General features: G+C 66.2%; 55 protein-coding genes, 1 pseudogene and 1 riboswitch (1 of these 57 cut by a window edge). Of the genes and pseudogenes, 14 read left to right on the top strand and 42 right to left on the bottom strand.

All coding sequences use genetic code 11. The annotated features are described in order from the left end of the window. Positions 1–387 carry the start of an ABC transporter substrate-binding protein gene (locus G0Q01_RS09855; RefSeq protein WP_164191349.1) on the bottom strand. The gene continues 606 nt to the left of window position 1, outside the view, so 387 of the gene's 993 nt are visible here — the first part of the coding sequence; it begins with the start codon at positions 385–387; its stop codon lies off the left edge, out of view. Between the two features lie 371 nt (positions 388–758). On the opposite strand from G0Q01_RS09855, the gene G0Q01_RS09850 reads away from it, so the two are divergent. Together G0Q01_RS09850 and G0Q01_RS09845 are read left to right on the top strand one after the other, a co-directional pair. Then, positions 759–2,156 (top strand): aspartate aminotransferase family protein, encoded by a 1,398-nt coding sequence (locus G0Q01_RS09850; RefSeq protein WP_164191346.1) that lies wholly within the window; start codon positions 759–761, stop codon positions 2,154–2,156. A gap of 1 nt (position 2,157) precedes the next feature. Further along, positions 2,158–2,856 carry a GNAT family N-acetyltransferase gene (locus G0Q01_RS09845; RefSeq protein WP_164213316.1) on the top strand — a complete coding sequence of 233 codons (699 nt, stop codon included), beginning with the start codon at positions 2,158–2,160 and terminating at the stop codon, positions 2,854–2,856. A 66-nt stretch (positions 2,857–2,922) separates the two neighbouring features. On the opposite strand, the gene G0Q01_RS09840 is transcribed toward G0Q01_RS09845, so the two are convergent. Together G0Q01_RS09840 and G0Q01_RS09835 are read right to left on the bottom strand one after the other, a co-directional pair. Then, positions 2,923–3,210 (bottom strand): HU family DNA-binding protein, encoded by a 288-nt coding sequence (locus tag G0Q01_RS09840; RefSeq protein ID WP_095881830.1) that lies wholly within the window; start codon positions 3,208–3,210, stop codon positions 2,923–2,925. A 132-nt stretch (positions 3,211–3,342) separates the two neighbouring features. Then, positions 3,343–4,827 carry an AMP nucleosidase gene (locus G0Q01_RS09835; RefSeq protein WP_108966859.1) on the bottom strand — a complete coding sequence of 495 codons (1,485 nt, stop codon included), beginning with the start codon at positions 4,825–4,827 and terminating at the stop codon, positions 3,343–3,345. A gap of 110 nt (positions 4,828–4,937) precedes the next feature. On the opposite strand from G0Q01_RS09835, the gene G0Q01_RS09830 reads away from it, so the two are divergent. Beyond that, a complete protein-coding gene (locus G0Q01_RS09830; RefSeq protein ID WP_164191338.1) occupies positions 4,938–5,915 on the top strand; it encodes a DNA topoisomerase IB in 978 nt (325 codons plus the stop codon). Between the two features lie 3 nt (positions 5,916–5,918). Here G0Q01_RS09830 and G0Q01_RS09825 read toward each other — a convergent pair whose 3' ends face one another. Continuing rightward, positions 5,919–6,419 carry a lytic transglycosylase domain-containing protein gene (locus tag G0Q01_RS09825; RefSeq protein WP_235940019.1) on the bottom strand — a complete coding sequence of 167 codons (501 nt, stop codon included), beginning with the start codon at positions 6,417–6,419 and terminating at the stop codon, positions 5,919–5,921. A 141-nt stretch (positions 6,420–6,560) separates the two neighbouring features. On the opposite strand from G0Q01_RS09825, the gene G0Q01_RS09820 reads away from it, so the two are divergent. Next, a complete protein-coding gene (locus tag G0Q01_RS09820; protein WP_164191335.1) occupies positions 6,561–7,415 on the top strand; it encodes an SDR family oxidoreductase in 855 nt (284 codons plus the stop codon). 12 nt (positions 7,416–7,427) lie between these two features. On the opposite strand, the gene queF is transcribed toward G0Q01_RS09820, so the two are convergent. The 10 genes from queF to G0Q01_RS09770 all read right to left on the bottom strand — a co-directional run bounded on the left by queF (position 7,428) and on the right by G0Q01_RS09770 (position 15,212). Then, positions 7,428–7,892 carry a preQ(1) synthase gene (gene queF / locus G0Q01_RS09815; RefSeq protein WP_164191332.1) on the bottom strand — a complete coding sequence of 155 codons (465 nt, stop codon included), beginning with the start codon at positions 7,890–7,892 and terminating at the stop codon, positions 7,428–7,430. Between the two features lie 24 nt (positions 7,893–7,916). After that, the gene (queE, locus tag G0Q01_RS09810; protein ID WP_164191329.1) at positions 7,917–8,624 is read right to left on the bottom strand and encodes a 7-carboxy-7-deazaguanine synthase QueE; all 708 of its coding nucleotides are present in this window, start codon (positions 8,622–8,624) and stop codon (positions 7,917–7,919) included. Position 8,625: 1 nt separating this feature from the next. Beyond that, positions 8,626–8,994, bottom strand: coding sequence for a 6-carboxytetrahydropterin synthase QueD (gene queD, locus G0Q01_RS09805; RefSeq protein ID WP_164191326.1), 369 nt, complete (start codon positions 8,992–8,994; stop codon positions 8,626–8,628). Continuing rightward, on the bottom strand, positions 8,994–9,695 hold the full coding sequence (queC, locus tag G0Q01_RS09800) for a 7-cyano-7-deazaguanine synthase QueC (protein ID WP_164191317.1): 702 nt from the start codon (positions 9,693–9,695) through the stop codon (positions 8,994–8,996). The genes queD and queC overlap by 1 nt, the downstream gene beginning before the upstream one ends. 219 nt (positions 9,696–9,914) lie before the next feature. Continuing rightward, complete coding sequence (gene dxs, locus G0Q01_RS09795; RefSeq protein WP_164191296.1) at positions 9,915–11,840, bottom strand: 1-deoxy-D-xylulose-5-phosphate synthase; 1,926 nt, start codon at positions 11,838–11,840, stop codon at positions 9,915–9,917. Positions 11,841–11,857: 17 nt separating this feature from the next. Further along, positions 11,858–12,727: a polyprenyl synthetase family protein gene (locus G0Q01_RS09790; protein ID WP_164191293.1), complete on the bottom strand. Its 870-nt coding sequence runs from the start codon at positions 12,725–12,727 to the stop codon at positions 11,858–11,860. A 6-nt stretch (positions 12,728–12,733) separates the two neighbouring features. Next, positions 12,734–12,976 carry an exodeoxyribonuclease VII small subunit gene (locus G0Q01_RS09785; RefSeq protein ID WP_108966880.1) on the bottom strand — a complete coding sequence of 81 codons (243 nt, stop codon included), beginning with the start codon at positions 12,974–12,976 and terminating at the stop codon, positions 12,734–12,736. Continuing rightward, positions 12,973–13,899, bottom strand: coding sequence for a histone deacetylase family protein (locus G0Q01_RS09780; RefSeq protein ID WP_164191289.1), 927 nt, complete (start codon positions 13,897–13,899; stop codon positions 12,973–12,975). The genes G0Q01_RS09785 and G0Q01_RS09780 overlap by 4 nt, the downstream gene beginning before the upstream one ends. Before the next feature lie 99 nt (positions 13,900–13,998). Continuing rightward, positions 13,999–14,703, bottom strand: a complete 705-nt coding sequence (locus G0Q01_RS09775) for a response regulator (protein WP_108966884.1) — start codon at positions 14,701–14,703, stop codon at positions 13,999–14,001. Next, entirely contained in the window at positions 14,700–15,212 is a 513-nt protein-coding gene (locus G0Q01_RS09770) for a MarR family winged helix-turn-helix transcriptional regulator (RefSeq protein ID WP_108966886.1), read from the bottom strand. The genes G0Q01_RS09775 and G0Q01_RS09770 overlap by 4 nt, the downstream gene beginning before the upstream one ends. 155 nt (positions 15,213–15,367) lie before the next feature. On the opposite strand from G0Q01_RS09770, the gene G0Q01_RS09765 reads away from it, so the two are divergent. Then, positions 15,368–16,237 carry a branched-chain amino acid aminotransferase gene (locus G0Q01_RS09765; RefSeq protein ID WP_164191286.1) on the top strand — a complete coding sequence of 290 codons (870 nt, stop codon included), beginning with the start codon at positions 15,368–15,370 and terminating at the stop codon, positions 16,235–16,237. Positions 16,238–16,351: 114 nt separating this feature from the next. Here the strand turns inward: G0Q01_RS09765 and G0Q01_RS09760 are convergent, their stop codons facing one another. From G0Q01_RS09760 to G0Q01_RS09740, 5 genes are all read right to left on the bottom strand, one after another. After that, entirely contained in the window at positions 16,352–17,602 is a 1,251-nt protein-coding gene (locus tag G0Q01_RS09760; RefSeq protein WP_164191282.1) for a PAS domain-containing protein, read from the bottom strand. Positions 17,603–17,718: 116 nt separating this feature from the next. Next, complete coding sequence (locus G0Q01_RS09755) at positions 17,719–18,906, bottom strand: ABC transporter permease (RefSeq protein ID WP_164191279.1); 1,188 nt, start codon at positions 18,904–18,906, stop codon at positions 17,719–17,721. A gap of 5 nt (positions 18,907–18,911) precedes the next feature. Then, on the bottom strand, positions 18,912–20,555 hold the full coding sequence (locus tag G0Q01_RS09750) for an ABC transporter permease (protein WP_164191275.1): 1,644 nt from the start codon (positions 20,553–20,555) through the stop codon (positions 18,912–18,914). 89 nt (positions 20,556–20,644) lie between these two features. Beyond that, positions 20,645–21,757 carry an extracellular solute-binding protein gene (locus G0Q01_RS09745; RefSeq protein ID WP_108966896.1) on the bottom strand — a complete coding sequence of 371 codons (1,113 nt, stop codon included), beginning with the start codon at positions 21,755–21,757 and terminating at the stop codon, positions 20,645–20,647. 121 nt (positions 21,758–21,878) lie between these two features. Further along, positions 21,879–22,982, bottom strand: a complete 1,104-nt coding sequence (locus G0Q01_RS09740) for an ABC transporter ATP-binding protein (RefSeq protein ID WP_108966898.1) — start codon at positions 22,980–22,982, stop codon at positions 21,879–21,881. A gap of 474 nt (positions 22,983–23,456) precedes the next feature. Between G0Q01_RS09740 and argE the strand changes: the two genes are divergently transcribed. Further along, a complete protein-coding gene (argE, locus tag G0Q01_RS09735) occupies positions 23,457–24,620 on the top strand; it encodes an acetylornithine deacetylase (RefSeq protein WP_164191272.1) in 1,164 nt (387 codons plus the stop codon). Positions 24,621–24,696: 76 nt separating this feature from the next. On the opposite strand, the gene G0Q01_RS09730 is transcribed toward argE, so the two are convergent. Both G0Q01_RS09730 and ribA read right to left on the bottom strand, forming a co-directional pair. Then, positions 24,697–25,203 (bottom strand): L,D-transpeptidase, encoded by a 507-nt coding sequence (locus G0Q01_RS09730; protein ID WP_164213319.1) that lies wholly within the window; start codon positions 25,201–25,203, stop codon positions 24,697–24,699. Positions 25,204–25,235: 32 nt separating this feature from the next. Beyond that, positions 25,236–26,327 (bottom strand): GTP cyclohydrolase II, encoded by a 1,092-nt coding sequence (gene ribA, locus G0Q01_RS09725; protein ID WP_164191268.1) that lies wholly within the window; start codon positions 26,325–26,327, stop codon positions 25,236–25,238. 211 nt (positions 26,328–26,538) lie between these two features. On the opposite strand from ribA, the gene G0Q01_RS09720 reads away from it, so the two are divergent. Together G0Q01_RS09720 and G0Q01_RS09715 are read left to right on the top strand one after the other, a co-directional pair. Beyond that, the gene (locus G0Q01_RS09720) at positions 26,539–27,225 is read left to right on the top strand and encodes a response regulator transcription factor (protein WP_095880623.1); all 687 of its coding nucleotides are present in this window, start codon (positions 26,539–26,541) and stop codon (positions 27,223–27,225) included. Between the two features lie 547 nt (positions 27,226–27,772). Then, positions 27,773–28,561: a hypothetical protein gene (locus G0Q01_RS09715; protein WP_235940006.1), complete on the top strand. Its 789-nt coding sequence runs from the start codon at positions 27,773–27,775 to the stop codon at positions 28,559–28,561. A 109-nt stretch (positions 28,562–28,670) separates the two neighbouring features. On the opposite strand, the gene pnp is transcribed toward G0Q01_RS09715, so the two are convergent. The 3 genes from pnp to G0Q01_RS09700 form a co-directional block, all read right to left on the bottom strand. After that, positions 28,671–30,812, bottom strand: a complete 2,142-nt coding sequence (pnp, locus tag G0Q01_RS09710; RefSeq protein WP_108966906.1) for a polyribonucleotide nucleotidyltransferase — start codon at positions 30,810–30,812, stop codon at positions 28,671–28,673. Positions 30,813–31,087: 275 nt separating this feature from the next. Next, on the bottom strand, positions 31,088–31,357 hold the full coding sequence (rpsO, locus tag G0Q01_RS09705) for a 30S ribosomal protein S15 (RefSeq protein WP_108966908.1): 270 nt from the start codon (positions 31,355–31,357) through the stop codon (positions 31,088–31,090). A gap of 153 nt (positions 31,358–31,510) precedes the next feature. After that, entirely contained in the window at positions 31,511–32,035 is a 525-nt protein-coding gene (locus G0Q01_RS09700) for a DUF1643 domain-containing protein (RefSeq protein ID WP_164213315.1), read from the bottom strand. 101 nt (positions 32,036–32,136) lie between these two features. On the opposite strand from G0Q01_RS09700, the gene G0Q01_RS09695 reads away from it, so the two are divergent. Then, positions 32,137–33,108 (top strand): threonine/serine dehydratase, encoded by a 972-nt coding sequence (locus tag G0Q01_RS09695; RefSeq protein ID WP_164191254.1) that lies wholly within the window; start codon positions 32,137–32,139, stop codon positions 33,106–33,108. A 98-nt stretch (positions 33,109–33,206) separates the two neighbouring features. On the opposite strand, the gene G0Q01_RS09690 is transcribed toward G0Q01_RS09695, so the two are convergent. From G0Q01_RS09690 to miaB, 15 genes are all read right to left on the bottom strand, one after another. Then, the gene (locus G0Q01_RS09690; protein ID WP_164191250.1) at positions 33,207–33,395 is read right to left on the bottom strand and encodes a Trm112 family protein; all 189 of its coding nucleotides are present in this window, start codon (positions 33,393–33,395) and stop codon (positions 33,207–33,209) included. Continuing rightward, positions 33,392–34,036 (bottom strand): LON peptidase substrate-binding domain-containing protein, encoded by a 645-nt coding sequence (locus tag G0Q01_RS09685; protein ID WP_108967780.1) that lies wholly within the window; start codon positions 34,034–34,036, stop codon positions 33,392–33,394. The genes G0Q01_RS09690 and G0Q01_RS09685 overlap by 4 nt, the downstream gene beginning before the upstream one ends. Positions 34,037–34,063: 27 nt before the next feature. Then, positions 34,064–34,975: a co-chaperone YbbN gene (locus G0Q01_RS09680; protein ID WP_108966916.1), complete on the bottom strand. Its 912-nt coding sequence runs from the start codon at positions 34,973–34,975 to the stop codon at positions 34,064–34,066. 93 nt (positions 34,976–35,068) lie between these two features. Beyond that, entirely contained in the window at positions 35,069–35,800 is a 732-nt protein-coding gene (locus G0Q01_RS09675) for an endonuclease/exonuclease/phosphatase family protein (protein WP_235940002.1), read from the bottom strand. Between the two features lie 11 nt (positions 35,801–35,811). Beyond that, complete coding sequence (cls, locus tag G0Q01_RS09670; RefSeq protein ID WP_164191247.1) at positions 35,812–37,230, bottom strand: cardiolipin synthase; 1,419 nt, start codon at positions 37,228–37,230, stop codon at positions 35,812–35,814. 117 nt (positions 37,231–37,347) lie between these two features. After that, a complete protein-coding gene (locus G0Q01_RS09665; RefSeq protein ID WP_108966920.1) occupies positions 37,348–38,136 on the bottom strand; it encodes an exodeoxyribonuclease III in 789 nt (262 codons plus the stop codon). Between the two features lie 68 nt (positions 38,137–38,204). After that, complete coding sequence (locus tag G0Q01_RS09660; RefSeq protein WP_108966922.1) at positions 38,205–39,107, bottom strand: DMT family transporter; 903 nt, start codon at positions 39,105–39,107, stop codon at positions 38,205–38,207. A gap of 127 nt (positions 39,108–39,234) precedes the next feature. Continuing rightward, positions 39,235–40,416, bottom strand: coding sequence for a methionine adenosyltransferase (gene metK / locus G0Q01_RS09655; RefSeq protein ID WP_164191243.1), 1,182 nt, complete (start codon positions 40,414–40,416; stop codon positions 39,235–39,237). Positions 40,417–40,419: 3 nt separating this feature from the next. Beyond that, a riboswitch (SAM-SAH riboswitch) is annotated at positions 40,420–40,468 on the bottom strand. Positions 40,469–40,504: 36 nt separating this feature from the next. Next, entirely contained in the window at positions 40,505–42,034 is a 1,530-nt protein-coding gene (gene lnt / locus G0Q01_RS09650) for an apolipoprotein N-acyltransferase (protein WP_164191537.1), read from the bottom strand. Between the two features lie 49 nt (positions 42,035–42,083). Next, positions 42,084–43,058, bottom strand: coding sequence for a hemolysin family protein (locus G0Q01_RS09645; RefSeq protein WP_235939988.1), 975 nt, complete (start codon positions 43,056–43,058; stop codon positions 42,084–42,086). 23 nt (positions 43,059–43,081) lie between these two features. After that, entirely contained in the window at positions 43,082–43,597 is a 516-nt protein-coding gene (ybeY, locus tag G0Q01_RS09640) for an rRNA maturation RNase YbeY (RefSeq protein WP_164191239.1), read from the bottom strand. Positions 43,598–43,666: 69 nt separating this feature from the next. Then, positions 43,667–44,647 (bottom strand): PhoH family protein, encoded by a 981-nt coding sequence (locus G0Q01_RS09635; RefSeq protein WP_108966928.1) that lies wholly within the window; start codon positions 44,645–44,647, stop codon positions 43,667–43,669. 150 nt (positions 44,648–44,797) lie between these two features. Next, positions 44,798–45,109 (bottom strand): hypothetical protein, encoded by a 312-nt coding sequence (locus tag G0Q01_RS09630; RefSeq protein ID WP_164191221.1) that lies wholly within the window; start codon positions 45,107–45,109, stop codon positions 44,798–44,800. 14 nt (positions 45,110–45,123) lie between these two features. Then, positions 45,124–45,735, bottom strand: coding sequence for an OmpA family protein (locus G0Q01_RS09625; RefSeq protein WP_370457184.1), 612 nt, complete (start codon positions 45,733–45,735; stop codon positions 45,124–45,126). Positions 45,736–45,975: 240 nt separating this feature from the next. Further along, positions 45,976–47,295, bottom strand: a complete 1,320-nt coding sequence (gene miaB / locus G0Q01_RS09620) for a tRNA (N6-isopentenyl adenosine(37)-C2)-methylthiotransferase MiaB (protein WP_164191213.1) — start codon at positions 47,293–47,295, stop codon at positions 45,976–45,978. Positions 47,296–47,407: 112 nt separating this feature from the next. On the opposite strand from miaB, the gene G0Q01_RS09615 reads away from it, so the two are divergent. Next, entirely contained in the window at positions 47,408–48,289 is an 882-nt protein-coding gene (locus G0Q01_RS09615; protein WP_203594967.1) for a hypothetical protein, read from the top strand. 19 nt (positions 48,290–48,308) lie between these two features. Here the strand turns inward: G0Q01_RS09615 and G0Q01_RS09610 are convergent, their stop codons facing one another. Beyond that, positions 48,309–48,995, bottom strand: coding sequence for an FAD-binding oxidoreductase (locus G0Q01_RS09610; RefSeq protein WP_164191210.1), 687 nt, complete (start codon positions 48,993–48,995; stop codon positions 48,309–48,311). A gap of 194 nt (positions 48,996–49,189) precedes the next feature. Then, a complete protein-coding gene (gene irrA, locus G0Q01_RS09605; protein ID WP_164213314.1) occupies positions 49,190–49,606 on the bottom strand; it encodes an iron response transcriptional regulator IrrA in 417 nt (138 codons plus the stop codon). Between the two features lie 188 nt (positions 49,607–49,794). Here irrA and fabA point away from each other — a divergent pair, with 188 nt between their 5' ends. From fabA to G0Q01_RS09590, 3 genes are read left to right on the top strand one after another with little or no spacing between them, the layout of a single operon-like run. After that, on the top strand, positions 49,795–50,304 hold the full coding sequence (fabA, locus tag G0Q01_RS09600) for a bifunctional 3-hydroxydecanoyl-ACP dehydratase/trans-2-decenoyl-ACP isomerase (protein WP_108966940.1): 510 nt from the start codon (positions 49,795–49,797) through the stop codon (positions 50,302–50,304). Positions 50,305–50,318: 14 nt separating this feature from the next. Next, positions 50,319–51,548 (top strand): beta-ketoacyl-ACP synthase I, encoded by a 1,230-nt coding sequence (fabB, locus tag G0Q01_RS09595; protein WP_164191204.1) that lies wholly within the window; start codon positions 50,319–50,321, stop codon positions 51,546–51,548. Positions 51,549–51,564: 16 nt separating this feature from the next. Continuing rightward, positions 51,565–52,356, top strand: a complete 792-nt coding sequence (locus tag G0Q01_RS09590; RefSeq protein ID WP_108966944.1) for an enoyl-ACP reductase — start codon at positions 51,565–51,567, stop codon at positions 52,354–52,356. 80 nt (positions 52,357–52,436) lie between these two features. Here the strand turns inward: G0Q01_RS09590 and G0Q01_RS09585 are convergent. Further along, a pseudogene (locus G0Q01_RS09585) lies at positions 52,437–53,951 on the bottom strand (acetyl-CoA hydrolase/transferase family protein). Positions 53,952–54,505: 554 nt separating this feature from the next. Here G0Q01_RS09585 and G0Q01_RS09580 point away from each other — a divergent pair. After that, positions 54,506–54,904: a hypothetical protein gene (locus G0Q01_RS09580; protein WP_164191201.1), complete on the top strand. Its 399-nt coding sequence runs from the start codon at positions 54,506–54,508 to the stop codon at positions 54,902–54,904. The last annotated feature ends 198 nt before the right edge of the window (positions 54,905–55,102 follow it).

Genomic DNA, 55,102 nt, shown 5'->3' with positions numbered 1-55,102 from the left:
GCCTTCGAGCTCTCCGGCGCTGTCCTTGTCGATTTCCAACTCCGAGCGGACCACGCAGTTGTCGTTGTCGGCGTAGCTCACCGCCACGTCGAGTGCCTGCAGGTCCTGCCCCGCCGAGGCGGCGACCACGAAGGGCGGCACGCCCTGGCTGACCGAGAGCTGCACATCGCCAGAGGCCATCGCTGCCGACATGGCGGTGCCGGTGTCGAAGCTCACCCAGTTGATATCGACGCCCATGGCCTCTTCATACATGCCTTCGGCCTTGGCATATTCGAAGGGCATCGGCCATTCGAGGAAATAGCCCACGGTGATGCTTTCGGCGCTTGCGGCACCGGCCAGCAGCGCCACGGCAGCCGCCGCGCCCATCAGGCGTTTCTTGATCGTCATCTTGTCTCTCCCGTTCTGCTGCCCCGTCATGGTCTGCGGAGCTTTTGCTTGGCCGTCACGTCAGGCGCCCGGCTCGCCGTCGATCGGAGCGGAAAAGACACGTTCCAGCAATGGGCGATGCCTGCGGATGCAGCAGGTACACGGGGGGCAGTGGGGTAAGCTGCACAATTCGCGGGCACTGCGCCGCGAGAAAATCCCGTTATCCTTGGCCCGTTTTCCGTGCGGCGCGCGGGATCCGGAAATCTGGCCCTATATCAACCGCAAATCTGGCGCTACGACTTCCCGCCTCTTCTGGCACATGTGCTAACATCCCGCATCGCGGAGTCACGCTTTCGCGCCCGCTGCGGCGCCCGGAATTCAGGAGAGCTTCCATGGACGGCACCCTCACCCAGAACGACCTCAGCCACGTCGTCGAAGCCGACAAGGCCCACGTCTGGCACCACCTTGTGCAGCACAAGCAGTTCGAGACCAGCGACCCCAAGATCATCGTCGAGGGCAAGGGCATGCGCGTCTGGGACCAGACCGGGCGCGAGCAGCTCGACGCGGTGTCGGGCGCGGTCTGGACGGTGAACGTCGGCTACGGCCGCAAGACCATCGTCGATGCGATCTCCGAGCAGCTGATGAAGCTGAACTACTATGCCGGCGCCGCGGGCTCGATCCCCGGCGCGCTGTTTGCCGAGAAGCTGATCGACAAGATGCCGGGCATGAGCCGCGTCTACTACTGCAACTCGGGCTCCGAGGCGAATGAGAAGGCCTTCAAGATGGTCCGCCAGATCGCGCACAAGCGCTACGGCGGCAAGAAGCACAAGATCCTCTACCGCGAGCGCGATTACCACGGCACCACTATCGCCGCGCTTTCGGCCGGCGGGCAGGAAGAGCGCAACGCGCAATACGGCCCCTTCGCGCCGGGCTTCGTGGCGGTGCCGCATTGCCTCGAATACCGCGCCGGGGATCAGGGGTGGGGCGATCTGTCGGGTGAGGCCTATGGCCAGCGCGCGGCAGATGCCATCGAAGCGGTGATCCTGCGCGAAGGCCCCGACACCGTCGGAGCGCTCTGCCTCGAGCCGGTGACCGCGGGCGGCGGCGTGATCGTGCCGCCGGCCGGCTACTGGCAGCGCGTGCAGGAAATCTGCCGCAAGTACGACATCCTGCTGCACATCGACGAGGTGGTCTGTGGCGTCGGGCGCACCGGCACCTGGTTCGGCTATCAGCACTACGGCGTCGAGCCGGACTTCGTGACCATGGCCAAGGGCGTCGCCTCGGGCTACGCCGCCATCGCCTGCTGCGTCACCAACGAGCGCGTCTTCGACCTGTTCAAGGACGACGCCTCGGACCCGATGAACTACTTCCGCGACATCTCGACCTTCGGCGGTTGCACCGCCGGCCCCGCCGCGGCGCTCGAGAACATGCGCATCATCGAAGACGAGGGCCTGCTCGAGAACACCACGGCGATGGGCGAATACATGCTCGGCCAGCTCGAGGCGCTGAAGGACAAGCACGCCGTCATCGGCGAGGCCCGCGGCAAGGGTCTGTTCCTCGGTGCCGAGCTGGTGACCGACCGCAGCACCCGCGAGCCGATGGACGAAAAGCGCGTGGCCGCCGTCGTCGCCGAGGTGAACAAGCGCGGTGTCATCATCGGCATGACCAACCGCTCGATCCCCGGCTACAACAACACGCTGTGCTTCGCCCCGGCGCTGATCGCCACCAAGGACGACATCGACCAGATTGTCGAGGCCGTGGATGGCGCGCTGGGGACGATCTTCGGCTGAGATGACGGATCATCGCACGAACGACCACGGGCAGCCCATCGGGCTGCCCGTCGAAGGATCGTTTCCCCGCCCCTTCCCGCCGAACGCGTCGATGACGGGACGCTTCGTGAGGCTCGAGCAGACGCGCTCGGAGCACGCCCCGGCGCTCTATGAGGCCTTCGCCCAGGACGACGGCGGCGCGAACTGGACTTACCTGCCCGGCGCGCCACTGCGCGATCTGGCCGAAGCGCAGGCCTGGATCGAAAGCTGCGCAAAGAGCACGGACCCCCTCTTCCAAACGATCTGCACGCTGGACGGCACGCCGGTGGGAATCGCCTCCTACCTGCGGATCGACCAGGCCAATGGCGTGATCGAGGTCGGGCACATCCACTTCAGCCCCCTGTTGCAGCGCAGCCCGGCGGCGACCGAAGCCATGTACCTGATGATGAAGCGCGCCTTCGACGAGCTCGGCTACCGCCGCTACGAATGGAAATGCGACGCGCTCAACGGCCCCTCGCGCCGCGCGGCCGAGCGGCTCGGCTTCAGCTACGAGGGCACGTTCCGGCAGGCTGTGGTGACCAAGGGCCGCAACCGCGACACAGCGTGGTTCTCAGTCATCGACAGCGAATGGCCGACCCTGCGCGCGCGCTTCGAAGCTTGGCTCGATCCGTCGAACTTCGACGCAGAAGGCCAGCAGATCGCGCGCCTTCAGGACCTTTAAATAACTGAAAATCAATAAAAAAGGGCCGCGAAACCGCGGCCCTGATGCTCAGTCGAGCAGGAAAGATCAGCCGTTGACGCTGTCCTTCAGCGCCTTCGCGATGGTCATCTTGACCACCTTGTCGGCCTCTTTCTTGAACTGCTCGCCGGTGGCGGGGTTGCGCACCATGCGCTCGGGACGCTCACGGCAGTAGATTTTGCCAACGCCCGGGAGTGTCACGGCGCCGCCGCCTGCAACTTCCTTGGTGATGATGTCGGTGATCGCTTCCAGAGCGGTCGACGCGGTCTTCTTGTCTGCGCCCATCTCTTCTGCCAGTGCAGCCACGAGTTGGGTTTTGGTCATCGGCTTCGCCATTTCATGGTCTCCTTGAACTGCCCGAGTACTTGGGCCCCATTGAGGTCACTTAACTCTATGTAGAGTCGAAACACAACGAATAGTGGCTGTTTGCAAGAGAAATCTACGCGTTTCGAGCTGCAAACCGCCAGATCACAGGAAGGCTGTTTCGTCGAAGCTACGCAATTTACGGCTATGGATCCGTTCGAGCGGCATCGAACGGAGATGCTCCATGGCTCTTATCCCGATCATCAGGTGACGCGCCACCTGTGTCTTGTAGAAATCGGACGCCATTCCGGGCAGTTTCAGCTCGCCGTGCAGCGGTTTGTCGCTGACGCAAAGCAAGGTGCCATAGGGCACCCGGAAGCGGAAGCCGTTGGCGGCGATGGTCGCACTTTCCATGTCGAGCGCCACGGCGCGGCACTGGCTCAGCCGCTGCACAGGGCCGCGCTGGTCGCGCAACTCCCAGTTGCGGTTGTCCACCGAGGCGACGGTGCCGGTGCGCATCACCCGCTTGAGATCATAGCCCGAGAGCTGCGTCTCCTCCTCAACCGCATCTTCCAGCGCCACCTGAATCTCGGCCAGCGCCGGGATTGGCACCCAGACCGGCAGGTCGTCGTCGAGCACCTTGTCCTCGCGCAGATAGGCGTGGGCCAGCACGAAATCTCCAAGGCTCTGCGAATTGCGCAGCCCGGCGCAGTGGCCGACCATCAGCCATGCGTGCGGGCGCAGCACGGCGATGTGGTCGGTGGCGGTCTTGGCGTTCGACGGGCCGACGCCGATGTTGACCAGGGTGATCCCCGAGCCGTCCTTGCGTTTGAGGTGGTAGGTCGGCATCTGCGGCATCTTCGCGGTGAGCGGGATCTCGGTCTCGGCATCGGTGATCTCGACGTTCCCGGTCGAGACGAAGGAGATGTAACCGCTCTCGGGGTCGGCAAGCTGCTTGCGGGCATAGGCCTCGAACTCGCTGACGTAGAACTGGTAGTTGGTGAAGAGCACGTGGTTCTGGAAATGCGCGGGGTCGGTGGCGGTGTAATGCGCCAGCCGGGCCAGCGAGTAATCCACCCGCTGCGCGGTGAAGGGGGCCAGCGGCTCGGTGCCGTCGGGCGCCGGGCGCGCCACGCCGTTGACGATGTCGTCGTTGGTGGTGCTCAGGTCCGGCACGTCGAAGACGTCGCGCAGGATGAACTGACCCGCCCCTTCCTGCGGCACGGTCAGCTCGGGGAAATTGGCGACCGCGAAATGAACCGGCATCGGGGTGTCCGACAGACCCACCTGCACCTTCACGCCGTGGTTTTCGATCAACAGCCCGATCTGCTGCTTCAGGTACTGCCGGAACAGGTCCGGCCGGGTGATCGAGGTGGCATGGGTGCCCGGCGCCGAGACGTGGCCGAAGCTGAGGCGGCTGTCGACCTTGGCGAAGCTGGTCGTGGTGATCCGCACCTCGGGATAGAAGGCGCGGTAGCGGACGCCCGGATGCCCCTCGGCCATGGACGACAGGAAGTGCTCCTTCAGGAACTCCGAGGCCTGGGCGTAAAGCATGCAGAGCCGCTCGACCGCCGCCTCGGCTTCGTCAAAGAGCTCCGGCTCCGGGGCCTCGGGGGAAACGATCTGCAATTTCGCCTGCATGTCCTGCATCTGCGGCTCCTTCCGCTATTTTTCAAGCCAGCGTGGCAGGAAGAGGTGGCGGGTTCAAGACGTCGCGATCAGCCTGCGGAACCGGCGTACCGCGCGCGGCGTTCGCAGGCATGACCCCGCGCCTCGATCTCATCTACTACCCTGACAGCCAGCCCGGCATCCTGCGCCGGCGCTGCGGGCGCGGCTTCAGCTATATCGCCCCCGACGGCACACGGATCGACGCCGCCGAGGAGCGCGCCCGGATCAGGGCGCTGGCGGTGCCCCCGGCCTACGAACAGGTGTGGATCTGCCCGCGCGCCAACGGCCACCTGCAGGCCACCGGCCGCGACGCGCGGGACCGCAAGCAATACCGCTATCACCCCGACTGGACAGCATTTCGGTCAGAGCGAAAATATGGGCATCTCGCCGAGTTCGGTGCTGCCCTGCCCGGCCTCAGGCGCAGCATACTCGGCCAGCTCCGCGCCCGCGATCCCGGCGACAGGGAGTTCGCTCTGGCCGCCACTCTGGCACTTCTGGATCGCGCCGGGCTGCGCGTCGGCAATGCCGATTACGCGATGGAGAACGGCAGCTACGGGGCGACCACGCTGCGCGGCACGCACCTGCGGCTCGACGGCGGCACGCTGCACCTGCGCTTCCCCGGCAAGGGCGGCAAGCGCGTCCACAAGCAACTGAAGGACCGCACTCTGCAGCGCGCCCTCACCGCGCTCGGCGACCTGCCCGGCAAGGAGCTGATCGCCTGGCTCGACGAGGATGGCCAGCCGCACGGATTGCGCTCCGACGAGATCAACCGCTGGCTGGCCGAGCGGACCGGCAACCCGGCGCTCACCGCCAAGACCTTCCGTACCTGGAACGGCAGCGTCGCGGCGCTGGAGGCGGCGCGGAGCGCGGAGCGGATCAGCATCAAGGCGATGGCCGAGGCGGCGGCAGAGCGGCTGGCCAATACGCCGACCGTGGCGCGCAACTCCTACATCCATCCGGAGGTGATCGCCCTTGCCGAGACCGGCCTGCCGAAGGCGCTGGATCGCGCGCCCGACCGCCCGGGGCTGCGCCGGTCCGAGGCGCAACTGCTCGCCCTTCTGGAACGCTGAGGCTCAGCCCCGGCGCAGGCCGGTCGCGACAAGCATGCCGCGCCGCTTGGCCTCGTAGTAATAGCCCTTGGCATAGAGCCCGATGGCCGCGTCGGGATTGCCATCCGACAGCAACCAGGCGCCGCGCAGGTATTTCACGCCGTATTCGAGGTTGGTGTCCGCATCGAGCAGCTCGCGCGGCTTTCCCTGGAAGCCCATGGTGCGCGCTGTGGCGGGGAGGATCTGCAGCAGGCCGTAATAGGGACCATTGCGCGCCTCGGGGGTATGGGTGCTCTCGCGGATCGCGAGACGGTGGACCAAGCGCCGGGGCACCTCGTAATAGTCGGACCACTTGTTGATCGATGCGCGCAACTCGGGGGTCTCGTTGGGATAGAGCGGCGGGTCGAAGCGCGTCACCTCGGGCGTCTCTTCCTGCTGCACGGCGCAGGCAGAGAGCGGCGCCACCAGCGGCACGAGCACAAGCGACAGCCAGGCGCGCCGGGTCATTTCGGTCTTTCGGGACATTCCGAATTCCACGTAGCCTCAGATACGCCCTGATACCTCCATTGCGCGCTTTGGCCTATCCCGCGCGATGCCGCATGAGCGGAAGGGCGCCTGCCCGCACGGGGCTTGCCAAGCGCCCCGCCTCGCCGCAGGTTGCCGCGCATGACACGCACGCTTCTCACTCTCGGGCACGGCTATTCCGCCGCCGCCCTCACCCGCCGCCTGATCCCTCAAGGCTGGCGCGTGCTCGGCACCCACCGCGACCCCTCCAAGGCATCCGACCTCAAGGCGCAGGGCGTCGAGCCCGTGCTCTGGCAGCGCGACGCGCTCGAGGCGGCGCTGGCGCAGGCCAGCCATGTGCTCGTGTCCGCCGGCCCGCGCGATGGCGGCGATCCCGCGCTGGACGAGATCGGTGCCGCCATCGCCCAACGTGCCCCGACGCTCGACTGGCTCGGCTACCTCTCGACCACTGGCGTCTACGGCGATCACGGCGGCGACTGGGTGGACGAGGACACGCCCCTCGCCCCCACCACGGCGCGCGGCAAGGCCCGCGTCGAGGCCGAGGCGGCCTGGCAGGCCATCGACGGGTTGCCCCTGCACATCTTCCGGCTTGCAGGCATCTATGGCCCCGGCCGCGGCCCCTTCGAAAAGGTCCGCCAAGGCACGGCACGGCGCATCGTCAAGCCCGGACAGGTGTTCAGTCGCATCCACGTCGAGGACATCGCGCAGGCGCTCGAGGCCTCGATCCGCCAGCCCCGCCCCGGCGCCATCTACAACCTCTGCGACGACGACCCCGCCCCGCCCGAGGCGGTGCTGCAGCACGCCGCCGCCCTGCTCGGCCTGCCGCCGCCGCGCGAGGTCGCCTTCGACGCTGCAGAGATGAGCCCCATGGCGCGCAGCTTCTACGCCGAGAACAAGCGGGTAAGGAACGACCGCATCAAGCATGAGCTGGGTGTCACGCTGCTCTACCCGGACTACCGGGCGGGTCTCGCAGCGCTGCTCGCTGAGGAGCGCTGAGGCCCGGTCCTCTCAGCCGCGCCCGCGATAGGGCGGCACGCCCTGGTCCGGGATCCACACCCCCTTGGGCATCGGCCCGGTCTGGTAGAAGACGTCGATCGGGATGCCGCCACGCGGATACCAGTAGCCGCCGATGCGCAGCCATTGCGGCTCGAGGAAGTCCACCAGCCGCCGGGCGATCGAGATGGTGCAATCCTCGTGGAAGGCGCCGTGGTTGCGGAAGGCGCCAAGGTAGAGCTTCAGCGCCTTGCTTTCGACCAGCCAGGCCCCCGGCACGTAGTCAATCACCAGATGCGCGAAATCGGGCTGGCCGGTCATCGGGCAGAGCGAGGTGAATTCGGGTGCGGTGAAGCGCACGTTGTAGGCGACGTCGGCCTGCGGGTTCGGGACGCGCTCGAGCTCTGCCTCCTCGGGCGAGGTGGGCAGTACCGTGGCACCACCGAGTTGCTTGAGGTTGCTGTAGATGCTGTCGGTCATTTCGGGAACTCCGGAAATGGGATTTCAAACGCCGCGCTTGTTGCCCCAGAGGAGCACATGCAGCTGCGGCAAAATGCGGGGGGCGAACCATCCGTCGGCGGTGGCCGTCTCGGTGAGCCACAGAAGCCTTTCGGCAAGGCCCTGCGGATCGACCGGCACTTGCGGATCGACCTCGGGGTTGCCGGGCTGCAGGTAGAGCGGCAGCTCGGGATGGCGGGCGTGGGCATCCTTCGCCCAGGCGTAGTCAGCAGCGTCGAAGATCACGATCTTCATCACCACTTGCCGCGCGCCCTGCCCCGAAGCGACGCAGGCGGCAAAGATGTCCCAGTCCACCGTCTCGCCGCTCGAGGGTGGCTTGGGGCTGAGCACCAGCGTGTCGAGGCGCGCGAACCACGGGCGCGCCACCGAGCCCTGCGTCTCGCAGGCGAAGCGGTAGCCCTCTGCCCGGCCGATCTCGATCACCGGGCCGAAGTCCTGGATCGCCGGGTTGCCGCCGCTCAGCGAGACGGTGATCGGTCGCCCGCCCGACAGGCGCGTGACTTCGGCCCAGACCTCATCGTCGCTCATCGGGGTCCAGCTGTGACGAAAGGCGCTGTCCACGGCGTGCAGGCTGTCGCACCAGCTGCAGCGGTAGTCGCAGCCGCCTGCGCGGACAAAGACGGTGGGCTCGCCGATCAGCGCGCCCTCACCCTGGATTGTCGGGCCGAAAATCTCGGCAATGCGCAGCACCATGTCAGGCGGCCTGCGGCGCGGGCCGGTACTCGGCCCAGGTCTTCGGCGTCTCGCTGACCTTGACCGAGGCGGTTTCGGGCCAGCGCGCGGCGCACCATTCGTAGAAATGCAGCGCGAGGTTCTCGGCGGTCGAGGCCACGTTCAGCACGTCGTTGAGATGCCGGTGATCGAAGTACTCGTCGATATAGGCCTTGAGCGGCGCCAGCTCGTGATAGTCGCGCACGAAGCCGTCCGCATTGAGCGCGCGCGCCGCCAACTCGACGACGACGATGTAGTTGTGGCCGTGCATCCGGGCGCATTGGTGATCGCTCGGCAGATGCGTCAGCTGGTGCGAGGCAGAGAAGTGGAACTCCTTGCTGATCCGGAACATCACGCCTCCTCCCGGCTGGCGACGGCCCGGACCCAGAAGTCGGGGTCGGCGTAGACGGTCGGATCCTCGATCCCCGCAAGGTGGAACGCCTCGCGCCGCTCGACGCAGGTGCCGCAGCAGCCGCAATGCACCTCGCCACCCTTGTAGCAGGACCAAGTCTCGGCGAAGGGGGTGCCGCACCTTGCCCCCTCGGTGACGATGTCCGCCTTGCTGCGCTCGACGAAGGGCGTGTAGAGTTGCACATCCGCGTAGCCGTCGAGCGCCGCGCGCTGCATCGCCTCGAAAGCGCGGGTGAAGCCGGGGCGGCAGTCGGGGTAGATGAAGTGATCCCCGCCATGCACGGCGGTGGCAACCGCCTCGTCACCATTGGCCGCGGCGACGCCGAAGGCGATGGCGAGCATGATGGCGTTGCGGTTGGGGACCACGGTGATGCGCATGGTCTCCTCGGCGTAATGCCCGTCGGGCACGTCGATGTCCGAGGTCAGCGCCGAACCGGTGAGCGCGGCGCCGATGCCGCGCATGTCGATGCGCTGGAACGGTACACCGAGCCGCGCGGCGGCGGCCTTGGCGAAGTCCAGTTCCTTGGCGTGTCGCTGGCCGTAGTCGAAGGAGACGAGGCGCGTGAGATCGCCGTTTGCGGCAACCATATGGGCGAGCGAGACGGAATCCAGCCCGCCGGAGCAGATGACGATAGTCTTCATTTGTGAACCCTTGTTTTGATGACCGGGTAGGCTGCGACCGGTGTGGGGCGCGTCCTAACCGGTCGCCCTGATCGGGGCAAGGGTTTTGGGCCCGGCGACACGCAAGCGTGTGCGCGCCGGCAAGGGGAAGCCAGAGTGGGGGCGCGCCCTCGCCCTGCGGGCACACCCCCAAGTATCTTCTCCGTCGAAGAAAGGCGGAGGTGCCCGCCCGGGCTGCGGTCAGGCGCGCTTGTTGAGGACGTCCACGCCGAGTGTGGTGAGGACCTTTTCCTCGATCTGTTCGGCATTGAGACCGGCCGTCGCATACATGTCGGCGGGGCTGGAGTGGTCGATGAAGGTGTCAGGCAGCACCATCGAGCGAAATTTCAGTCCGTGGTCGAAGACGCCCTCCTCCGACAGCAGCTGCGCAACGTGGCTGCCGAAACCGCCGACCGCCCCCTCCTCAATGGTGAACAGCGCCTCGTGGTCCTGCGCCAATTGCAGGATCAGTTCGCGGTCGAGCGGCTTGGCGAAGCGGGCGTCGGCCACGGTCGGGGAGATGCCCCGCGCCTCGAGTTTCTCGCAGGCCTTGAGCACCTCCTGCAGCCGCGTGCCAAAGCTGAGGATCGCCACCCTGCTTCCGCTCCGGATCATCCGGCCCTTGCCAATGGGAAGGATCTGCGGGGTCTCGGGCATCTCGACGCCCACGCCCTCGCCGCGCGGGTAGCGGAACGCGATGGGCCCCTCGTCATGCGCGGCGGCGGTGGCGACCATATTGACCAGTTCGGCCTCGTCGGCGGCGGCCATGACCACCATGCCCGGCAAGTTTGCCATGAAGGCGATGTCATAGGCGCCCGCGTGGGTGGCGCCGTCGGCGCCCACCAGCCCGGCGCGGTCGATGGCGAAGCGCACCGGCAGGCGCTGGATCGCCACGTCGTGCACCACCTGATCATAGCCACGCTGCAGGAAGGTCGAATACATGGCGCAGAAGGGTTTCATCCCGCCCGCCGCGAGGCCCGCGGAGAAGGTCACCCCGTGCTGCTCGGCGATGCCCACGTCGAAAACGCGGTCCGGGAAGCGCTCGGCCATCAGGTCGAGCCCGGTGCCGTCGGGCATGGCGGCGGTCACCGCGCAGATCCGCGGGTCCGCGGCGGCGAGCTGCGTGAGGGCTCTGGCGAAGACCTTGGTGTAGGAGGGCGCGTTGGAGGGCGCCTTCTTCTGCTCGCCGGTGACCACGTCGAACTTGGCGCGGGCATGGCCGCGGTCGGCCGAGCCCTCGGCCGGGGCATAGCCCTTGCCCTTCTTGGTCAGCACGTGGATCAGGATCGGTCCGGTGGCCCGCGCCTTGACCGCGCGCAGCACCGGCAGCAGCTGGTCGAGGTCGTGCCCGTCGATCGGGCCGAGGTAGGAAAAGCCCAGCTCCTCGAAAAGCGTGCCGCCCACCGTCATCGACTTCAGCAAGTCCTTGGCGCGCTTGGCACCCTCGCGGAAGGGCGGCGGCAGCAGGCTCACGGCACCCTTGGCTGCGGCCTTGAGATCGTGGAACGGCGCCTCGGCATAGAGCCGGCTGAGGTAGGACGACATGGCGCCGGTCGGCGGCGCGATCGACATCTCGTTGTCGTTGAGGATGACGATCAGCCGCTTGCCGAGATGGCCAGCGTTGTTCATCGCCTCGAAGGCCATGCCCGCCGACATCGAGCCGTCGCCGATCACCGCGATGGCATCGCCAAGCCCGGTCTCGCAGGAACCGCCGAGCTCGCGCGCCATGGCAAATCCGAGCGCGGCGCTGATCGAGGTCGAGCTGTGGCCGGCGCCGAAGGGGTCATAGGGGCTTTCGGAGCGTTTCGCGAAGCCCGACAGCCCATCCTTCATGCGCAGCGTGCGGATGCGGTCGCGGCGGCCGGTGAGGATCTTGTGCGGGTAGCACTGGTGCGAGACGTCCCAGATCAGCTTGTCTCGCGGCGTGTCGAAGACCGCGTGCAATGCCACCGTCAGCTCCACCACGCCGAGCCCGGCCCCAAGGTGCCCCCCCGTTTCGGACACAGCCGAAATGGTTTCGGAGCGCAACTCGTGGGCAAGCCGGATCAGCTCGTCATCCGAGAGCCGCTTGAGATCGGCGGGCGTGGTCACACGGTCGAGCATGGGAGTCTCGGGGCGGGAGGACATAGGGTGCACCTCTGGCGTCAGTTGCTGCGGGAGATAACGAAGCGCGCTGCGGCCCGCAAGTTTTCCGCCCGGTCTGCATAGGGAGATAGTGCGTCGCAGGCCTCGTCCACCAGTTGCTGCGCGCGCAGCTTGGCGGCGTCGAGTCCCAGCAGCGAGACGAAGGTGGCCTTGCCGCGCCCGGCATCCTTGCCCACGGCCTTGCCCATCATCGCCGCATCGCCTTCGACGTCGAGGATGTCGTCGGCGATCTGGAAGGCAAGACCGAGCCGGTCCGCGTAAGCGGTGAGCGGCGCCGGGTCGACCTCGGCCAGCCGCGCGCCGGCCTCGGCGGACCAGCGGATCAAAGCCCCGGTCTTGCCTGCCTGCAGCGCGGTGATCTGCGCCAGGTCCAGCGGCACGTCGGTGGCCTCGGCGGCCATGTCGAGCGCCTGCCCCATGACCATGCCGCGCGCGCCCGCGGCGCGGGCCAGCGACAGCGCCAGATCGGCGCGCACCGCGCCCGAGGGATGGCAACGCGGGTCGCTCACCAGCTCGAAGCCGAGCGCCTGCAGCGCATCCCCGGCGAGGACCGCCGTCGCCTCGTCCCACTTGCGGTGCACCGTGGGCAGACCCCGGCGCAGGTCGTCATTGTCCATGCAAGGCAGATCGTCATGCACCAGCGAATAGGCGTGCACGGCCTCGATGGCGCAGGCGGGCCAGATCGCGTGGCCCTCGGGCACCCCGTGCAGCCGGGCGGATTCCAGCACCAGATACCCGCGCAGCGCCTTGCCGCCGCGGGTGGCATAGCCCATGGCCTCGACCACCGGCAGTGCCTCGTGCTCGTCCAGGACACTTTCGAGGTGGGCGGCGACTGCCGCCGCCGCACCGACCAGGGATTGTGCGAACATGGAAGGTCAGAGCCCCTCGACCGGCTTGGTGCCCGTGGGCTCGCCGTTCGCGTCGAGGGTGATCGCGGCGACCTTCTCCTCGGCCGCCTTGAGCTTGGTCTCGCAGTGCTTCCGCAACTCGCTGCCGCGCTGGTAGAGCGCAATCGACTCCTCGAGCGGCACCTCGCCGCGTTCGAGCTGGGTCACCACCTGCTCGAGCTCCGCCATTGCCTGTTCAAAGCTCATCTCTGCGACGGGGGTGTCAGTCATCTGCCTGCCTCGATCAATTCTTCTACGTGCACCCGGGCCGAGTCCGCGAGCGCGCGCAGATCATAACCACCTTCGAGAAGCGAGACCACCCGCCCCTGCGCGGTGCCCTGCGCGATCCGGCAAAGCTCGCGGGTGAGCCATTCGAAGTCCTCCTCATGCCAGTTGAGCTCGGCCAGCGGGTCGTCGGCATGGGCGTCGAAGCCGGCCGAAACGATGACGAGCTCGGGACGGAAGGCCTCGAGCCGCGGGAAGGCCTGTGCCGCGTAGGCGGCGCGCATCTCCGCGCCTCCGCTGCCCGGCGGCAGGGGGAGGTTGAGCACATTGTGGTGCCCACCGGTCTCGTCGGCCGCGCCGGTACCGGGCCAGAGCGGGTATTGCTGCGAGGTGACAACCAAAGCGCGCGGCTCATCCCAGAGAAGGGCCTGCGTGCCGTTGCCGTGGTGCACGTCAAAGTCGACGATGGCGACGCGCTCCAGCCCGTGGTGGTCGAGCGCGTGTTTCGCCGCGATCGCCGCATTGCCGAAGAGGCAGAAGCCCATGGGCGTCTCGGCCTCGGCGTGGTGGCCCGGCGGACGGGTGGCGCAGAAGGCGGTTTTCACCTCCCCCGCCAGCACCGCATCCACCGCCCGCACCGCTCCGCCGACCGCGCGCCGCGCGGCCTCCAGCGAACGCGGCGAGAGCCAGGTGTCCTCGTCGAGCGGGATCAGCCCCTCGCCGGGCAGCGCCCCGCTCAGCCGGTCGAGATAGGCCTGAGGGTGCACCCGCAGGATGTCGCGATCCTCGCAGCGCGGCGCGGCGAGGCGCAACAGATCAAGCCCCTGCAAGGCGTGCAGCACGTGGTCGAGCCGGGCCACCTGTTCGGGGTGGCCGTCGGGCGTCAGGTGGTCGAGACAGTCGGCATGGGTGATCAGCGCGCAGCCCATTGTGGCCCTCCTCCGGTTGTGGGTCCGGGGCAGCAGAGCGTGATTCCTCTGCAGGGACAAGGGCAGGCGCGCCGGCAAGCGGACCCCCTCCTGCTGCGGTCAATCCGGCGCGAGCATGTATCCTGCGCCGCGCACGGTCTGCAGATAGCGCGGTTGCTTGGGATCGCTCTCGATTTTACGGCGCAGGCGGGTGATCTGCACGTCGACCGCGCGCTCCTGCGCCTGACCCTTGTCACGGCCCAGTTCCTCCACCAGCCGCGTGCGGCTCAGCGCCTCGCCGGGCTTGGCCGAGAAGATGCGCATCAGCTGGCTCTCGGTCGCGGTCAGCCGCACCAGGTCGTCGCCGTGCCACATCTCGCCGCGCTCGATGTCGTAGCGGATCGGGCCGAGGGTCAGCAGCTTGGGCTGGATCGCGTCGGCGGCGGGGCTCTCGGGCATGCGGCGCAGGATCGCGTTGATCCGCAGCAACAGCTCCTTGGGCTCGAAGGGCTTGGCCAGGTAGTCGTCCGCCCCGGCCTCGAGCCCGGCAATCCGGTCCTCGGTCTCGCCCCGGGCGGTGAGCAGCATGATCGGCGTGTGGCGGGTCTCGCGAAGCGCGCGGGTGAGGCTGATGCCGTCCTCACCGGGCATCATCACGTCGAGCACGATCAGATCGAAATCGAGCCCCGCGAGAAGCCGCCGCGCATGCGCCGCGTCGCGCGCCGCGCTAACAAGAAAGCCGTGGCGGATCAGGAACTTCTGCAGCAGGCTCCGGATGCGTTCATCGTCGTCGACGATCAGCAGATGCGCGTCTGGATCGCTCATCCACGGTTCTCCCGGAGCCGCTGGTACTGGCGCTGCATCTCGGGGTCCATCATCGCCTCGAGCACCTGCTTGAAGCCCGCCACCGCCTCGGGTCCGACCTGCCGGTACGCCGCCCGCATCCGCGCGCGCTGCGCGTCCGAGAGCTGCTTTTCCAGCGCGTCCCCGGCCTCGGTCAGGTAAAGATGGCGCTCGCGCTTGTCGGCGCGGCCAACTCGGCTTTCGACCAGCCCGTCCTCGACCAGCGTGCGCAGCACCCGGTTGAGCGATTGCTTGGTGACCCCGAGAATATTGAGCAGATTGTTGACCGTCGTGCCCGGCGCGCAATGGATGAAATGGATCGCGCGATGGTGGGCCCGACCGTAGCTGAGCCCCTGCAGGATGCGGTCCGGGTCGGCGGTGAACCCGCGATAGGCGAAGAACATCGCCTCGATCCCCTGCCGCAGCTGCTCATCCGTCAGAAAGAGCAGCGACTCACCGCCCAGAACCTGACTTGCCGACGCCTCTGCCATGAAACCCTCTGCGTTCGTTTTCTGCACTTTAAGTCAGCGTTGTTGACATTCCAAGAGCGAACTGTTAGCGAGTCGCAGTTTTTGCGCAACATTATGTCCGAGGCGGACCTAAAGAACGCAACTAATGCAAAGCGCCTGTGTGAAGGAGATGACCCATGGACGGAGCTTTCGACGACCGGGACGGCAAGATCTGGATGGATGGCCAGATGGTGGAATGGCGAGATGCCAAGGTTCACGTCCTGACGCATGCGCTGCATTACGCGAGCTCGGTCTTCGAGGGCGAGCGGGCCTACAACGGCAAGATCTTCCTTGGCCACGAGCATTCCAAGCGGCTGCATTTCTCGGCCGGCGAGCTCGATTTCCAGATCCCCTATTCCGTTGAAGAAATCGACGCGGCCAAGGACGCGGTGCTGAAAGCCAACGGCTTCACCGATGCCTACGTGCGCGCTGTCGCATGGCGTGGCGCGGGTCAGGACATGGGCGTCGCCTCGGCGCGCAACCCGGTGCGCCTGGCGATCGCGGCCTGGGCTTGGGGCAACTACTACGGCGACGCCAAGATGAAGGGCGCCAAGCTCGACATCGCGAAGTGGAAGCGCCCGAGCCCGGAGACGATCCCCGTGCACGCCAAGGCGGCGGGTCTTTACATGATCTGCACCACCTCGAAACACGCCGCCGAAGCCAAGGGCTGCTCGGACGCGCTCTTCATGGACTACCGCGGCTACGTGGCCGAGGCGACCGGCGCCAACATCTTCTTCGTGAAGGATGGCGAGGTGCACACGCCGACGCCCGACTGCTTCCTCAACGGCCTGACCCGTCAGACGGTGATCAAGCTGCTGAAGGAAAAGGGCATCACCGTGCACGAGCGCCACATCATGCCCGAGGAGATGGAAGGCTTCGAGCAGTGCTGGCTGACCGGCACTGCCGCCGAGGTGACCCCGGTCGGACAGATTGGCGATTACACTTTCGAGGTTGGCGCGCTGACCCGCGACATCGCCGAGACCTACGAAAAGCTGGTCCGCTCGTAAGCGGCCGCTCAGGGGGGGTCGCCCCCCCCCCCGCCCCCGGGTTTCGCATCCCGACAACGGCCCGCGCCCCGCGCGGGCCGTTTGCCTGTGCGCCGGGCGCCGGGATGCGTCAGGTCAACTCATCGCGCGCAGCATCGCCGTATTTGACTGGATAACCGTGTTCAGCTCGACGATCCGGGCGAGCCGCGCCTCGATTTCATCCTGCCCCGCGTCGAGTTGGTCGACGATCCCGGCCAGAGAGTCCCCGGTGCCGCTGAGCGCCGCGCTCTCGATCTTGCACATCATGCGCGTGGAGCTGAGCCCGGTGACATAGCGCTTCATGTCCAGCACCGACCGCCCGAGCCGCGTCGCCTCGATCTCGACGACCTTGAGCGCATCGATCGCCGCCTTCTGAAAGACGATCTCCTCGGCGATCAGGGTTTCCTTGTCCCGGATGACGTCCTCTTTCGCGTTGGCATGGCGCACATCCTCCTGGAAGATCGCCGACATCTCTGCCTGCAGGCTGCCGGCATAAACGAGGAACTGGCCCTGCTGAATCGTCGTTAGCATGCGCATGTAGGTGCTGTCCTCCCCCTCGACGAAGCCGCGCACCCAAGCCGCCATTTCGTCGAGCATCGAGCCGTAGTTGACCGAGATGGCGCTGATCGGCCCACCAGCGTTTTCCAGCCGCGAGGCGAGGATGCGCATGTTCATCGGCACCGTGCGGATCGCCTTGATGATCTCGGTCATCCGGTCGGTTTCCTCGCGGATTTGCAGGATGGTCTTGGCCATGGTCATGAAGCGCAGCTGCCGGGGGCCGAGCTTGGTGCCCATGCGCTGCGCCCGGGCCTCCAGCTCCTGCGCGAGCGCGGCGGTCATGAACCCCTCGTAGGACGTGTAGCCAAGCTCCGCGACCTCGGCCAGCAGCATGTCCTTGCTGCGTACCGGGGTAACCCCCTGTTCGGTCTCCGCTTCGCGCAGGCGGGAATAGATTTCCTTCACCCGGTCGAGAAGACCGCAGCAGGGTTTGACCCGGACCGAGATATACCCCCCCGCGATCGGCCAGGCCACGGCGAGCACCCAGTAATAGCGCCCGTCCTTGGACTTGTTCTTCACGTAGGCGGCGACGTAATCCCCCGCCTTCAGCTTGTCCCAGTAGAGCTGGAACACCCCTTTGGGCATGTCGGGATGGCGCACCAGCTTGTGCGGCGCGCCTTTCAACTCCTCCCACATGTAGCCCGAGATCTTCCGGAACACGCTGTTGCCGTGAATGATCACGCCGCGTTCGTCGGTGCGCGAGAAGAACAGGTCCTTCAGCTCGAAGGGCACCTCGCCGACGGCGCTGTTGCGGGTTTGCGCGATAAGCTGGGAATCGTGTTGGGTCATAGGGGCCACGCGACTGGGAGTGAATCTCCGCGCAGCTTGCCCCTGCACCGGTTTCCGAAACGTGAAGAGCCGCGGTGATCCGCGGCTCTCCAGCGTTCTTTCGCCTGTACCAGCGCTCAGCCCGGCGACATGCCCCGCAGGCGCTCGGAGCGGCGGCGCAGCATCTCGACCGTCGCCAGCAGCAGGATCGAGATCGCCACCAGCACCGTCGCCGCCGCGAGGATGGTCGGCGAGAGCTGCTCGCGCAGGCCGGTGAACATCTGCCACGGCAGGGTCTGGAGCTCGGCCGAGCCGATGAACAGCACCACCACCACCTCGTCGAAGGAGGTGATGAAGGCAAAGAGCGCGCCCGAGATCACCCCGGGCAGGATCAGCGGCATCTGCACCCGGAAGAAGGTGGTCACCGGGTTCGCGCCCATGTTTGCCGCCGCCCGCACGAGGCTCCGGTCGAAGCCGACCAGCGTCGCTGTGACGGTGATGATCACAAAGGGAATGCCCAGCACCGCATGCGCCAGAACCACGCCCCAGAGCGTGCCGACGATATTGATCTTCGAGTAGAAGAAATACATGCCGGTGGCCGAGATGATCAGCGGCACGATCATCGGCGAGATCAGGATGGCCATGATCGCGCGCTTGCCCGGAACGTGACTTTGCGACAGGCCGATGGCCGCCAACGTGCCAAGGCTCACCGAGATGATCGTCGCCAGCGGCGCGATGATCAGCGAGTTCTTCACCGCGCCGGTCCATTCGGGGTTGGTGAAGAAGTCCCGGTAGTGTTTCAGCGAGTAGCCCGCCGGATCGAAGCGCAGCATCTCGGGGGTGAAGGTGAAGAAGTCCTCCGCGTTGAACGAAAGCGGCATGACCACCAGGATCGGCGTGATCAGGAAGACGAAGATCGCGCCGCAGATGACGCGGAAGCTGTAATGCCAGAGCACCTGTCCCGACGACAGGTAGGGCACCAGCGGCACGCGGTAGCGTCCAAAGCCGATCCAGTAGGTGAACCAGCCGAAGAACCAGCCGAAGAGCGCTCCGACAAGGCCGCCCGAGACGCCCCCGCTGAGAAAGCCCAGCAGCGCGAAGACGACGATGATGCCCCAGCGCAACGGCTTTTCCAGCTCCTTCGACAGTGACATGGCGGCAAAGGCGAAGCCGGCCATGACCAGCGCGCCGAGCAGGATGCCGAGCAGCACCGAGCCGTTGGCCGCGCCGATGAAGACCCCGGCGAAGGCTCCCGCCGCGGCGAGCACCGGTAGGGTCAGCGACAGGGGTTTCTTGATGGCGGGCGTGAGAATGACGTTGCTCATGGCCGTTACCCCAGCTTCACGTTGTCGATGCCGACGATGCGGTCGTAGGCCCAGTAGAGGATCAGGACCACCGCCAGTAGGATCGAGCCGAGCGCGGCCGCGAGGCCCCAGTTCAGCGATGTCGAGATATGATAGGCGATCCGGTTCGAGATGAAGGTACCGGTGGTGCCGCCGACGATCTCGGGGGTGATGTAGTAGCCGATGGCGAGGATGAACACGAGGATCGAGCCCGCGCCGATGCCCGGCACCGATTGCGGGAAATAGACCCGCCAGAAGGTCGTCCAGTCGGTCGCGCCCAGCGATTTTGACGCCCGCACATAGGTCTTGGGGATCGTCGACATCACCGAGTACATCGGCAGGATCATGAAGGGCAGCAGGATGTGGGTCATCGCCACGATCGTGCCGAACTGGTTGTTGATCATCGTCAGGCGGCCGTCATCGGCAACCAGTCCGATCCACACCAGCACGTCGTTGATGACGCCCTGCTGCTGCAGCATGATCTTCCAGGCCGAGGTTCGCACCAAGAGCGAGGTCCAGAACGGCAGCAGCACGAGGATCATCAGCAGGTTCGCCTTGCGCGCCGGCAGGTTCGACAGGATGTAGGCCACCGGGTAGCCCAGCAGGATGCAGCTGCAGGTGATCACGAGGCTCATGAACAGCGTGCGCTTGAAGAGCATGATGTAGATGCGCTCATTCTCCGGGCGCGCCTCGGCACCGTCCGGCGTGAGTTTCATATCCACCGAGTTGAGGAAATAGCCCGAGGTGTAGTCGGGCGCGTAGAGCTTCAGCGTCCGCCAGATCTGCGGCTCGAGCCAGTCCTTGTCGATCTCGCCGAAGCCGTCCTTGAAGCTGACGGTCTCGAAATCGGGGCTGGCCACCAGCGCGGCGGCGGCCTTGAGCATGTCGGCGTGGGGGCCGGTGTAGCCCGAGACATCCTGCGTCGAGAGGTCCTGATAGAGGGCGGTGTGCACCGCCGACCAGGGCTCTTCGTCGAGCAGGGAGTCCCCCTCTTCGCGGTGGGTGTAATTCGCGAAGATCTCATATTGCTCGGCGGTGCGCGGCAGCAGCTCCTCGACGCCGTCACGCAGCGCGAATTTCGGCAGGCGCTCGCCTTTCTCCCAGGCGGCTTCCTTGGCGAGCCAGTCCTCGGAGCCCATCATCTCGGCCCAAATCTGCGCGTCGTCCCAATTCTCGTCGAGATCCTCGAACTGATCCTGATAGAGCTCACCGATGTCGTCGAGCCCACGGCCCGACTTGCGGAAGAGCGACGATGCGCCGGTCTGTTCGTAGTTCAGGCGCGAACCGAGGCGAGTGTGCTCCTTGCGTTCGGCGGCCACAAACAGATCGTAATAGGCATCTTCGAACACCTGGTCGGGCGGCAGGCCCGTGCCGTCCCAGTCGTAGAGCGCCCTGGTGGTCGTGGGCATCGTGTTCGAAACAATCTGGTTCTCAACCGAGCGGAACAGCATGTCCCCGATCGGCGCGATGAAGGTGACCAGAACGAAGATCAGCAGTGGAGCGATGAGCGCGAGGGCTCGCAACTTCTGCACGCGCAACGCCCGAGACAGGCTCTTTTTTAGCGGCGTACCATCCGCGGCCAGCATGGGCCCGTTGGCACCTTTCTCCGGGACATCGGTCGAAGCTGTCATCCTACCCCCTGCGGGTCTGTTTTTATTAGATTATGGGTCTTTGAGTGCAGAGAGGGGCCATGCGGCCCCTCTCCATGTCGCGTCTGCGCTTATTGCGCGAGCCAGGCCTGGAACTTCGCGTCGATGTCGTCGCGATAGTCCGCCCAGAACTCGTAGTTGTAGAGCAGCGTGTTCGTCGCGTTTGCCGGATCGGTCGGCATATGCGGCGCCATGTCGATGCCCAGGTCGGCGTGCTGACCGACAAGCGGAGCCGACGACTGGCGTGCCGGACCATAGGAGATGTAGGCGGCCTGATCGGCCAGACGCTGGGTGTCGGTGGCGAACTTCACGAAGTCCTTCACACGCGCCAGAGCGGCGTCGTCAAGGCCTTCGGGGATGATCCACCCGTCGAGATCGAACACCTGCATGTCCCACATCATGGCGACCGGCTGGTCCTGCTCCTCGATCACCGAGAAGAGGCGGCCGTTGTAGGTCGAGCCCATGAAGACTTCGCCGTCCGCCAGAAGCTGCGGTGTGTCGGCACCCGCGGACCACCACACGACGCTGTCCTTGATGGTGTCGAGCTTGGCGAGCGCCTGGTCCTGGCCTTCCGGGGTAGCCAGAACGTCGTAGATTTCGTCCTTGGCCACGCCGTCGCAGTACAGCGCCCATTCCATGTTGTTGATCGGGCGCTTCTCGAGCGAGCGCTTGCCCGGGTAGGTCTCGAGATCAAAGATCGAGCAGATGTCCGACGGCGCATCCGCGCCCTCGGGCACCATGTCGGTGCGGTAACCGAAGGTGGTCGAATAGACGATCTGCGGGATGAAGCAGTCGGAGACGATCATATCGCCGAAGTCGTCCTCGGCCGAGGTGCCGTCGTCTGCCTCGGCGAGCAGCTCGTCGGGATCGTATTCCATGGCGAGGCCTTCGTCGCACAGGCGGATGGCGTCAGAGGCCACGACGTCGACGAGGTCCCAGGTGATGTTGCCGGCCTCGTTCATCGCGCGCAGCTTTGCCACGGCTTCGGCCGAGCTTTCATCCCAGGAGATGTTCACCTCGGGGTGCATTTCCTTGTAGGGGTCGGCATAGGCCTTGATCTGGCTCGTCTGATACGCGCCGCCCCACGACACGAGGGTCATGTCGTTGGCCATTTCCTGCGCGGAGACGGCGCCTGCGGCAACCGTGAGCGCGGTGGTGGCCAGGAGGGTCTTGGTCCGTTTCATCTGTAACTCCCTTAGATAGCCCGTTGTGTATTGTGGGTTCCAGGACACGGGCAAACCGCCGGAACCTTTCCGGTCCGCACCGCCCGCCCACTGCAAGGGGGGCAGCGCGGGCAGAGTCTCGTCAGTTGGCGTCGAGCGCGCGGCAATCCTCGGGCAACCAGCCGATCTCGATCTCGGTGCCCGGGGTCAGGCGTACCTGGTCGGGCGCGTTGCGTGTCTTGATGACGAAGTCGCGGTTGCCGGCCACTTCGAGCCGGGTGCGGAAGATGTCGCCCATGTAGATGAACTCGAGCACCTTGGCCTTGAGCGTGTGGGCGCCTTCCTGCAGGCGATCCTTGTTGTATTCGACGCGCTCGGGGCGGATCGAAACACGGGTACGCTCGCCGACCTTGGTCACGTTGACCGGCTTGGCGTCGATCACCTCGCCCCCGTCCAGCTTGACCACGCAATTGTCGCCCCTGATCTCGGCGATGGTGCCCTCGAGCGTGTTGTTCTCGCCGATGAACTGCGCCACGAAGCTGTTCTCGGGCTGCTCGTAGAGCTGATCCGGCGGGGCGAGCTGTTGGATGCGCCCGTCGTTGAACACGGCGACGCGGTCAGACATGGTCAGCGCCTCGGTCTGGTCGTGCGTCACATAGACCACGGTGATCCCCAGTCGGTGCGCAAGATCGGTGATCTCGAACTGCATCTTCTCGCGCAGCTGCTTGTCGAGCGCGCCGAGCGGCTCGTCCATCAGCACCAGTTCGGGCTCGAACACCAGCGCGCGCGCCAGCGCGATCCGCTGTTGCTGGCCGCCCGAGAGCTGCGCCGGGCGGCGGCCGCCGAAGGCCCCCATTTCGACCATGTCGAGGGCCCGCTTGACCTTGGCCTCGCGGTCCGACTTGCCGATCTTGCGCACCTCGAGCGGGAAGCTGAGGTTCTCGGCAACGGTCATGTGCGGGAAAAGGGCGTAATTCTGGAAGACCATGCCGATGCCCCGCTTGTGCGGCGGGATATTGTTGATCGACACGCCGTCGAGCTTGATCTCGCCATGGGTGGCGGTCTCGAAACCGGCGAGCATCATCAGGCAGGTGGTCTTGCCTGAACCCGACGGTCCCAGCATCGTCAAAAACTCGCCCTTGGGCAGGCTCAGGTTCAGGTCTTTGACGACAAGGGTCTCGCCATCATAGCTTTTCTGCACGCGCTCAAAGGCGACAAAAGCGTCGCTTGTCCCGGTATCTGGCAAATCCGGCTCCCCGTTTTGTGTTCCGCGGATTTTTCTCCGCTGTCTTGCGTAGGATAAGAGCGCGTCCAGACCCATGTTGCAACCGTGTTGCCGCGAACGCGAAGAGATTCGCGTCTTTGCAGGACCATCGGGCACAAATGCGTCCCTTCGCAGCAAAAAATCGTCATGACACATTGCTCAGCAGGCCGATTACCTCCGGCTTCCGCGGGGTCATGAACGGCGTCTGAACCGGAATTTCGATGAAAATCAGCGCAGAATCGCCGTGACCTCCGGCGTAGCGGCCCCGCAACCGCACATTTCAAGAGCAAATGGCGAGAAAAACGCCAGATCTTCGTGTTCTTCCGAGCAGAGCGAAACGCCGGCCTCTGCGTCCCCTGAAACGCCCCCGGTACACACAAGGGATCGGGCGCCTTCTCCCTCTTCGCGGGTCGCAAGAGGTTTGACCGGGCGTCCGTCCCTGCTAAGCCTTCGGTCATGAGCCATCTTCTGCCCGCCACCGAGGAGCACCTGAAGCACCTCATCGCCTGCCCGACCGTCTCGAGCGAGAGCAATCTCGCGATGATGGCCATGATGGGTGATCACCTCGAGCACCTCGGCGCAAAGGTCGAGCTCTTCCGCGACGCGACCGGCACCAAGGCCAATATGTTCGCCACGCTCGGCCCGGACATCCCCGGCGGCGTGGTGCTCTCGGGGCATTCCGATGTGGTGCCGGTGACCGATCAGGACTGGAGCAGCGACCCCTTCACCTTGACCCTGCGCGACGATCACCTCTACGGCCGTGGCACCTGCGACATGAAGGGCTTCATCGCCGCCGCGCTGGCCTTGGCCGAGCCGGTCTCGAAGATGACGCTGCGCCGCCCGCTGCATCTTTGCTTCACCCATGACGAGGAGGTCGGCTGCCTCGGCGCCCGCGCATTGGTGCCCGAGCTGCAGCGCCGCGGCCACGCGCCGCGCATGGCGATCATCGGCGAGCCCACCGGCATGCGGCTGATCGAGGGGCACAAGGGCTGCTGCGAATACACCACGCGGTTCTCGGGGCTCGAGGGCCATGGCTCCGCCCCCGACCGCGGCGTGAACGCGGTGCTCTACGCGCTGCGCTATACCCAGCGGCTGATGGAGATGGCCGAGGCGCTGAAGGCCCGCGCGCCGCACGGCAGCCGCTTCGATCCGCCTTGGACCACGGTGAACGTCGGCCGCCTCGCCGGCGGTGTCGCGCATAACGTCATTCCCGGCAAGGCCGAGGTCGATTGGGAAATGCGCCCGGTGCAGCCCGGCGACGCCGAGTTCGTCAACGAGGCGCTGGCCCATTGCATCGAGCATGAACTGCTGCCCGCCATGCGCGCCGTGCACCCCGACGCCGAGATCACCACCGAGGTGATCGGCGAGGTCGCCGGGCTGATCCCGATGGAGGACAACGCGGCGCGCGATCTGATCTCCCGCCTCACCGGCAGCAATTCCGCCGACGTGGTGCCCTTCGGCACCGAGGCCGGCCTGTTCCAGCAGATGGGCCTGTCCGTGGTGGTCTGCGGCCCCGGAGAGATCGCCCAGGCCCACAAGCCCGACGAATTCGTCACCCGCGGCCAGCTGGCGCAATGCCTCGGCCTGCTCGAAGGCATCGCCCACAGCCTCGTGGCCTGAGAGGACCCGCGGCCGCTTTCTTCGCCAGCACAAGATTTCCCATGGCGGCACGGGGTGTGCCCCCGCTGCTGCCGCCTCAGCCCGCGCGCCAGCCGTCCAGCGGCTCGGGCACCACGAGCCGCGTGCCCGGCAATATCCGCCCGGCAATCTCCCGCAGATCGCCCGGCGCGAAACCGACGCAGCCTGCCGTCGGATAGCCCGGCCGCCGCCACTGGTGCAGGAAGATCGCCGAACCGCGGCCCGGCTCGGCCTCGGGCCAGTTCCAGTCGGTGATCAGCACGAGATCGTAGAGCGGATCGGCCCGTCGCAGGGTTTCGTGGCTGGGTGCGAAAGGTGCCTGCACCAGCTGGTTATAGGCCGGCGAGCCACTGTCGTCGCACCAGAGATCGCGCAGCCGGATCGGCTCTGCCCAGAAAGCGGGCCGCGCCATGCGGTCGGGCCGGTAGAGCATGGCGACCACGCGGTGGACGCCGACCGGCGTCGCCCCGTCGCCCTCACGCTTGCAGGCCCGCACGCCGCCGCGCCCGATAACGCAGGGCCACGTCCGCCCCGCGAAACGCAGACCGGCGCGGGTCAGCACCAGGTCATTCGCCCCCACACGCACGCCCGCGCCGCTCACAGCAGGTGCCCCGATTTCTCGGCCTTGGTGGCAAGATAGCGTTCGTTGTAGGTGTTCAGCCCCACCTTCAGCGGCACGCGCTCGGCGACGGTGATGCCGCAGCGCTCCATCATCGCCATCTTGTTGGGGTTGTTGGTCAGCAGCCGCACCGCGCCGAAGCCCATCTTGCGCAGGATCTCCGCGCCGAGGCGGAAGTCGCGCTCGTCATCCTCGAAGCCCAGCCGATGGTTCGCCTCGACCGTGTCGAAGCCCTGATCCTGCAGCGCGTAGGCGCGCATCTTGTTGGCCAGCCCGATGCCCCGCCCTTCTTGGTTGAGGTAGAGCAAGACGCCTGCCCCTTCCTCGCCCATCTGCGCCAGCGCCGCATTGAGCTGCGGTCCGCAGTCGCATTTCAGCGAGCCCAGCAGGTCGCCGGTGAAACAGGCGGAATGAAGTCGCGAGAGTACCGGCTTGGAACGGTCCGGGCGGCCGATCTCGATGGCGTAATGCTCGTCTGAGCCATCCTCGGGCCGGAAGATGTGCAGCCGGGCGTTCTGCGCCGCGCGCAGCGGCACCTTGGCCGAGACCACGTGATCGAGCCGCGCCAGCGTCAGCATGTAGGGGCCTGCCGGGTCGGCCTCGACGACGGTCAGCATCTCGCCCTGCGCAAAGCCTTCGGGGTCCGCAAGCGGCAGGATCAGGGCGGCGGGCAGCAGCCGCGCCGATTTCACGAGGGTGATCGCCAGCCGGTGCAGCCCGGTGTCGCCGCCCCGGCGGGTGGCGAGCGGGCCCTTCATCGGCTTGGCCAAGTCATCCGCCGGATCGGCGATCGATTGCACCCAGTCGAGCCCCGCATCGCCTTGAAGGATCACCCGCGCCAGATCGCCGTCATAGGCCCGCGCCTTCAGCGTTTCGGCCCGGCGCGCGGTAATGGTCAGGTCAAGCTCTCCCGGCAGCGCCCGCAGCACCGCCAACCGCGCCGCCGAAACTGTCTCGGCCGCGATCACCAGCGCGCCGCCGGCCCGCGCCTTCAGCACCACCGGCACCCCCATGCGCAGGTCGGCGCGGGCACGGGCGAGCAATTCTCCGAGATCGGGCGCGAGGGACATGGGCGTCTTCCTGTCTGGGCCGCGGCGAGCGTGGCGGATGGTACACCCGGGCCAGCCGGCCCGGGAAGGCGCTGAAACAAAGCAGCTTCATTGCTGTAACAAAAGCCATCCCGCAACACGAGAGCGTGAGAACCCTGCAGCAAAACTTGTTTGTTCCCCCTTACGCTTACATGTGACCCAGCAAGACAGAGACGGCACGACGGAGAGGCAAATGGCCCAGATCAAGAACATCCTTCTGGTGGACGACGACGACGACCTGCGCGAAGCGCTGGCCGAGCAGCTGGTCATGACCGAGGATTTCGAGGTGTTCGAGGCCGAGACCGGCGCTGCCGCCATGGCGCGGGTGAAGGAACAGGTCTACGACCTGCTGATCCTCGACGTCGGCCTGCCCGACACGGACGGCCGCGAGCTGTGCAAGCTGATGCGCAAGCAGGGGGTCAAGTCGCCCATCCTCATGCTCACCGGCCATGACACGGATGCCGACACCATCCTCGGCCTCGACGCTGGTGCAAACGACTATGTCACCAAGCCTTTCAAATTCCCGGTGCTGCTGGCCCGCATCCGCGCGCAGCTGCGCCAGCATGAGCAGTCCGAGGATGCGGTCTTCACCGTCGGCCCCTACACCTTCAAGCCGTCGATGAAGCTGCTGGTGACCGAGGACGACCGTAAGATCCGGCTGACCGAGAAAGAAACGAACATCCTCAAGTTCCTCTACCGTTCGACCGAAGGCGTGGTGCCGCGCGAGATTCTGCTGCACGAAGTCTGGGGTTACAACGCCGGTGTGACGACGCACACGCTCGAGACCCACATCTATCGACTGCGGCAGAAAATCGAACCCGATCCCTCGAACGCACGTATTTTGGTCACAGAATCCGGGGGTTATCGGCTTGTTGCCTGACGAATCGGCGGAAATGTCACGTCATAGCGGTTTTCCGCCAATCTTCGTCTGCTCGCCCATTGGTTGACACTGTACTTGGTGATACTCTGACCTAGCCTTTCGGATAGGACTCCTCCCGTCGGTCAGGTCCCTCAACAGTTCCCGTGGCATGTGCGGGTCATCACATGCACCTCCCTGTTGGACTGGGCCGGGCCACGCGCCCGGCCTCTTTTTTGCAACGTCTCCGGCTTTTCGAAACCTGTCCGGCTCCGGGATGGTCGACAGACCGCACATGTAAGCCCAGCGTGTTCCAGCCCAAAGCTCAGCCCGCCAGCTGCCTGCGCCTCGGACCCCGAACCCTGCGGAGTCCGAAGCGCATCCCAGCCATTGTCGTGCAAATTCCGTGAGTGGCGTCACGACGGCTTGCCCTTTCGATCTGCGTCGAAAATCGTTAAAAAAGTGCGAACGAGGGTGAGATTCCCCCGCCACGCATGGTGAATCCCCCCGCAGCTTGCCGTTGACGCACCAGATGATAGAAGCCCGGCGCTCTGGCCGGAAAGGACTCAGTTTGACCGACACGCCCCGACGTCTCGAACATCCGAACATGAACGCGCAGCTCCTGCATTGGTGGATGCGCGACTACGATCATGTCTTCGTGGTGCTCAACCCCTTCTTCCGCGTGCCCGGCTTTACGCCGGAAACCACCGCCTGGGGTCCGCTTCGCAGTGAAGCGACGACACCGCAGGAACTCGAGGCGCTGCTCGAGAGCCTTGGCGGGCCGCAGCCCGACCAAGCCCCCGAGGCCTTCGATGAGATCATCAAGACCACCGGCCAGCCGGTGCGCTGGGACATGATCGCCCAGGCGCTTGGTGTCAGCGACTTCCGACATTTCGCACGCATGGTCTGGCTCTGGGTGATCGGGGCCGAGCCGCCGGATCTCGATGCCACGCTTGTCTCACGGATCGCGCGGCACTGCCGTCACGAAGGGCTCTACAAGCCGGAGGAGGACTGGCTGCCGCTGGTCCTCGAGCCAATGCTTGTGCCCTATTTCGAGGCGCTCCGCCTCGACGAGGTCACCCTCTGGGACGAGACCCGCACCTCCTCGCTGGACTGCCCGGTCGAGGCGTTGCACCGGGACGAGCCGCCGGTGGCCCTGATGGATGCGCCGATTTCGGCGATCTCGGCGCCCGGGCTGCTGCTGAGCTGGTCGCAGGACCAGGTGACCGGCCTACTGGCCCTTACCGAGGAGATGCGCCAGAAAGTCGACCCTGCGCGTCACCTCGAAGGCTTCTGGGCCGGAGCGGGCACCTCGTCTCTGGTGCTGGATCAGCCTCGGGCCCCTGCCCTGCTGCACTGAAGCCAGACGCGGGCGCAGCGCGCGCAGCGGCGAGTGTCCCCCCAACAGAAAACGCCCCGACCGAAAGGCCGGGGCGTTTGTGCATTTCAGCGAGGGCCGAGGCCGCGGATCACTCCGCGGTCTCTTCCTTCTTGTCCGCTGCCAGCTCTTCGCCGGTTTCTTGGTCGACCATCTTCATGGCGAGGCGCACCTTGCCGCGATCGTCGAAGCCGAGCAGCTTCACGTAGACTTCCTGGCCTTCCTTCAGCACATCCGACGGATGGTTCAGGCGGCGGTTCTCGATCTGGCTGACGTGCACGAGGCCGTCGCGCTTGCCGAAGAAGTTCACGAAGGCGCCGAAATCGACGATCTTCACGACCTTGCCCTTGTAGACGGCGCCCTCTTCCGGCTCTGCCACGATCGAGTAGATCATGTCGTAGGCCTTCTGGATGGCTTCGCCGTTGGCCGAGGCGATCTTGATCACGCCATCGTCGTTGATGTCGACCTTGGCGCCCGACACTTCGACGATCTCGCGGATCACCTTGCCGCCCGAGCCGATCACTTCACGGATCTTGTCGGTCGGGATCTGCATGGTCTCGATGCGCGGGGCGTGGACCGAGAAGTCGCCGGCTTCGGTGAGGGCCTTGGCCATCTCGCCGAGGATGTGCATCCGGCCGTCCTTGGCCTGTGCCAGCGCCTGCTTCATGATCTCGGGGGTGATGCCCGCGACCTTGATGTCCATCTGCAGCGAGGTGATGCCGTTCTCGGTGCCTGCGACCTTGAAGTCCATGTCGCCGAGGTGGTCCTCGTCGCCGAGGATGTCGGTCAGCACCGCATACTCACCGTCGTCTTCCAGCACGAGGCCCATGGCCACACCGGCCACCGGTGCCTTCAGCGGAACGCCTGCATCCATCATCGACAGCGAGCCGCCGCAGACGGAGGCCATCGAGGACGACCCGTTGGATTCGGTGATCTCGGACACCACGCGGATGGTGTAGGGGAAGTCGGTCGGTGCAGGCAGCACGGCCTGCAGCGCGCGCCATGCCAGCTTGCCGTGGCCGATTTCGCGGCGACCCGGCGAGCCAACGCGGCCCACTTCACCCACCGAGTACGGCGGGAAGTTGTAGTGCAGCAGGAAGTTGCTGCGGAAGTTGCCGTGCAGGGCGTCGATGATCTGCTCGTCGTCGCCGGTGCCGAGCGTGGTCACGACCAGCGCCTGGGTCTCACCGCGGGTGAACAGCGACGAGCCGTGGGTGCGCGGCAGAACCGAGGTTTCCGATACGATCGGACGAACCTGGTCGAGCGCGCGGCCGTCGATGCGACGCTTGTTCTTCACCACGTCCGAGCGCAGCACGACCGACTCGAGCTTCTTGATCGCCGAACCGAGGTTCGCGTCTTCGAGCTGCTCTTCGCTCAGCTGTGCCTTGATCTCTTCCTTGGCGGCCGACACGGCGGCGACGCGCGCCTGCTTGTCGGTGATCGCGTAGGCGGCCTTCATCTTGGCTTCGCCCAGACCCTTCACCACTTCGAAAAGCTCCGAGTAGTCGGGCGCCTGGAAGTCGAAAGGCTCTTTCGCGGCGGATTCGGCCAGATCGATGATCAGGTCGATGACGGGCTGGATCTGCGCGTGCGCAAAGGTCACGGCGCCCAGCATCTCGTCTTCGGTCAGCTCGTAGGCTTCCGATTCCACCATCATCACGGCGTCCTTGGTGCCGGCGACGACGAGGTCGAGACGCTGATCGGGGTTGTTGCGCAGACCCTGCATGTCGTCGACGGTCGGGTTCAGCACGTATTCGCCATCGGTGTAACCGACGCGGCAGCCGGCGATCGGACCCATGAAGGGCACGCCCGAGATGGTCAGCGCGGCCGAGGCGGCGATCATCGCCACGACGTCGGGGTCGTTGACCAGATCGTGCGACAGCACGGTGCACATCACCAGCACTTCATGCTTGAAGCCGGGGACGAAGAGCGGACGGATCGGACGGTCGATCAGGCGTGCGGTCAGCGTCTCTTTCTCGGTCGGACGCGCCTCGCGCTTGAAGAAGCCACCGGGCACCTTGCCCGCGGCATAGTATTTTTCCTGGTAGTGGACGGTCAGCGGGAAGAAATCCTGGCCCGGCTTCGGTTCCTTCGCGAAGGTCACGTTGGCCATGACCGAGGTCTCGCCGAGCGTGGCGATGACGGTGCCGTCTGCCTGACGGGCAACCTTGCCGGTCTCGAGGGTGAGGGTTTCCTCGCCCCACTGCATGGATTTCGTCGTTACGTTGAACATGTAGCGTATCCTGTAAGGGAGCACTCCCGGCCCTCCGGGTCTCCCGTTCCTATGGTGGCCCCATTGCCACCGCTCCCTATCCTCTTGCATGTGCCCGGGAGCCAAAGGCGTCACGTCTCAGATGGGGCGCGCATACAGGAGAATCCGCCTTTTGGGAAGTGATAAGCGCGGCGCGCCCTCGGACAGGCCGGGGACCGCCCCCAGGGCGCAAGGCCCGAAACGCAAAACGCCCGCTCCAGAGGAGCGGGCGCTGCGACTTCCGTATCCTGCGCGGATCAGCGGCGGATGCCGAGGCGCTGGATGAGGTCGGTGTAACGTGCCTCTTCCTTGCCCTTCAGATAGTCCAGCAGCTTGCGGCGCTGAGCCACGAGCTTCAGAAGGCCACGACGCGAGTGGTTGTCCTTCTTGTGGGTCTTGAAGTGCTCGGTCAGGGTCGTGATGCGGCTGGTGAGGATGGCAACCTGGACTTCGGGCGAACCGGTGTCGCCTTCCTTGGTTGCAAATTCCTTCATCAGGCGGTTCTTTTCTTCAACGGTGATCGACATCGGGGTCTCCTTGAAGGTTTGAGGGATGGCACAAGCCGGGATGTCGTCCAGCAGGGCCCTTGGAGCGCTCCGGCCCGCATGGCCGGATGCGCGCATATAGGGCGATTCAGGTGCGAAGGGAAGCCCGAAGTTCCCCGGCGCGGCCAATCGGGGTCATCCGGCGGCCGATCCAGCCTGCCGATGCCAGAGCCGCGGCTGCTGGCTGTAGGCCACATAGAGCGGATGCCGCGGGTGCCCGTCCCTCGTCAGACCCAGCACATGCACGGCGCCAATGAGCTGCGCCGCGATCTGCGGCCCGCGTCCCATATGTGCACCGTGCATCCCCCAGCCGGCCAGCGTCATCCCCGCCTCGGCGTGCCAGCGCAGCAAAAGCGCGTCATTCTCCGGCCCCACCGGGGTCTCGGCGCGGCGCAATTCGGCCGGGGTCGGCGCGCGGAAGGCGAAGATATTGGCGATGCGCATGCCGCCGAAGCCCATCGCCTGCGCCCGCCGCTGGCAGCGGTCTATGGTGGGATCGTTGCGCCGCTCGTCGGCCTTGGCAGGGTTGAGCATGACCCAGAGCAGCACGGGCCCCGGCGTCTCGCGCCAGAGCCGTTCCAACCCGTATCGATAGGTCCCGCAGGGCGAGTAGAGCGCCCGCGAGCGTGTGCCGTTGTCCTCGTGGCGCCGTTCGATCATGGCGTTACTCTCACCAGCGGAGGCACCGCCTGGCAAGCCCGTTGACTTGCCCCCCGGGCCGGCACAGGGTCTGCCCGAGACCGACAACCCGAGGATATCCCATGGACATCACCCGCATCGAAGCCGCCGCCGGGCGGCTGCAAGGCCACGCCCGCCGCACGCCGCTGCTCTCTTCGCCCTTCCTCGACGAGATCGCCGGGCGCCGCGTGCTGGTGAAGGCCGAGTGCCTGCAGCACACCGGCAGTTTCAAGTTCCGCGGCGCCTGGTCGGCGCTCTCCGCGCTCGATCCCGAGGTGCGGGCCAAGGGGGTGATCGCCTTCTCCTCGGGCAACCACGCGCAGGGCATCGCGGCGGCGGCAAAGGGCTTCGGGGTGCCCGCAGTGATCATCATGCCCGCCGACGCCCCCGCCGCGAAAGTCGCCGGCACCCGGGGGCTCGGCGCGGAGGTGGTTCCTTATGACCGCGAGAAGGAAGACCGCGACGCGCTCGGCGCCCGTCTGGCGGCGGAGCGCGGCCTCACGCTGGTCAAACCCTTCGACGAGCCCGAGGTGATCGCGGGGCAAGGCACCTGCGGGCTGGAGATCGCCGAGCAGGCTGCCCAAGAGGGGGTGACCGAAGCCGATGTGCTCGTCTGCTGCGGCGGTGGCGGGCTGACCTCGGGCATCGCGCTGGCGCTCGAGGCCAAAGCCCCCGGCCTGCGCGCACGCCCCGCCGAACCCGACGGGTTTGACGACGTCAAACGCTCGCTGGCGGCGGGCACAATCCAGCGCAACGCGGCCATGGGCGGCAATATCTGTGACGCCATCGTCACGCCGCAGCCGGGCAACCTCACCTTCCCCATCATGCAGCGGCTCTGCGGGCCGGGACTGGCCGTCTCCGAGGAAGAGGCGCTCAAGGCCATGCAACTCGCGGCCCGCCATCTCAGGATCATCGCCGAGCCCGGCGGCGCGGTGGCCCTGGCCGCGGCGCTCTTCCGCGCCAGCGAGATCGAGGGCGAGGCGGTGATCTGCACCGTCTCCGGCGGCAACGTGGATGCGGCGATCCTCGCCCGCGCGCTCGCGCTCGACATCTGAGACAGGAAAAGGCGCGGTCCCCTTTGGACCGCGCCTTGTTCTTTCAGCCGGGAATATTCCGTGGAGCGCGAGGGGCGCGCCCCCTCGCTTTTCTGCGCTCAGCTGTCGAGCCGCCGGGCCTCGTCGATCAGCATCACCGGGATGCCCTCACGGATCGGGAAGGCGAGCCCCGCGCCCCTGCTGACAAGCTCCTGACGCCCGGCATCGTAGTCGAGCACGGCATGGGTCACCGGGCAGACCAGCGCCTCGAGCATGCGGCGGTCAAAGGTGAATGTCTCTTCGCTCATTGAATCAGGTCCTCTTCTCCGCCGCGCAGGGCAAACTCGATCAGTGTCACCAGCGTCTCGCGGCGCGACTCCAGGCGCGGGGCCTCCAGCAACGCCTGCTTCTCTTCGGGCGCGAAATCCAGCAGCATCGAGAGCGAGTTGATCAGCAGCTCGTCCTCGGCATCCTTCAGCGTGTCCCAGTCGGCGGAGAGGCCGCGCGCCTCGAAATACCGGTCTAGAAGCCGCAGGAAGGCGCCGCGGTCGAAGCTGTCGTCGTGGTCGGCATGCGACGTGAGATCATGTTCGAACCCCTCCCATGAGACCTTGCAGCGACGGTAGGGGGTGAAGCCGTCGACTTCCTCCATCACCCGGAAGCGCGACAGGCCCGACAGCGTGATCATGTAGCGCCCGTCCTCGGTCTCGGAGAACTGGGTGATGCGCCCGGCGCAGCCGATGCGCTGCAACGAGGGCCGCTCGTCAGAGCCGTTCGCCGCAGGCTGGACCATGCCGATGAGCCGCGCGTCGGTCTTCAGCGCGTCGTCGAGCATCGCCAGATAGCGCGGCTCGAAGATGTGCAGCGGAAGGCGCGACCGCGGCAGCAGCAGGGCTCCGGGCAGCGGAAAGACCGGGATCATTCCGGGAAGGTCGGTTCGTCTCACCATGACCTGCGAGCTAGGGCGCATCGGCGATCAGGCAAATATCATAGAGGTGAGTTTGCGACGTCCGTTGAGCACAACCGGATCGTTCGGCTTGAGCGCCTCGAAGATGGTGAAGAGCTGGGTCTTGGCAGCCCCGTCGTTCCACTCGCGGTCGCGGCGGAAGAGATCGAGAAGCTGGGTCACCGCTTCTTCGGTCTGGCCATGCGCGTAGAGCGCCTGCGCGAGATCGAAGCGCGCCTGCAGGTCCGCCGGGTCCGCTTCGACCTTGGCGGTCAGCTCGGCGACGGGGCCGGCGTTGCTCGCCTGCTTGGCAAGCTCGATCTTGGCGTGTGCCGCTTCCAGCTCGGGGGCCTTGGAAATTTCCACCGGTGCGCCGTTCAGCACCGCCTCGGCCTGCTCGATCTCGCCAAGCGCGAGATAGCACGCCACCATGCCCGCGAAGGCCTTGGCGTTCTTCGGATCCTCTTCGAGCACCGCTGCGAAGACCTGTGCCGCATCGGCTGCGGCGCCCTGCTCGAGCATTTCCTCGGCAGTGGCCACGGCCTCGTCGAGCCCGCCCGAGGCGTCACCGCCCGAGGCCTGCACGACCCGGTCGATGAAGGCCTTAAGCTCGGAGGCCGGAAGCGCGCCCTGAAAGCCGTCGATCGGCTGGCCCTTGTAGAAGGCATAGACCGTCGGGATCGACTGGATGCGCAGCTGACCGGCGATCATCTGCGCTTCGTCGACGTTGACCTTGGCCATCTTGACGGCGCCGCGCGCCTCGGTCACCGCGGCCTCGAGAGCCGGGCCGAGCTGCTTGCAGGGGCCGCACCACGGCGCCCAGAAGTCGACGATGACCGGCACCTCCTGCGAGGCGTCGACCACCTCGGCCATGAAGTCAGCTTCGCTGACGTCCTTGATGAGATCGCCCTTGGGGGCCTCGGTCTTGCCCAGTTCCAGCATATGATCCTCCGCTGCGGCGGTTAGCTTGGAGTGTTACATGGCGCAGGACATGGCGTGATGCAAGACCGCCTCCCGACACTGGCCGCGATGGGATCAGCCGCGGCGCGAGAGCTGCGCCCAGATCGGCAGGTGATCCGAGGCGCGCCGCGCCGCGCCGCCCTCCTCGACCCCTGCATCGTCGAGCGCCAGGGCGCTGCCGTAGGCGATGCCGTCCAGCGCCACGAAGGGCCGCGAGGCGTGGTAGCTTCGGCCCGGCAGGGTAAGGGTGAAATCGCGCTCCCAAGGCTCGTAGCCGCGCACGTCGGACCACTCGTTGAAATCGCCGAAGATCGCCGCCTCGGCGCGTAGCTCACCGAGTTGGTCGCGGATCTCGGACATCTGCTTGAGCCGGTAGCGGCGCAGCAGTCCGAGGTGCGCGCCCACGACGTTCACCCCCTCGACCCGAGCCATGACCGCGCCGCGCGGCTCCAGCCCCGGCAGATCGAAGCGCCGGATGTCGGTTACCTCAAGCCCCTTTCGGACGAAAATGGCATTGCCGTGCCAGCCGAGGCTGACGTCGTTGCGGGCGAGGTTCACGACCTCGTAGTCGGTTTCCTGCGCGATCAGGAAACGCGGGATGGCCGCGGGGCGCGGGCCGAGCCGCAGGTCGGCCTCCTGCAGCACCACCACGTCGGCGCCGATGTGGTTGAGCACCTGCAGGATCCGGGCCGGATCGCGGCGGCGGTCGATGCCCATTGCCTTGCGGATATTGTAGCTGGCGACCTTCAGCACGGTTTTCGCGGCGGTAGTCGCGGCAGGCTTGGGAGAGGCGGACAGGGGCGACATGGCGGACACCTTCACAGGATCGGGGCCAGCAACCGCGCAAAGGGCGCGGCGGCACGCACCCACCTCGGGTGCTCGTGCAGCGGCTTGTCCATCTTGTAGGCGCTGGTGAAATCGGCCTCCAGCATCTTCGCCACCCGCGACGCGAAGCCGCGGTCGAAAATCAGGGCCATTGTCTCGAAATTGAGCCGGAAAGAGCGATTGTCGAGGTTTGCCGAGCCCACTGCGGCGAAGTCGTCGTCGACCAGCACGACCTTCTGGTGGACGAAGCCGCCTTCGTAGCGCAGCACCTCGACCCCGGCGGCGCGGACCTCATCGAAGAAGGCATGGGCGGCGAGCCACGGAAGGTAGTGGTCGATGGCATCGGGCACGAGCACCTTCACGTCGCAGCCGCGCAGCGCGGCGCCAACGAGGGCCGAAAGCACGTCCTGGTCGGGCACGAAATACGGCGTCGCGATCCACACCCGCTCGCGCGCCTCGGCCAAGGCCGAGATGAAGAAGAGCGCTCCGGTGTCCATGTCGTCGGCAGGCCCCGAGGGCAGCACCAGGCCCGAGAGGTTCTCCTCGGCACTGTCGGGCCGCCAGTTGAGCCCGCCCCCGATGCTCTCGCCGGTGGCCCAGTGCCAGTCCTCTGCGAAGACCAGCTGCAGCTGCGCCACCATCGGGCCGCGCAGGTGCAGGTGCGTGTCGCGCCAAGGGCCGAAGGTGGGGTTCTTGCCGAGATAGTCATCCTTGACGTTGTGGCCGCCGATGAAGCCCTCCTGCCCGTCGATGATCACCGTCTTGCGGTGGTTGCGGAAGTTGATCTGGAAGCGCTTGGTCGGACCCGGCGCATTCGCCGGATCGACCACCTGCACCCCGGCGTCGCGCAGGGCATTGAGGTAATGCGCCGGCAGCCCGTAGCTGCCCACCCCATCAAAAATCAGTCGCACCGACACGCCGCGCGCCGAGGCCGCGATCATCCGTTCGGCCATCTCGTTGCCCAGTCCGTCCTCGGCGATGGTGTAGAACTGCACCAGCAGGTAATGCTCCGCCCGGTCCATCGCCTCGAAAACCGCCTCGAAAGTGGCCTTGCCGTCGACCAGGAGGTTCGCCGAGTTGCCACCAACCGCCGGCATCGCCGCCAGTCGCTCGAAGGCGCGGTAGCGGGCCCCGTCGGCTTCTGCGGGCGGGTAGTCGGCGCAGAATGCGTCCATCTCGCGCCGCACGAGGCGGCTGCTGCGCCGGGTGATGCGGTAGCCCTTGAGCTTGTGCTGCCCGAAGAAGAGATAGGCCGGCAGCGCGAACCACGGCGCCGCGACCAGAAAGACCGTCCAGGCGACGGCCCCCTGCGGCGTGCGCGCCGTGGTGACCGCGCGCCAGACGGCGAAGGCCACCAGAAGCGGCAGGGCAACCGCCAGGAAGACGGCGAAGATCGTGGTGTTGGGGCCCATGCACGGCGCTCCGATGTTGCGTCCGGGAACCCTGTCCCGGCCCCGCCTCAACCAGAGCGCATCGCGGATTGTTCCGCAAGCGCCCGGACTTGTGCGCCGCCCGGACGCGACTGTGGCTCAGAGGTCGAAGCTGGCGAAAACCGGCACGTGGTCCGAGGGCTTCTCCCAGCCACGCGCGGCGCGCAGGATGCGCGAGCCGTGCCCGGCATTCGAGATATCCGGCGTCGCCCAGACGTGATCGAGCCGCCGCCCCTTGTCCGCCGCGTCCCAGTCGCGCGCGCGGTAGGACCACCACGAATAGAGTTGCCCCTCGGGGATGTCCTGCCGGGTGATGTCGACCCACTCCCCCGCGTCCTGCGCCTGCGCCAGGTGCTCGACCTCGATCGGCGTGTGCGAGACGATCTTTAGCAGCTTCTTGTGGCTCCAGACGTCATCCTCGCGCGGGGCGATGTTGAGATCGCCGACGAGGATCGACTTCTCGGGCTTGTGGGCGTGGAACCAGTCACGCATCTCGGTCAGGTAGTCGAGCTTCTGGCCGAACTTCTCGTTCACCTCGCGGTCCGGCTCGTCGCCGCCGGCGGGGACGTAGAAGTTGTGGATGGTGACGCCGTTCTCGAGCTTCGCCGCGACGTGGCGGGCGTGGCCGAGGGTGGCGAAATCCTGATCGCCGGCGTCAAGCAGCGGCAGCTTCGACAGGATGGCGACGCCGTTGTAGCCCTTCTGCCCACGCGCCACGATATGGGTGTAGCCAAGCGCCGCGAACTGCTCGAGCGGGATCTTGTCGACCGGGCTCTTGGTCTCCTGCAGGCACAGCACGTCCGGCCCCTCTTCGGCGAGCAGCTTGAGGACGATGGGCTCGCGCAGGCGGACCGAGTTGATGTTCCAGGTGGCAAGGGTGAAGGACATGGGGCGGGCTCCTTTTCTGGCGCGGAAAATGTCAGCCTCCCCCGCCCGGCGCAACCCGGATCCGGCGCTCAGAGCACGAGCACGAGGATCAGCACCGACAGGCACAGGAAGCCGATGCCCGCCAGCTCGCGGCGGGTGATGCTCTCCTTGAAGACCAGAACCGAGGCCATGACCGAGAAAATCAGCTCGACCTGCCCCAGCGCCTGCACGTAGGCGGCGGTCTGCAGGGTAAAGGCGGTGAACCACGACAGGCTCCCGGCCATCGAGGTGAGGCCAAGCCAGATCGCGGTGCGACGTGCCTGCCAGACGGCGGTGATCTGCCCCGGCTCGAAGAGCCGCAGCCAGAGCGCCATGCCGAGGGCCTGCGACAGCACCACGCAGACCAGTGTCACCCCGGCGCGAAGAAAGGGCGCCTCCGAGGCGATCTCGAGCGAGGCACCGCGATAGCCGACACCGGAGATCGCAAAGAAGAAGCCAGAGGCGAGGCCGAGTGCCACCGCCCGGCTGCCGATGCGGCGCAGCCAGTTGCCCGAAAGGCCCGGCGTCTCGGAGAGCAGCAGGACCCCGATGAGGCCGATGAGGATCGCCCCCCAGCCCGCCGCCGAGATGTTCTCGCCCAGCACCACGAGGCCGACGAGCGCGGTCTGGATGACCTCGGTCTTCTTGAAGGTGATGCCGACGGCGAAGTTGCGCTGCCGGAACAGCGCCACGACCAAGACCGTGGCGAGAATCTGCCCCAGGGCGCCGAAGAGCGCATAGGCCCAGAAGGCGGAGCTCAGCTGCGGCCAGCCCTGCCCAGTGGCGATCAGGTAGGTCGCTACGACCAGCACGGCGGCGGGCGCGGCATAGGCAAAGCGCGCGAAGGTCGAGGAGGTTGCGGTGAGCCCGCCCGTGCTCAGCACCTTGTGAAGCATGAAGCGCAAGGTCTGGAAGAAGGCAGCGCAGAGGGTGACGGCAATCCACAAATCCATGTGGCATGCCATGGCATGCGGCGCCGGGATTGACCATAGGTCAGAGCGCCAAAAGCGAAGCGGGCCAGAGGTCTCCTTCCGGCCCGCCTGATCCCGCGCAATTCCGATTGATGGGAATTGCCCGGCTTCAGATCTCGCGCTTCAGCGCCTCTGCAAGATCGGTCCGCTCCCACGAGAAGCCGCCGTCCGACTCGGGCGCGCGGCCGAAGTGGCCATAGGCCGCGGTGCGCTGGTAGATCGGCTTGTTCAGCTCGAGATGGGTGCGGATGCCGCGCGGGGTCAGGTCCATCACCTTGGGGATGGCCCGCTCGATCGCCGCGGCTTCAAGATCGCCGGTGCCGTGGGTATCGACATAGATCGACAAAGGCTTGGCGACGCCGATGGCGTAGGAGAGCTGCACGGTGCAGCGCTCGGCCAGACCTGCCGCCACGACGTTCTTGGCAAGGTAGCGCGCGGCATAGGCCGCCGAGCGGTCGACCTTGCTGGGATCCTTGCCCGAGAAGGCACCGCCGCCATGCGGAGCCGCGCCGCCGTAGGTGTCGACGATGATCTTGCGCCCGGTCAGGCCCGCATCGCCGTCCGGCCCGCCGATGACGAACTTGCCGGTTGGGTTCACCCACCATTCGGTCTCGGGGCTGATCCAGCCCTCGGGAAGCGTGCTGCGGATGTACGGCTCGACGATGGCGCGGATATCGTCCGAAGTCTGCCCCTCGTCGCTGTGCTGGGTCGACAGCACGATCGACGTCACGCCGACCGGCTTGCCGCCCTCGTAGCGCACCGAGATCTGCGACTTGGCGTCCGGACCCAGCATCGGCTCGGCCCCGGACTTGCGCGCCTCGGCGAGCCGCTTGAGAACGGCGTGCGAATAGAGGATCGGCGCCGGCATCAGCTCGGGCGTCTCGTTGGTGGCATAGCCGAACATGATGCCTTGATCGCCCGCGCCCTCGTCGCGGTCACCCTGCCCGGTCACGCCTTGGGCGATATGCGCCGATTGCTCGTGCAGCAGGTTGGTCACCTCGCAGGTGGCGTGATGGAACTTGTCCTGCTCGTAGCCGATATCCTTGATGCAGGCGCGGGCGATATCGGGGATGCGCTCCATGTAGTCATGCAGCTTGTCCTGGTCGGTCAGGCCGATCTCGCCGCCGATCACCACGCGGTTGGTGGTGGCGAAGGTCTCGCAGGCGACCCGGGCCAGGGGGTCCTCTGCCAGAAGAGCGTCGAGCACGGCATCGGAAATGCGATCGCACACCTTGTCGGGGTGCCCCTCGGAAACGGATTCCGAGGTGAAGATATAGTTCTGTCGGGACATAAGCGCTCCATTAGGTACCAGCTGTCACGCCAGGAAGCCGTTGTGACAGGGATATGAACCTTCTCGCTACGCGGCAACGAAAGCGGCGTCAATCCGAATTACGTCGCGACTTGTGCAGAGCCGGGCGGAAGGCGAGCAGCATCAGCACGGCCAGAAGCCCAAGGAGGGGCAGATCGCCGGTCCGGCTGTAGAGCGTCACGCGCAGCGGCGGCGGCAGGCGGGCGTCGATGAAGCCGGCCTCGCCCAGCGGCAGCGATTTCAGCACGCGCCCCGCGCCGTCGATCACCGCCGACACGCCGGTGTTGGCGGCGCGCAGCATCGGCAGGCCCTGCTCGATCGCCCGGATCCGGGCCTGCGCGAGGTGCTGATAGGGGCCCGAGAAATTGCCGAACCAGGCGTCGTTGGTGATCTGCAGCAGCAGCTCGGGCCGCGGAGCGCCGCGCAGGTCCTGGGGGAAGACCGCCTCGTAGCAGATAAGCGGCAGCGCGTAGCCCATCTCCCCGCCCAGATCGAGCAGCTGCGGCCCCGGCCCGGCGGAGTAGCCGCCCTCCGCCCGCGCGGCGATACCGCTGACGTTGATGTGGCGGAAGAGTTCCTTGAAGGGCATGTACTCGCCGAAGGGCACCAGATGGTGCTTGTCGTAGACCGCCTCGACCTTCGGGCCCTGCGTGACCAGTGCCAGGGAATTGAAGTAATCGTAGCCCTCGCTGCGCTGGATGCCGAGCACCACCCGGCCCGGCAGGGCGGCATCGGTGATCACCCGCAGCTCGCCCTCGGCGTTCTCAAGCAGCCGCGGCACCGCGGTCTCGGGCCAGACGATGAGTTCGGGGCGCGGCAGACCGTCCTGCGCCGGGGCCGCGGTGAACTCGACCTGTCGCTCGAAGAAAATCGGGATATAGGCGCGGTCCCATTTCTGGGTCTGCGGCGCGTTGGGCTGGACAAGGCGGACCACCGGGCGGCCGCCCAAGTCCTGCAGCGGCGGCACCATCTGCGCCCCACCGACAAGCAGCCCGAGCACAAGGACAAGCCCCAGCGCCCCCGCCTGCCACGCGCCGCACAGCCCGCGGGCCAGCAGCGCCGCCAATGCCAGGGTCACGAGCGTCAGCCCGAAGGAACCAGTCCAGGCTACCCATTGGATCGCGCCCGTTGGCTCCCAGAGGTAGCCGACGAGCCCCCAGGGAAAGCCAGTGAAGAGATAGCCTCGTGCCAGCTCGGCCAGCCCCCAGCTGACCACGAGCGCGAAGAGCCTGGCCCGCGGTGCCTGTACGGCGCCCCAGAAGGCAAGTCCCCAGAAGAGCGCCAGCCCTGCCGCCATGAACAAGAGCGCAAAGGGCGCCATCCAGGCGGTGACCGCAGCATCGACCTGAAATGGCTCGGTGAGCCAGTTGAGCGCCAGGCCGAAATAGCCCGTGCCGACGCCGCAACCGATGGCGAGCGCGGCACGAGGCCTGCGCTGCAGTGCAAAGAGCGCCATGGACAGCACGAGCCCCGCCAGCGCGACGTACCACAGGTTCCACGGCGCCTGTCCCAAGGCCATGAGCCCGCCGCAGGCAAGCGCCGGGAGAACCGCGGCACGGCCCGTCAGCAGGCGTGCGGCCCGGGCGGCAACGGGGGCCATCATCTCGCGATGGTTGTCCGCAGTTTCCGCATCGGGCCGCACCTCCGGTTCAGCCACGCGCGACCCCGGTGTCGCCGCCGCTCAGCTGGGCCGCACCCTCGGGTTTCGCCGGCGGCAGCAGCGCCGGAGGGGTGATGGATACGTCGGCGGCCGGGGCCGAAGGACGCACCCGCAGCCGCTTGATGCGGCGCGGGTCGGCGTCGACCACCTCGAAATCGATACCGTCGGGATGCGGGATCACCTCGCCGCGCGCCGGCACGTGACCGGCGAGCATGAAGACGAGGCCGCCGAGCGTGTCGATCTCCTCCTCGTCGATCTCGTCCGGGTCGGTGAGCGCAATACCGGTGGCTGCCTCGAACTCCTCGAGCGGGGTCTTGGCCAGCGCCAGCCAGCTGCCCGATTTCTCGCGGAAGAAGTTGCGGCCTTCCTCGGTGTCATGCTCGTCCTCGATTTCGCCGATCACCTGTTCGATCAGATCTTCGATCGTCACGAGACCGTCGACACCGCCGTACTCGTCGATCACCAGCGCCATGTGCCGGCGTTCGGTTTGCATCTTGGTGAGCAGCACGCCGATCGGCATCGAGGGCGGCACGAAGAGCAGCGGACGCAGCATCTTCTTCATGTCGAACTCTTCGCCATGGCCGTTGAAGCCGTGCAGCAGGGCGAAATCCTTGAGGTGCACCATTCCGACAGGCGTGTCGAGCGTGCCGGAATAGACCGGCAGACGGGTCATGCCGCTGTCGCGGAAGACCGTCACAAGCTCATCCATGGCGAGTGTATCGGGCACGGCAACGATTTCCGCCTTGGGAATCGCCACGTCCTCCACGCGCATGCGCCGGAGGTTCATCATGCCATGTACGGGCCGCTCGTAAGCGGCCACGAGACCCTGCCCCGTTTCTGTCGCAGCCTCGGTTCCGTTCACACGGCCCGAAAAGATGCGTTTGAAGAAACCCGGAGGCCGGTCAATCTGCTCGTTTTCCTGCGCGCCATGCGCTGCATTAGACGAATCGTCAGTGTCTCCCATCGGTCCTTTTGATCCTGTGTCTCTCAGAGGTCAGACGAATATGGGTCCGCGATACCCATCTTGCCAAGTATTTCCGTCTCTAAATTTTCCATCAGCGTCGCATCGCCGTCACGCAGGTGATCATAGCCCAGAAGATGCAAGGTTCCATGAACGATCAAATGCGTCACATGGTCGGCCATGGTCTTGCCCGCCTCCTGCGCCTCGCGGGCGCATGTCTCGAAGGCGATGGCGAGATCACCGAGCTCGGTGGCGAAGGGGCCGTCCTCGGTCTCGGGCAACTCCGGCGCCTCCCCCTCGACCTCGGCTCCGCGCTCCTCGGAGGGCCAGGAGAGCACATTGGTCGGGGTCGGCTTCTCTCGGAACTCTGCGTTCAGCTCTGCGATGCGCGCGTCGTCGCAGGCAAGAAGGGCGATCTCGAACCCTTCGGGATCGAGGCCGAGATGGACCAGCGCGGCACGGGCCGCGGTCTCGGCGAGGTCTTCAAGCCCGGCCTCCTCCCAACGGTCGTCCTCGATGATCGTGTCGGTGAGCTGAGCCATATGTTCAAGCCGGGGGCGGCGCCCCCGGACCCCCGGGATATTGGAACCAAGAAGAAGAAGCGGGGGCCCTCAGGCCCCGCGCTCCGCGTCCTTCTCGTAGGCCTCGATGATCTTCGCCACAAGGGGGTGTCTCACCACGTCGGCAGAGGTGAAATAGTTGAAGCTGATCTTGTCGATGTGGCTGAGCAGGCGCTCGGCGTCCTGCAGGCCCGATTGCACGCCGCGCGGCAGGTCGACCTGGCTGCGGTCGCCGGTGATCACCATGCGCGAGCCCTCGCCGAGGCGGGTGAGGAACATCTTCATCTGCATGGAGGTGGCATTCTGCGCCTCGTCGAGCACCACGAAGGCGTTCGACAGGGTCCGGCCACGCATGAAGGCCAGCGGCGCGATCTCGATGGTCTTCTCCTCCATCATCTTGGCGAGCTGTTTGCCGGGCAGGAAGTCGTTCAGCGCGTCGTAGAGCGGCTGCATGTAGGGGTCGACCTTGTCCTTCATGTCGCCAGGCAGGTAGCCGAGCTTCTCGCCCGCCTCGACCGCAGGACGGCTGAGGATGATCTTGTCGACCTGGCCGGTGATGAAGAGGTTCACGCCAACGGCGACGGCGAGATAGGTCTTGCCCGTGCCGGCCGGGCCGATGCCGAAGGCGAGCTCATTCTCGAAAAGCGCGCGCACATAGGCTTTCTGCGCGTCCGTGCGCGGCTCGATGAGCTTCTTGCGGGTCTTGATCTCGACCTTGCCTGCCGAGAACATCTCGAGTTGGTCGCCCGGTTCCTGCTCCTCGGGGGCGAGTCGGAACTCGCGGTCGATGTCGCCGCGGCCGACCGAGCGGCCCTGTTCCAGCCGCTGGTAGAGGGCGTTGAGCACCTCGCGCGCGGCTTCCTGCGCCTCGGCCGGGCCGTGCAGCGCCAATTGGTTGCCCCGGCGCAGGATCTGCACGCCGGTTCGGGCTTCGATGTCGGTGAGGTTGCGGTCGTATTCCCCGCACAGATCGATGAGGAGGCGGTTGTCCGGGAATTCCAGGATGGCTTCGGTCAGGATGCCTGTGTTCACGCATGTCTCCTGCGCTTGAGTGCAAGCTCATGGTGCCAAGCCGCAGGGCCCGAGGTCAAGCAGCTTCGGCGCGGCACCGGTGTGAAAGAAACAAAACGGCCGCGCGGTGGGCATCGCGCGGCCGTTGGCATTTGACTGTGGGCACCCCGGTCAGAGCGGATCCCCGATCACCGAAGTGGCGCCCTGCTTGAACGGGCCGGTGGCCACGGTTGGTGGGGCGATGCCGGAGCAGACGGGTTTGCCGTATTTGTCGAGACGGCGGGCGAGATAGCCCTCGACGCCATCATCGGCGATCCAGTTGTCGCAGCCGTCCGGGTCGACCCAGACGCCCCAACGGATCTGCGACAGGTCGTTGCGGTCGACCAGGTTGACGTCTTGGCTCTTGTCCTCGCCGATCGGCATGTCGCAGGCGGCAAGGCTCGAGACGGCAGCAAGCGCGAGGGCGAGTTTTGCGAGTTTCATCTGGCCGGTCCCCCTCAGCGCACGCACAGGATTTCGACACGGCGGTTCTTCGCCATGCCCTCGACGGTGCTGTTGGTCGCCACCGGGTAGTTCTCGCCGTAGCCACGCACGTCGATGATACGGGCGCCGCTGGCGTTGGCCACCGCGGCCACCGAGTTGGCGCGGTTCAGGCTCAGCCGGTCGTTGTAGGCGTTGCTGGCGCGAGAGTCGGTGTGGCCGACGATGATGTACCCAAAGGCCGTGGAGTCGCGGAAGAATTCCTCGAGGCGGCCGCGGCTCTGCGGGTAGATCCTGTAGCTGTCAGTGGCGAAATACTGGTCTGCCTTCAGCGTGCCACAGATGTTGATCTCGTGGCAGACCGGGCGCCCGTCGCGGGTGACCCGCGAGACGGCATATCCCTCGGCACCATCGTCCATGACCCAGATTTCGCAGCCGTCCGGCGACAGCGAGATGCCCGGGATGTAGCGCTCCCCGCGGATGGTGCGGGTGTTCTGCGTGGAAATGACCGGTGTGTTCAGACCGTCTGCGGCAGCGGCTGCCGGAGCCGCGACGCCGGTCAGGGCAAGCGCGGAAACCGCCGCCACTCCCAGAATGCCGCGGAGGGTCTTGGAAAAGCGTGTCGCCACAGCCTCTGTCCCTTTCGATGTTGATACCATTGGCCCTCAGGCGCGGAACGATCCGCACCGGGCCAAACCCCTTACGCGACGGGAGACTAGCAGCAATTTCCACTCTGTGAAGAGAGAACTACCATATATTGTGTCCAAGCGGCGATCATCGGCGGCGTTGGGGCCGCATTGTCGCGGCCTACGGATCAATCCCCGGCGTTTTACCCGAACCTGTGGCAAAAATACGGCGCGGCGCTTTGTTCAGACCAGCTCGCCCTTCAGCGAATTGGCCCCGGACTCGAGGATGCGGACCCGGCGCAGATCGCCCACCGAGAGCCCCTCGCCCATCACGTGCACCGCGTGCAGGTAGTCGGACTTGCCGCCCATCTGCCCCGGTTGCCGGCCGGGCTTTTCGAAGAGCACGCCGACCTCGCGGCCGACCATGGCGTCCTGCAGCGCGCGCTGCTGGCGCACGAGGAGGGCCTGAAGACGCTGCAGCCGGTCGTCCTTTTCCGACTCGGAGACCTGCGCGCGTTCGGCCGCCGGGGTGCCCGGACGCTCGGAATACTTAAACGAGTAGGCCGAGCCGTATTGCACCGCCTCGACGAGATCGAGCGTCGCCTGGAAATCCTCCTCGGTCTCTTCCGGGAAGCCGACGATGAAATCGCCCGAGAGGTGCAGGTCGGGCCGCGCCGCGCGCAGCCGCTCGACCACTTTCAGGTAGCTCTCGGCGGTGTGTTGGCGGTTCATCCGCTTGAGGATTCGATCGGAGCCCGCCTGGACCGGCAGGTGCAGGTAGGGCATCAGCTTCTCGACTTCGCCATGCGCCGCGATCAGCGCGTCGTCCATATCGTTGGGGTGCGAGGTAGTGAAGCGAATGCGCTCGAGGCCGTCGATCTTTGCCAGATCGCGGATGATCCCGGCAAGCCCCTGCTCGTGACCGTGGTACGCGTTGACGTTCTGGCCCAGCAGAGTGATCTCGCGCACGCCGCGCTCGACAAGATCGCGTGCCTCGGCAAGCACACGCTGGGCCGGACGCGAGACCTCTGCACCCCGGGTATAAGGCACAACGCAGAAGGCGCAAAACTTGTCGCAGCCCTCCTGCACCGTCAGGAAGGCGGTCGGACCCCGCTTGGCCTTGGGACGCGATACCAGTTTCTCGAACTTGTCCTCCTCGGGAAAGTCCGTGTCGAGCGCCTTCACCCCCCGCCCCGCCTTTGCCTCGAGTTCAGGCAGGCGGTGGTAGCTCTGCGGGCCGACCACGAGGTCGACCAGGGGCTGGCGGCGCATGATCTCCCGGCCCTCAGCCTGGGCCACGCAGCCGGCGACGCCGATCTTCAGATCGGGCTTTTCTTCCTTGAGGTGACGGAACCTGCCCAGCTCGGAGTAGACCTTCTCGGCGGCCTTCTCGCGGATGTGGCAGGTGTTGAGCAGTATCATGTCAGCGTCGTCGGGGCTCTGGGTCTCGACGTAACCCTGCCCGCCCAGCGCCTCGAGCATGCGTTCGCTGTCGTAGACGTTCATCTGGCACCCGTAGGTCTTGATGAAGAGCTTCTTCGGCTCGGACTTCGAGTGGGACATGTGAGCACTCCGGTTCGGCGTTTCAGGGCGTGCGCATAGCGCAATACCGCCCCGTCTTGCAATGCAATCGCTTTTCCCCGACTGTCCGGTCAAAACGCCGGGCGAAGAGCGGATGCAGTATAGCGGGTTGGACGAGTTCCTGAAACGGCAGGCGGCGGGGCTGCGCAAGGCAACCGGCGCGCGGCCGCTGGCGATGATCTTCTGCGAGGATCAGGCCGAGGTCGACACCACCGCGCGCCACCACATGCAGCTTGGCTTCGCCCCCGTTCTCATGTTCATGCCGCGCCATCTGGAACTTGCCGCAGACGTCGCCGAACGCACCCATCGCATCGACTTCGATCCCCACGTGCCCGGGGCGGTGCCGCGCGCGGTCTCGCGCATGGGCGGGGCGGTCCCGGGGCGCTGGATGTACTATTGCTACAACGCCGAGTTCCTCTTTTTCCCCTTTTGCGAAACCCGCAGCATCGGCGAAATGCTGGCCTATCACGCCGAGGAGCGACGCGACGCGATGCTCACCTACGTGATCGACCTCTACGCCGGCGATCTTTGCGCGGCTCCGAGCGCGGTCTCACTGGACGACGCCTGGCTGGACCGCTCGGGTTATTACGCGCAGGCCCGCCCGGACCCGGCGAACCACGGTCACCCCAAGGAACGGCAGCTGGATTTCTTCGGAGGGCTGCGCTGGCGCTTCGACGAGCACGTTCCGAAGGAGCGGCGCAACATCGACCGCATCTCCCTCTTCCGCGCGGACAAGGGCCTGAGGCTGCGCGACGATCACACCTTCAGCGACGAGGAATACAACACCTATGCCTGCCCCTGGCACAACAATCTGACAGCCGCGATCGCGTCGTTCCGGACTGCCAAGGCGCTGAAGCGCAACCCCGGCTCGAGCGCCGAGATCGCCGGCTTCCGCTGGCACAACTCGGCGCGCTTCGAATGGCATTCGCAGCAGCTACTGGACCTCGGGCTGATGGAGCCGGGGCAATGGTTCTGAGCGCCCCGACCGCTGCAGGTTAGTCGAATTCCTCGGTGACGATGCGACCGTCGTCGACGCCGATCCCGCGCAGTGCCGCAGACATGTCGTCGAGCATCGCATCCGGTCCGCAGACATAGCAGACGTCGCGCCCCGGGGTGACCACCTGGGCCAGAAGCTCGCCATCGATCTGCTCACGATGCAGCGGGCTCGCTGTCTCCTCGGTGACCACAAAGACCGTCTTCAGCCCCGGCATCCCCTCGAAGCTCTCGCGCAGGATGATGTCAGCCTCGGTCTTGTTCGAAAAGACCAGCGTGTTGCCCTCGAGCGTGCCCGCCTCCTCCAACTTCTTGCGCAGAACGGCGATGAACGGCGTGACGCCTGCACCGCCGGCGATGAAGACACCGTCGCCCTTGTCTTCGATCGCGCCCCAAGGCTCCTCGACGAGGACCGTGTCGCCGGGCTGCAGCTGGCCGATGCGCTCGGTTACCCCGTCGTGGCCCTCGGCGTCCTCGGGGTAGGACTTGATAACGAACTCCAGCCGATCCTGGCCCGGCAGCGAGGTGAAGGTGAAGGGCCGCCGTTCCTCGCGCCATCCATCGCGGTCGAGCGCCAGGTCGATCGCCTGCCCGGGCACAAAGTCGAGCCCTTTGGGCCGGTCGAAGACCAAGTGGTGAACGTTATGGGTAATCGGTTCGATGGATTGCAGGGTCAGCTTGCGGCTCATGGGGACCTCCTATTCCGGTTTCCCATAAAAAACGCCACCGCCGCGCACAGGGTTCCGGCGCATGCCTCGGGTCCGCCGCAGGGGCGGCCATGTCAAAACGCACCGCGTTAAAATATGCCGGGCCCAAATACGCCGGGGGAGAGCGCCGCAGAAACAGGGGCGGCGCACCCTTCACACGTCACCGGGAGCGCGGATTACTTCCTGCGCAGGCGGATCACCACGTCGACCGAGGCGATCTCGGCCCCGTCCGGCGCGCTCGGCAGCTTTGAAATCACCAGGTCCTCCGAGGGGGCGTCGGTCAGATGCCCTTCGTCCTCCCAGAAGAAATGCGGGTGGTCGCGGGTGTTGGTGTCGAAATAGCTGCGACTGCCGTCAACCGTGACCTCTTGGATCAACCCGGCATCGCAGAAGGCGCGCAGCGTATTGTAGACCGTGGCCAGAGACACGCCCTCACCCTCGGCCTGGGCCGCAGCATAGAGGCTCTCGGCGGTGACGTGCCGGTGCTTGCCGTCGCCCACCAGCAGCGCCGCCAGCGCAACGCGCTGCCGCGTGGGCCGGAGCCCCGCCCGGCTCAACCAGTCGCTGCCTCTTTGAATGGGGTCGCTCGTCATAGCTCAGTCCAGTGCCCTAGCTCCATGAGACGTATATAATGGTTCGCAGGTGCCCTTTTCAAATGGAAATCCGAAGCTGGCATGGTCCGCGCCGCAAGGTGACGGCGCAATGCGCAGGCTTGCATGGCGCGGTTTCGCGATGATAGAGGGGGCGCAACCTGACACAAAGTACAAAGGGGCGCGCCTGCATGGCCGATTATCCCACCAGCTTCGGCAAGGAAGATCTTCTGAAATGCGCGCGCGGCGAGCTCTTCGGACCGGGCAATGCGCAGCTTCCGGCGCCGCCCATGCTGATGATGGATCGCATCACCGATATTTCGGGTGATGGTGGCCTGCACGGCAAGGGGCACGTGGTCGCGGAATTCGACATTACCCCGGACCTGTGGTTCTTCGACTGCCACTTCCCGGGCAACCCGATCATGCCCGGCTGCCTCGGCCTTGACGGCCTGTGGCAGCTGACCGGCTTCAACCTTGGCTGGCGCGGCTGGCTGGGCCGCGGCTACGCGCTCGGCGTGGGCGAGGTGAAGCTGACCGGCATGGTGCGCCCGGACCGCAAGATGCTGACCTACAAGGTTGATTTCACCAAGGCCGTGCAGACACGCCGGCTCACCATGGGTGTCGCGGACGGCATCGTCGAGGCGGATGGCGAGGTCATCTACCAGGTCAAAGATATGAAAGTCGCTCTTTCCGAGAGCTGAGAGGGAGGTCTCCCATGCGTCGAGTCGTCGTCACGGGACTGGGCATCGTTTCGTCCATCGGCACCAATGCCGAAGAAGTACTCGCCTCGCTGAAGGCGGGCCGCTCGGGCATCACCGCCAACGAGCAGATGAAGGAACACGGCTTCCGCAGCCAGATCGCCGGGGCCATCGATCTCGACGTGTCCGAGCACGTGGACAAGCGGACCCTGCGCTTCATGGGCCCGGGCGCGGCTTATGCCCATATCGCCATGCAACAGGCGATTGCGGACTCGGGGCTCGAGGAAGGCGACGTGGTCAACCCGCGCACCGGCCTCGTCGCCGGCTCGGGTGGCCCCTCGACCTCGGCCCTGCTGACAGCGCATCAGACCGTGCTGAGCACCGGTGCCACCAAGCGCGTCGGGCCGTTCGCCGTGCCCAAGGCCATGTGCTCGACGATCTCGGCGAACCTCTCGACCGCCTTCAAGATCAAGGGCATCAACTACTCGATCACCTCGGCCTGCTCGACCTCGCTGCATTGCATCGGCAATGCTGCCGAGCAGATCATGATGGGCAAGCAGGACGTGATGTTCGCCGGCGGCGGCGAGGAACTCGACTGGACGCTGTCGTGCCTTTTCGACGCCATGGGCGCGATGAGCTCGAAGTACAACGACACCCCCGAAAAGGCCTCGCGCGCCTTTGACGCGGGCCGCGACGGCTTTGTCATCTCGGCTGGCGGCGGCATCGTCGTGCTGGAAGAACTCGAGCACGCCAAGGCGCGCGGCGCCAAGATCTACGCCGAAGTCACCGGCTATGCCGCGACCTCTGACGGGCATGACATGGTCGCCCCCTCGGGCGAGGGCGGCGAGCGCGCCATGCGCCTCGCGCTGCAGACCCTGCCCGAGCACCGCAAGGTCGGCTACATCAACGCGCATGGCACCTCGACCCCGGTCGGCGATGTCGGCGAGATCGAGGCCGTGCGCCGCGTCTTCGGCGAAGGCAGCACGCCGCCGGTCTCCTCGACCAAGTCGATGACCGGCCACAGCCAGGGCGCCACCGGCGCGCAGGAGGCGATCTACTGCCTGCTGATGCTGCAGAACGACTTCATCGCACCGTCGATCAACGTCGAGACGCTGGACCCGGCGCTGAAACCCGAAGAGATTGCCACCAGCCTCGTCGAGAACGCGGGTCTCGACACGGTGATGACAAACTCCTTCGGCTTCGGCGGCACCAACGGGTCGATGCTGCTCAGCAAATATCAAGAATAACAAGCGAGAGACGGACATGGGCGAGCTTCTCAAGGGCAAGCGCGGGCTGATCATGGGGGTGGCGAATGACCGCTCCATCGCATGGGGCATCGCCAAGGCGCTGCACGAGGCGGGGGCGGAGCTCGCCTTCACCTACCAGGGGGATGCTTTCGGCAAGCGGCTCGAGCCGCTGGCCCAGAGCGTCGGCTCGGACTTCATGGTCGACGTGGACGTCACCGACGACGCCTCGCTCGACGCGGCGTTCGAGCAGCTTGGTGCCCGCTGGCCGACCATCGACTTCGTGGTGCATGCCATCGCCTTTTCTGACAAGTCCGAGCTGACCGGCCGGTTCCTCAACACCAGCCGCTCGAACTTCAAGAACTCGATGGACATCTCCTGCTACTCGTTCATCGAAGTGGCGCGCCGCGCGCACCCGCTGATGGTCGAGAATGGCGGCTCGCTGATCACCCTCACCTACGACGGATCGGTCAAGGTCGTGCCGAACTACAACGTGATGGGCGTGGCCAAGGCGGCGCTGGAATCAGCGACCCGCTATCTGGCGAACGACCTCGGCCCGGACGGCATCCGGGTCAACGCGATTTCACCCGGCCCGATGAAGACCCTTGCCGGGGCGGCCATCGGCGGCGCGCGCAAGACCTACAAGTTCACCGAGCAGAACGCCCCGCTGCGCTCGAACGCGACGCTCGAGGCCGTGGGCGGCACCGCCGCCTACCTGGTCTCCGATGCAGGCGCCTATACCACCGGCGAAATCATCCACGTCGATGGCGGCTTCCACGTGCTCGGCATGCCGCAAGCCGAGAACATCTGAGATCCCTCCCCGCGGGAGACGAAAGAGCCCGGCCTTTTGGCCGGGCTTTTTGCTTGAGCGCGCGCACCCGGCCAGCGGCCCTAGGTCATCGAGCCGGTGTCGATGTAGCGCTGGTGCCAGCTCAGCGCCTCGTTCAACAGCACCGGGGCGTGCTTGCCAAGGGACCCCTGCAGTGCCCGAGCGTAGTAGTCGCGCAGCAGCGGCGCGTAGTTCGGGTCGGCGCAGCGATCTATGATCACCCCGGCGCGCTGGCGCGGCGCGAGCCCGCGCAGGTCGGCGAGCCCATGCTCGGTGACGATCACCTGCACATCCTGCGAGATATGATCCACATGCGCCACCTGCGGCACGATCGCCGAGATCTTGCCGCCCTTGGCGGTCGAGGGGGTCATGAAGATCGAAAGGTAGGCGTTGCGGGCGAAATCCCCCGACCCTCCGATGCCGTTCTGAATGCGCGAGCCCATGACGTGGGTCGAGTTGACGTTTCCGTAGATATCCGCCTCGATCAGCCCGTTCATCGCGATACAGCCCAGCCGGCGCACCAGTTCGGGATGGTTGGAGATCTCCTGCGGCCGCAGGATCAGCTTGTCCCGGTAGCGCAAGGCATCGCGATTGAAGCGCTCCGCCGCCTCGGGGCTGAGCGAAAAGGCCGTGGCCGAGGCCATCCGCACCTTGCCCGCGTCCAGAAGGTCCAGCATCCCGTCTTGTATCACCTCGGTGAAGGCGGTCATGCCGTGATACGGCGACTCCATCAGCCCCGAAAGCACCGCGTTGGTGACGTTGCCGACACCCGACTGCAGCGGCAGCAGGCTCGGCGGCAGGCGCCCGCGCGCGACCTCGTGAGCGAGGAATTCCAGCAGGTGCCCGGCGATGGCCTCGGCCACCGCGTCGGGCTTGGCAAAGGGCAGATTGCGATCCGGCGCCTCGGTTTCGACCACCGCGACCACCTTCGACGGGTCGATGCGGAAATGGGTCTGGCCGATCCGGTCGTCCGGGCGCACCAGCGGGATCGGCACGCGGTTCGGCGGCAGCGCCGTCCCCTAGTAGATGTCATGCATCCCGTCGAGCGCGGGGCTCTGCCAGTGGTTGACCTCGAGGATCACCTTCTCGGCCTGATCGAGCCAAGTCTTGTTGTTGCCGATCGAGGACGAGGGGATCAGCGCCCCGTCGGCCGTGATCCCCGAGACTTCGACCACCGCCATGTCGAGCTTGCCAAGGAAGCCTTCCCAGACCACCGGCGCGACCTGGCTGAGGTGCATGTCGACGTAGTTCATCTTGCCCGAGTTGATCTGCTCGCGGGCGATCGGATCAGAGTTGTAGGGCAGCCGGAACTCGATGCCATTCGCCTTGGCCAGCGCGCCGTCGAGTTCGGGGCGGGTGGACGCGCCGGTCAAGACCTTCACCCGGAACGGTTCCCCCGCCGCATGCGCCGCCTCGATCTGCGCCGCCAGCGCCACCGGCACCGACTTCGGATAGCCCGAGCCGGTGAATCCGCTCATGCCGATGGTCATGCCGTCGTGGATCTGCGCGGCCGCACCCTCGGCGCTCATCCTCTTTGGGCGAAGATCGGCGAAGCCGATGCGGGCGCGGGTGTTCATGTTCAGTCCTCCTGCGACACGTCACGGTTGGCGTAACGGTGCTTTGCGCACTTCTACCCAAGACCCGGCGGTTGCGGCCAGACGGAGATCCGCAAGGCTGGGCAGATATGCGCCCAAGCAGGACTGAAGCCGATATATTTGCGCCATACGCGCATTCAGGCGCGCCCCGCTCTCACGGGTCCGCATTGGGCAGGGCGTGTGATGGCTCGACCCGCCCGACCGCTGCGTCCACCGGCGTCACCTAATGTTGCCATGACCGGCGGATGCGCGCTCTTCCGAACGACAGGTGCCCCAGGTTCTGGCATCCCCAGCCCGACCGCCCCGGCACAGATTGTGAAATCCCGATGTGCACGTCTGGAATTGCCAGCAGCGCGCTTTACCTTACGTTAAACTCTGGGGGTTGCGCAGCGTCCCTGCGCTCTGCCCCAAGCGTTTGGGGGCGCGCCCGCCGGTGCCGTATCGAGTGCCCGCAGTCCGGCATCCGCCGGGCGGGTTGGATCATCTCATCGACTGCGCCCGAGAGCACAGTCATGCTTCTTGAAAGGAAGGTTTCCATGAAACGTCTTGTTGCAGCCCTTCTGATTTCCGGCATCACCGCCGGCGCAGCTCTCGCCGACGCGACACCGGAACAGGCCAGCGCGATCAATCAATACGCACCGGGAGTCGATGTCTCGATGTTGAATGATGATCAGGTGGAGGCGGCCTTCGCCGCCGCCAACGGCACGGACTCCGACGCCGAAAAGCGCACTCAGATCGAGTTCATCGCCAGCGGCGAAGGGACCGAGCCGATGACCTTCTCGGAGGAGCAGATTGCGCTGATCGAGGAATATGTATCGCCCGAAGAGGTCGCCAAGATGACCGGGCAGCAAATGGGCAACGCCCTGTCGATCATCAGCACCAGCGAGAACCACAACCAGAAAGCCGCCCGGATCAAGGCCCTGATCGGCAACTGACCCAGCCAGACTTCTGGACACGCGCGCCGCTGCAACACGCGGCGCGCGGAGTCGTTTGAAGATGCGTGTAGAGGCCGTCGCGTCGAGACGTCGTGGCGGAGCGGTGTTTCGCCATCCGGAGTTGGTACCCGCGGCCGGAGTTGGCTCCGCAGATTTGCGGTTCTACTCCCGTTACAGGCACTTCCGCGATCGTAAGCA

Origin of the sequence: Salipiger sp. PrR007 (genome assembly GCF_010499845.1) — a bacterium.
Classification (GTDB): domain Bacteria; phylum Pseudomonadota; class Alphaproteobacteria; order Rhodobacterales; family Rhodobacteraceae; genus Salipiger; species Salipiger pacificus_A.
This window is presented reverse-complemented; position numbering and strand designations above follow the sequence as displayed.

Bases quoted from the DNA above. Each gene is read 5' to 3' on its own strand.
- G0Q01_RS09850 (WP_164191346.1), top strand. From the start codon at position 759: ATGGACGGCACCCTCACCCAGAACGACCTCAGCCACGTCGTCGAAGCC.
- G0Q01_RS09845 (WP_164213316.1), top strand. From the start codon at position 2,158: ATGACGGATCATCGCACGAACGACCACGGGCAGCCCATCGGGCTGCCC.
- G0Q01_RS09840 (WP_095881830.1), bottom strand. From the start codon at position 3,210: ATGGCGAAGCCGATGACCAAAACCCAACTCGTGGCTGCACTGGCAGAA.
- G0Q01_RS09835 (WP_108966859.1), bottom strand. From the start codon at position 4,827: ATGCAGGACATGCAGGCGAAATTGCAGATCGTTTCCCCCGAGGCCCCG.
- G0Q01_RS09830 (WP_164191338.1), top strand. From the start codon at position 4,938: ATGACCCCGCGCCTCGATCTCATCTACTACCCTGACAGCCAGCCCGGC.
- G0Q01_RS09825 (WP_235940019.1), bottom strand. From the start codon at position 6,419: ATGTCCCGAAAGACCGAAATGACCCGGCGCGCCTGGCTGTCGCTTGTG.
- G0Q01_RS09820 (WP_164191335.1), top strand. From the start codon at position 6,561: ATGACACGCACGCTTCTCACTCTCGGGCACGGCTATTCCGCCGCCGCC.
- queF (WP_164191332.1), bottom strand. From the start codon at position 7,892: ATGACCGACAGCATCTACAGCAACCTCAAGCAACTCGGTGGTGCCACG.
- queE (WP_164191329.1), bottom strand. From the start codon at position 8,624: ATGGTGCTGCGCATTGCCGAGATTTTCGGCCCGACAATCCAGGGTGAG.
- queD (WP_164191326.1), bottom strand. From the start codon at position 8,994: ATGTTCCGGATCAGCAAGGAGTTCCACTTCTCTGCCTCGCACCAGCTG.
- queC (WP_164191317.1), bottom strand. From the start codon at position 9,695: ATGAAGACTATCGTCATCTGCTCCGGCGGGCTGGATTCCGTCTCGCTC.
- dxs (WP_164191296.1), bottom strand. From the start codon at position 11,840: ATGTCCTCCCGCCCCGAGACTCCCATGCTCGACCGTGTGACCACGCCC.
- G0Q01_RS09790 (WP_164191293.1), bottom strand. From the start codon at position 12,727: ATGTTCGCACAATCCCTGGTCGGTGCGGCGGCGGCAGTCGCCGCCCAC.
- G0Q01_RS09785 (WP_108966880.1), bottom strand. From the start codon at position 12,976: ATGACTGACACCCCCGTCGCAGAGATGAGCTTTGAACAGGCAATGGCG.
- G0Q01_RS09780 (WP_164191289.1), bottom strand. From the start codon at position 13,899: ATGGGCTGCGCGCTGATCACCCATGCCGACTGTCTCGACCACCTGACG.
- G0Q01_RS09775 (WP_108966884.1), bottom strand. From the start codon at position 14,703: ATGAGCGATCCAGACGCGCATCTGCTGATCGTCGACGACGATGAACGC.
- G0Q01_RS09770 (WP_108966886.1), bottom strand. From the start codon at position 15,212: ATGGCAGAGGCGTCGGCAAGTCAGGTTCTGGGCGGTGAGTCGCTGCTC.
- G0Q01_RS09765 (WP_164191286.1), top strand. From the start codon at position 15,368: ATGGACGGAGCTTTCGACGACCGGGACGGCAAGATCTGGATGGATGGC.
- G0Q01_RS09760 (WP_164191282.1), bottom strand. From the start codon at position 17,602: ATGACCCAACACGATTCCCAGCTTATCGCGCAAACCCGCAACAGCGCC.
- G0Q01_RS09755 (WP_164191279.1), bottom strand. From the start codon at position 18,906: ATGAGCAACGTCATTCTCACGCCCGCCATCAAGAAACCCCTGTCGCTG.
- G0Q01_RS09750 (WP_164191275.1), bottom strand. From the start codon at position 20,555: ATGACAGCTTCGACCGATGTCCCGGAGAAAGGTGCCAACGGGCCCATG.
- G0Q01_RS09745 (WP_108966896.1), bottom strand. From the start codon at position 21,757: ATGAAACGGACCAAGACCCTCCTGGCCACCACCGCGCTCACGGTTGCC.
- argE (WP_164191272.1), top strand. From the start codon at position 23,457: ATGAGCCATCTTCTGCCCGCCACCGAGGAGCACCTGAAGCACCTCATC.
- ribA (WP_164191268.1), bottom strand. From the start codon at position 26,327: ATGTCCCTCGCGCCCGATCTCGGAGAATTGCTCGCCCGTGCCCGCGCC.
- G0Q01_RS09720 (WP_095880623.1), top strand. From the start codon at position 26,539: ATGGCCCAGATCAAGAACATCCTTCTGGTGGACGACGACGACGACCTG.
- pnp (WP_108966906.1), bottom strand. From the start codon at position 30,812: ATGTTCAACGTAACGACGAAATCCATGCAGTGGGGCGAGGAAACCCTC.
- rpsO (WP_108966908.1), bottom strand. From the start codon at position 31,357: ATGTCGATCACCGTTGAAGAAAAGAACCGCCTGATGAAGGAATTTGCA.
- G0Q01_RS09700 (WP_164213315.1), bottom strand. From the start codon at position 32,035: ATGATCGAACGGCGCCACGAGGACAACGGCACACGCTCGCGGGCGCTC.
- G0Q01_RS09695 (WP_164191254.1), top strand. From the start codon at position 32,137: ATGGACATCACCCGCATCGAAGCCGCCGCCGGGCGGCTGCAAGGCCAC.
- G0Q01_RS09690 (WP_164191250.1), bottom strand. From the start codon at position 33,395: ATGAGCGAAGAGACATTCACCTTTGACCGCCGCATGCTCGAGGCGCTG.
- G0Q01_RS09685 (WP_108967780.1), bottom strand. From the start codon at position 34,036: ATGGTGAGACGAACCGACCTTCCCGGAATGATCCCGGTCTTTCCGCTG.
- G0Q01_RS09680 (WP_108966916.1), bottom strand. From the start codon at position 34,975: ATGCTGGAACTGGGCAAGACCGAGGCCCCCAAGGGCGATCTCATCAAG.
- G0Q01_RS09675 (WP_235940002.1), bottom strand. From the start codon at position 35,800: ATGTCGCCCCTGTCCGCCTCTCCCAAGCCTGCCGCGACTACCGCCGCG.
- cls (WP_164191247.1), bottom strand. From the start codon at position 37,230: ATGGGCCCCAACACCACGATCTTCGCCGTCTTCCTGGCGGTTGCCCTG.
- G0Q01_RS09665 (WP_108966920.1), bottom strand. From the start codon at position 38,136: ATGTCCTTCACCCTTGCCACCTGGAACATCAACTCGGTCCGCCTGCGC.
- G0Q01_RS09660 (WP_108966922.1), bottom strand. From the start codon at position 39,107: ATGGATTTGTGGATTGCCGTCACCCTCTGCGCTGCCTTCTTCCAGACC.
- metK (WP_164191243.1), bottom strand. From the start codon at position 40,416: ATGTCCCGACAGAACTATATCTTCACCTCGGAATCCGTTTCCGAGGGG.
- lnt (WP_164191537.1), bottom strand. From the start codon at position 42,034: ATGGCCCCCGTTGCCGCCCGGGCCGCACGCCTGCTGACGGGCCGTGCC.
- G0Q01_RS09645 (WP_235939988.1), bottom strand. From the start codon at position 43,058: ATGGGAGACACTGACGATTCGTCTAATGCAGCGCATGGCGCGCAGGAA.
- ybeY (WP_164191239.1), bottom strand. From the start codon at position 43,597: ATGGCTCAGCTCACCGACACGATCATCGAGGACGACCGTTGGGAGGAG.
- G0Q01_RS09630 (WP_164191221.1), bottom strand. From the start codon at position 45,109: ATGAAACTCGCAAAACTCGCCCTCGCGCTTGCTGCCGTCTCGAGCCTT.
- miaB (WP_164191213.1), bottom strand. From the start codon at position 47,295: ATGTCCCACTCGAAGTCCGAGCCGAAGAAGCTCTTCATCAAGACCTAC.
- G0Q01_RS09615 (WP_203594967.1), top strand. From the start codon at position 47,408: ATGCAGTATAGCGGGTTGGACGAGTTCCTGAAACGGCAGGCGGCGGGG.
- G0Q01_RS09610 (WP_164191210.1), bottom strand. From the start codon at position 48,995: ATGAGCCGCAAGCTGACCCTGCAATCCATCGAACCGATTACCCATAAC.
- irrA (WP_164213314.1), bottom strand. From the start codon at position 49,606: ATGACGAGCGACCCCATTCAAAGAGGCAGCGACTGGTTGAGCCGGGCG.
- fabA (WP_108966940.1), top strand. From the start codon at position 49,795: ATGGCCGATTATCCCACCAGCTTCGGCAAGGAAGATCTTCTGAAATGC.
- fabB (WP_164191204.1), top strand. From the start codon at position 50,319: ATGCGTCGAGTCGTCGTCACGGGACTGGGCATCGTTTCGTCCATCGGC.
- G0Q01_RS09590 (WP_108966944.1), top strand. From the start codon at position 51,565: ATGGGCGAGCTTCTCAAGGGCAAGCGCGGGCTGATCATGGGGGTGGCG.
- G0Q01_RS09580 (WP_164191201.1), top strand. From the start codon at position 54,506: ATGAAACGTCTTGTTGCAGCCCTTCTGATTTCCGGCATCACCGCCGGC.